This window comes from Pluralibacter gergoviae ATCC 33028 = NBRC 105706, from assembly GCF_001598855.1.
In the GTDB taxonomy this organism is placed as follows: Bacteria; Pseudomonadota; Gammaproteobacteria; order Enterobacterales; family Enterobacteriaceae; genus Pluralibacter; species Pluralibacter gergoviae.
Map to the genome: position 1 here is coordinate 115,344 of NZ_BCZS01000007.1, position 57,049 is coordinate 172,392.

Sequence of the window (57,049 nt, forward strand, 5' to 3'; positions counted from 1 at the left end):
AAAGCAGGGCAAACGATTAACACATTGAATATTCCTGTCCCGATCCCTGTTCCTGTCGAGGGTGACCCATCGAAATATATTTACAGAGATAGTAAAGATGATCAAGAACCAAAACCTTTACATGATTTTCTGATGGCTATCGGTGAGGGTAGCATTAGAGCCACCTATAACGTTACTAATGAGGGAAAAACTTACACTACTATAGAGGAGAGAGTCTACGAGGTTGACGTCATTCCACCTGGCGGACTCTAAAAAGTTATGAGGCGCGCAAGCGCCTCATTTTATATGCAAAATAAATTAATCAACATTATAAAAAAGAATATGTATCATTGATAATCACTCAATATAAAATTGTTGATAAATCATCGCAATATAATTACAGCTTCCTTTCACACGCTGCCGTATACTTCTCTGTTGACAGTACTCGCCACGCCATCCCCCCTGCAAGGTTATACATATCAACCTGATATGCGATTACCGGAGTTGCCCAGTAATCAGCAGGTGAAACACTCCAGCCAAATGCTGTCATATCGCCCCATTCCGGCCAAAAACGCCCAGGTCCCCTTTTCGAAGCTTTAGATGAGGGGGCGTTGCTGAGCGTTGCCAAACTTGATTGCTCATACCCCTGCTCAGAGCACCAGTTAATAGCTTGCGCGAGCGGAATCTTATCCTCGCCGTGAATAAACCAGCGGTTAATTGTAAATCGATAGGTCGCCACCTTAGCCGGATTATCCTTCTCCGTCGCCGTGATGGTCACTGCCCCGGTTCCTGCGGGGAACTCTTTGTTGAGCTTAACGTTACCGCTTCCATCAACGCTAATCAGGTCGCCTCTGTCCGTTGCCCAGTCAAAGTCTGTGGCCGCCAGCGTACTGTCAACGATCAGCTGGAATTCGCCCCCGGTGAAGCCTGTGGTGGGTACTCCGGTGGAAGCTTCAAAGTCAAAGCCATTAATTTTCACCGTTTTAAAGGTCAGCGGAATGGCCTTTTTAAAGGTAACGCTGGCCGTCACGGTATCAACCACGGTACTGGCGGAGTCTGCCAGCGTCGCGGTGACGTTACTGCTGCCATCCACCGTGCTCGTCAGCGTATTCACGGCCACGCCGCTGGTATCAGTGGTCACCGTCGTGGATTTCAGCACCGCGCCATTATCCGCCGCAAAGGTCACTACCTGGCCTGCGGTCGGATTACCGGCCTGGTCAACGACGGTGACGGAAACGTCATTGTCATCGGTGCCGTTGGCCTCCGCGTTATCTTTGGTGACCGTCATCTTGCCGTCGAGGAACTTATAGGCGCTGGTTAAGGTCACTTTGGCCGGGGTATTTACGGCGCTGGTGCCGTCTACGCTGGCGGAGATAATCGCATCGCCAACGACTGTGCCCGACAGCGTTGCGGTGTAGACACCGTTGCCCTTCTCGGTCACCGCAGAGGACTGCACGGCGACGCCGCTGTAGTCAAAGGTGACGTTCAGCCCGCTGAGCGGATGGCTGGATTTATCCATCGCCGTGAAGGTGACGGTTGACTGCGTTTTACCGTCGGCCACGATGGTCGTCGGGTTCGCCACCAGGGTGGATGTTGCGGCATCGACGCCGGTGGTGATCAGGGTCACCGTCTGCGGCGCCACGCCGGTATCGCTGCCGCCGTTGGTGGCGCGAATGTCGACGCTTCCCGGAGTCAGGCCCGTCAGGGTTGCGGTATATTCGCCATTGCCTTTGGCGTTGACGGCGGAGAGGGTGACGGCAACGCCGGTCGGTGAAAAGGCGATCGGTAAACCATCAAGTGGGTTATCGTTGGCATCTTTGGCGGTAAAGGTGATTAACGACGAAGCGACGCCATCGGCGGCGATCTGCGCAGGCGATACGGTCAGCGCGGAGTGCGCCGGATCGATTTTTCCGGCCGTCAGGGTGACGGGCACCGGGCTTCCGACGGTAGAGCCGTCTACCGCGGCGCTGATGTTAACGACACCGGCTCGCGTTCCGGACGTCAGTATCGCGGTGTAGGTACCGCTCTCCGTTTCCTGCACGCTGGCGATAGTTACCGGAACGGCATTATCGCTGCTGAAGGTGACGTTGAGTCCGCCGAGCGGTAGATTGCTTTCCGAGCGCGCTTTAAAAGTGATGACCGCCGTAGACGTGCCGTTGGCCTCAATCTCAGACGGATCCACCGCCAGAGTTGAGTTAGTCGGGGAAACAGCCATCTGCGTCAGCGTAATGGTGGCGCGCAGGTTCGTGTCGCCCGACGGCCCCGATGCGCCAACGGTGACTGTTCCCGGCTGCGTGCCCGCAGTAAACAGCGCTTCATACTGCCCCGGCGCCTTTTCAGTTACCGTTCCCAGGGTGCCCTCCGGGCCGCTGACCTTAGAAAACGTAAACTGCTGGCCGGCGATCGGGTTTTTATTGGCGTCCACGGCAGTCAGCGTGACGACGGAGGTGGTTTTGCCATCCGCCTGAATGGTTGCCGGTACGGCCTTCAGGCTGGACTGCTGCTGGTCGATGTCGCCTGCAACCAGTTTGACCGAGGCTTTCAGGGCGTTGACCTCGCTACCGTTAATGGTCGGCGTAATCGAGACGTCCCCGGCGACGGTGCCGGTAAGGTCGGCGGTGTAGATACCATTACCGTTTGAGGTAACGCCGGACAGCGTGACCGGCACGCCGGCGGTGGCGAATGCCACGGTAAGGTCATCGATCGGGTTGCCGCTCTCGTCCCTGGCGGTTAACACAATTTTAGAGACGTCGCTGCCGCTGGCTTTAACGGTCGCCGGCGTGGCGGTCAGCGAGGACTGGCTGGCGGAAATCGCCCCTGCCACAAAGGCAACCTGGGCGCTGGCCGCGCTCTCGCTGATAGCGGCGGTCACTGTCGAGACTGACACCTGATTATTGCGCAGCGTAACGGTAGCCACACCGCTGGCGTCACTGGTGCTGTTTTCCGCCGACAGCGATCCAATATCGGTTTTCCAGTTGACTTTCGCATTGGCCAAAGGCTGCCCCTGACCATTGTCCACCCGGACAGAACAGACTGATTTGCTGTCGCTGGATATCACCACCGTCGCCGGGGCGCAGGTCATGGAGTCCTTAACCAGGTTGCCGGGGTTCTGCTCAACGATAACATTGGTGCTGGTCGCCGGGGCGGCATTGCCGTGGATATCGTGTACGACAGCCGTCAGGGTGTACTGATTAAGCGATTTCTCCACGTAAGGGGGCAGGCTCAGCGTCCAGTCAGTGTGGGAACCTTTTGCCATCGGCGCTAACTGCACGCCGGGCTGGGTCAGCACCGAACCGGACCACTGTACATCGGAAACGCCATATTTGGATTTGATCGTCAGGCGGACTGGCTGGCGCGTGCTTTCCAGCCCTTTAATTTGATCGGGCAAACGCGCGTTCAGGAGATCCTGCTTGCGATATTCCAGCACGATGTCGTTGTTACGCTGAACGAGGTCCATCCGGCTGCCGGCAAGGGTTCTGCGCAGAGAGACCTTCGACGGATCGATTTGCTCTGAGAAAGGCACGCCGAAGTCGTAATTAAACTCAAGGCCCAGAATCGTGTCGTTATTACCGCCCTTTTGCGAGTCGCGAAAATCGACGCCCATCGTTACCAGCGGCACCGGCGTGTAGTTTAATCCCAGCGTAATGGCTTTCGGATCCTTCTCCCGGCTGCTTCTGCCGAAGAGCGCGACGTCATTGCCGTAGTACTGTTCATAGGTTACCTTGGCGCCGAGCTGCGGGGCGCCGGGCAAGTAGCCTTCGGCCCGGACATCGAAGCCGTTCGCCGGGCGCTCATCGTAATCCTCAAAATCGCGGGACTGGTGCCAGTCGGTGAGCCTGAAATAGCCGTTAGCGCCCAGCTTGAGGTAGTCGCGCCAGTATTCGATACCTGCGCCAAGCCGACGGTTATGGCCGGTAAAATCATTATCATAAAAGACGTTTGTCCCCAGCATAGAGGTGGGCATGAAATAGCGGCCGCCAAAACCGATATTTGCCGTATTGCGGCTGTCTTTATGACGGTAACCCAGCTGGCTAAAAAAGAGCAGATCCTGCGTGTCATACAGTGAGAATAAGGTATCAATGGAGCTTTCAGAAAGGTGATAATCTTGGTCAATACCAAATTTGACCTGTGCAGTACCAAATTGCGATAACCATTTTTGAAAGGAGGAGGTTGCATAATTAGTGGCAGATGACAGCGCGTAGCTCGACATCTCTTTGTTATTACTTGCAATATTCTCAGCTATTCGGGCAACGTTATTCTCGGTACTGCTGTTATCAAACGCATTATTTCCGTAATCCGTTTGTTCTTGTCCAAAAATTGGCTTCGTCGTGTTAGGTGATTCGCTACCGGCAAATGACATAGGCACATAAAGAAAGATTTGTCCTAAGATTTGCGTAGCGCAGATAAATTTCTTTAATCTGTCGCGCTTATTCATGATTTCATCGTACCTTGCTCGCAAAGAGATCAATGGAGAAAAATCCCCATTGTTCTCAAAAAACAATCGTGTTTATGACATTCAAAAAAGACGAGGAGGGGTTATGCCCTGAAGGATCGTCGCACTTATTGGAGCAAAAGAGCGTTCGAATTATAACTGGAGGCTTCTGAAAATTCTTAAAATGGCATTGCGCGTAACAGTTTGTAATCAGCTTAATTTAACATCAGCACCACTCACAAACCCACGTCTGTATACATTGCCGACCCACTAAAATAACCATTAATCAACAAAAGGCCTCTTAATCAGAGAAGCAGGAAGGTAAAGACGCTCCCCCTGCCCGCCTTAGCGTTTCCCGCTCGGGACCCGGCAGGCCAGCGTCATCGGAAGGCGCAGGCCTGCGGCCTGTGAGGCTTACATTATCTTAAATGTTAATGCTTGCTGGAATATTCTTAGGCAAGAGGAAGATATAGGGATAGGTTCTGGTTACATTCCTCTCCTGAATAGTTTTTGTTATTTCATTCAACTCATCATTAAATTTTCGCTGCAAATTATAGATATCGGGGTTTTTCTCCAGCGTGAAGATAGGTTCGCCGTCGGGCATAACATATTCACCTAAATAACCGTTATGCAGCCTCCCGAGCAGCGTATAAATATCCAGCCGGGACATTGAACGCGTAAATCCGGGCAGCATGGCTAACCACCCCTCTTTTTCCTGCCCATCTACAGATGTCGGTTTTTTTCCAGCCAGCGTGCCGCTCATCGCGGGGGAATACATCATCCAGTCGTGCTGGGCAAAGTTAACCGCCGCATGGCGGGCAGAACAGGTATAAATGACCATGGTCAGTACATCGGCTAACTCCGCGCGGCGGGTTATTCTTTTAAAGCCGTTGATTCGGCCATTTTCAACCAGATCGTCAATCCACGCCATGAGATCACCGTCGCCGGCAATGGACTCGTCGTAAAAATAATCGATATAGCCGTTCACCCAACGCTGAATAGCGTTCCAGATAAGCAAGCCGTCATCCCGATAGGGATATTCCGGCAGCGCGTGAACATCATCGACGCCGCGCCTTTTTAGCTCAACGGGCAAAAAATTATCATAGAAGTTAAATCGCAGGCGTATATCTATGGCTTTTTGCGCGAGTTTGCCTAACGGGGCCGCCATCAGGCTATCGACAAATTGGTTAGGGCCTAAAATCTGCAGCGTGGCGTTATGGTTGATCCTGTTCGTCCCTTCAAAGTGTGAGATCAACAGGTCATAGACAGGATGGCCTTTTTTCAGATTACGGTAGGTCGCCAGCGCAAAAGCTTCAATTAAAAGGTGAGTAAGTCCCAGATGACTGGAGAGCTGATGCAGGGTTTTATCGGCAGCCTGGATGACCATTTTAGCCTGCTGCCACCCCCATCTATGCGCTTCATCATCAATGGCCAGAAACAGCGGATTAGGTTCAGCATCATTCGGATCCTGTCCGCATTGAATTGCCACAGGCTTGAGCCGTTTTGTTACTTTCGAGACGCTAAATAATCCCATCGCCAGATAGGAGTAGCCGACGATGGGTTCGGGGCTGCTGCCGCTCTCTACTTTCGTATAGCCGTCTTCGGCGACCGCGCCGTCAAGATTGCTGTAGTTGACCATATAAATCCGGTTTTCGCGCAGCGCCTGCTCCAGCGTATCCCCATCGCCCATGACCAGGCGGTACTGTTCCGCAGTCAGCGGAAAATTATCGGGAAGCGAATTGACGCGGTAAAGCGCCAGAGGGTTACATCCACCAACCCGCCAGTAGGCAAAGATATCATCATCATAAATAAAGCGCGCGGTATCCGGCCTTGGGAAGGCTTTAAACTGGTTGTCATACATAGCCAAATCCGGATCGGGGAAATCGCCGCTTTCTACCTTGTCACAATATCCCCTCACCTGCTGCTCAAGCGAGCATAACTGCTCGTCGCGATCCTGAATATCAACGGGAGTCGCCTCAAACATATTTTTGTATTTGGCGTCGACCCTCTCAGCCAGGGTTGAGATTGCCGCGCGCTGCTCTGCGGTCGGATGGGCAATCCTTGAGAGATACGCCTGCCGGTGATTTTCGGCAATCTCCTCGTAAAGTTCATCCAGCGCCTTCTGATAGCTGGCGCGGGGATGAAACTCAACCGGCAAATCCCCCGGGCCGCCATTATCCAGCATCGGGACACCTATCAAAGGGGTTAACATTTCTGTCCAGGGATACTTATCTCTGGCAGTCAGGTCGTTAGCCGAGAGGGTCAGAGTGCTTTTTCCGTCAACAGTTAAGTAAGCCCTTGAATAATAGTGCTTACCGGGCTCTAACCTGCCGTCAATATTTGCGCGAAGGATCATGTAGTTGTATTCGCCCACATACCTGATGGTAATGTAATCAGCCACCATCGTCATTCCCGGCTGCTCAGAGACCACTGTACCGGTGACCGAGTCAAATACCATCCCCTCCTCTGGGATATAAATTTTTACAGCGTCATTCTTAGCATATTTTATTTTGAAAACCGCCCCTTTCGTAAAGCTGAACCTGTCAAATTTTTCAATAAATGTGTTTTCATTTTGACAATCCACAGACTGCGACGGATCGATTAGCGAAATAGCATAATTTTTGATAAATCGGGTGCCGTCGATAAAATCGACCTGTACTGAGAGCGTGGCATCGCCAGGCGATAATGCGCGGAGGTTCAGAACTAAATTATTTTCATTATCGCCAAACCCTTTACCGCTGTATTCCGTACCGGAAAAGGTCCCGGCATTGTTATACATCTCCAGTAGCCCCTCTGAGGAGGTAATGTGAAAATTACTGACGCACTGCTCCACGTGGGTGGCCTGAACGCCATTAATTAAGCCAAAAATAATGAAAGTCCGGTCCCGGCCTATCATCACGCTATCGGGCACGAAGACATCTGCACTGTAGGCGCTGCCGAAGCGGGTGCGGGTCATCGCCGTCGCCAGCAGTTCGCCGTCACCGGAGAAAAAGCGGGCATCAATGTCCACGGATTCTGCCACCGCATCAATGAGTACCGTCTCGATATTACCGGACGCGTCCGTCAGTGCCGTCAGGGTATTGCTGAGATTCGCCTTAAACAAGGCTGAGCCGCTGGTCGAAAAGTTAAGCTGTGCGCCGGCAACGTGAGAGTGATCCTGTTTTGACAGCACGGCCGACACGCGATTGCCCTGCGCATCACCGGGCGCCGCGCCGCTATCGGCGGTAAGCGTAATGTAATAATCGTCAGCGCCGGCTCCGGCATCAACAAAGGTTGATTCGGCAGATTGCGTCAGCTCGTGAACGGCATCAATGGCCGTCACGGTTATCGTTTCAGCAACAGGATCAGAAAAAACAACCTTTGCGCTACCTAACGCACTGGTGGCAACCGTTTTAATATTCTTACCATTATCAAAGAGCGCGTGATCGCTAAGCGTAAAGGTGAGCATTACATTAGGCACGTAGGCGTTATTATCCGTCAGAATGGCCGTGGCACTATTTTTCTCAACACCGTCCGCTTTTGCGCCTGACGTAGTCGTTAATTTCATTACATAAGCCATAAAATATCCTTTCAATTTTTAAATCGTTTTACATTTTCCACTCATGCAGCCAGCGAAGTCCGCCGCTAAAAATTCCAGCTCAATGCGCATATGACTTTCCGGAGATTGGGGCGCAGATATCTGTACGGGAACATTTCCTGCAAATGAAGATATAATATCAACAGCAACTGCACCGAACGTGTTCAGCGGGATAATTGCCGGGTTGTCAAAGCCGATGATTTCGGCGTTATTTTCAGGCAGCCAGAGGCGAAGTTCGGTGATGTCATCAGTACCGACAAAGTATAGCGAACACGGCATATAGTTATCAGCAACGGCACCGGTGGTATAACCATAAGCGTAAATGGCGTTCTCGCCCACGTAATAGTTATTAAACTGCATCGTACCGGTAAATGAATTAGCCGGATGTTCTTTCTGATAGATATTAATCGTTGCAGTGGCGGCTTCAGCTGCGCGAACTCTAAAATAGAGTATGCCGCGGTCATCAAGCTGCGAGTCCCATGTTGGAGAGTTCGACTCAACCACGACTGCATTGCTTGAGCAGGATATTGATACGCGTATCCCCGGCTGTCCGACAACTTTTGCATAGTTATAGGATGAAATACCTAAATGATCTCTGTCGTACACAGGGGCGGCTGTCGCAAAAAAGCCAAGCAAATTTTCCGCGGCCTCGACGATTAACAGCGCTTTTGCCGTACCCGAGAAACGCGTCTGCGCGCTATCCACCACGCGGTAAAATGCGCTCAACCGCCCTCCATTCCCGACCCGCACCGCTTTCTCTTCCGCGATGACGAAATCAATAGCGCGGCGGGCGACATCCTCTGCGGTCAGGATATGGGTTTGCTCATCGGCGGTGCCGTTAACTGTGGAACCGGAACTGTCCTGCCCCGAGAAGAATAATGTGATGCTGTCGGCTGTGGACATTCCTTCATAGGCAACGCGAACACGCACGCCACCATCAGCGATAATATCCGCCTGCCGTATTTCGCTATCGGTCGCCTGTAAAAACACCGGCGCGGGTAGCATATTGCCACCGCTCACAAAATTGATATTCAGCGCAGCCGCATCGCCATTCTCAATGGTCGCGGTCACTGTCGTCAGACCCGGCAGCCTTCCCTTCAGGGTATTGTTAGTTGTACCGTCAGCGGAGGTGAATGTGTCATCCCTGTTCAACGTATTTAAATCAGATGACCAGTGAACGTGCTGCGCCGAAACCGGCTTACTATCGCTATCTATAACGGTCGCGGTGAGCGTGGCAAAATCCGCGTCATTCGCCATGACCTCACTTTTGTCGCTGACCAGCGCGATCGTAAAGCGGCCACTCTCGCAATTGCCGATGGCGACCATTCTGGCGTCAGAATAGAGCCTTTCAGCGCCGGTCTGAATATAGAAATAGACAGAAACCCTTCCATTCAGCACCTGATTGACAATATCCAGAGTAATAAAGAATGTCGCCCCCTCTGATACCAGTGTCTCATCAATGGCGTAAGACCACTGTCGGGATGCGGAAGTGAGCGGTAATCCCGCCGCATCGAATGCTTTCCAGAATAAATGTAATATATCGCCCCGGAAGTTATTTAGCCGAACCGAGGGATGGATACGGATGACGGCGCCATCGGCAGACGTGATCTCGCTCTGACTTAAGCAACCGTCATCACCGCCAATGACTGACGGCGGTGTAAGCTTTTCTACGTCATGCAGGCGGTCGACATAGACGTTTAAATCTTCTGAAAACCGCGTATTTCCCGCCGGATCGGTTGCATCATACCCAACACTATGACTGCCGTCGGTCAGGAGTGCTGACTTTATAGGAATAATGACCGGCAGCGTGATATCATCAGGCGCAACGGCACTGCCGACTTCGTTGTTATCGATATATAGTTTAATAAAATCCCCAAGCCGTCGCCCACTGTAGCCAATAATTGCGATAATACTGCTGGAAGAAATATCATTTTTATCGATAACGCCATCGTCTGCCGCCGGTATTCTCGGCGGCGATAAACTCAAATCTTTCGAACTCATATATCCAGGCCCTACCTCTGCTATTTTATCACTTACGGGTTAACTTCCAGCACCATAATGAAATAACCAAAGAAAAATATTGTGGATGAATTCATGATTTTATTTTTTAGATTCTATGATTTATCATAAAATTCAAAAATAAAAAATATCAATCAAATAAATATTAAAGCGTATGAGGATGAATTTTTATCGTATCCATGAGATATGCCAGCCATTATCTCACATCGTATAAAAATGAGACTCCAGTCATTATTGCCTCAATAAAGTAAAAATACAGTAGATCCGCAACATGCGTTATTCATAATATTTTAACTTAAGAGGAAAAAAACATGCAGAAGAGCAGCATTGTCTCATTACCTGCGCCTGTTATTGATAAAATCATCAACGGCACACTGAACACTAATAAAGGCGTTACATTATCCGTAACGGTAGACAATAACTTAGGATATAAGCCGGGAGACACGCTAAACGTTATCTGGGGAGGGAATGTTTTTGATTCTAGAGTTGTATCGGAAAATGATATTTCATTAAAAAAAATGGCCTTCCCGGTACCTGAAAAATTAATCACAAATGGTAATAATGTCAAAGCTGCTTACATCAGGACAGATGAAAATCTGCAGGTAACGAATTCAGAAGCGCTCTTTTTTACCGTCAATTTAGGCGGCAGCGGTTCGGCAACACCCGATAATGTCCAGCTAACGATTACCAAAGATAATGCAGCTGCCGATGGCCAGGATACTAATATGGCAGCAATAGTTGTTTCTTCCGCGAATACCGGTATTGACGGTATCAGCGTAGATCTTACCGTAAGCGGTAACGCGCTGTTTGTGAATGGCCGCAACCAGGCCACAGTGAAGACGAAAAACTCAGGAATCGCTTCGCTGGGCTTAACGGATGCATCAGCAGAAAAAGTACAGGTGTTTGCCTCCATTGCAGATGATGCCTCTCTCTACGACAAAAAAACAGCCACCTTTATCTCACCGACGCCTGCGCCAGATACGCTGAAGCTTGAAACACTCATCGATCACACTGAGGCAGATGGCAAAAGCCCGAACGCAGCAGTGGCGACGGTAACAGCGAATGGGAGTCCCGTTTCTGAAACCCCACTAAACTTTATCATCAGAGGTACGCAAACCGCATTTTTCGACCTCAACGGTCGCCAGGAAGTGAATGTTCAAACCGATTCATCAGGCACCTTTAAGGTAAACATTGTCGATACAGTTGCAGAAACGATAACCCTGTATTGTTCTTCATTAAACAATTCGGGGTTGAGTCAGCACACCGCGCTCACTTTCGAAAAAATAAGTTCAGGTACGCATCGGCTAATGCTGGATGTTATGGTGGATAATAGTATTTCCGGCAGCGGTAAAGCTAATACTGTCATGGCCACGGTCACGAATGACGGTACCGGTGCGGCGGAAAGGGATATTCCCCTGTCATTTGATGTGACGCAACATGCCTGGTTTCAGGACTCAAAAACATCCACAACAACGGCAAAAACAGATCAGCAGGGCAAGGCTATCGTCTCGATTCTCGATGATACCGCTGAGCATGTGATCGTATCAGCGCATCTCGAAGACAATACTTCGGTATCACAAATTGTCACTTTCAAGGAAAACTTCGATAAAGTTGTGATTACCGATGCTTACAACGTGAATAAAAAGTTTGCTGCTGGTCAACCCTCAACGGCCTGGGAGGGCGCTACCTTTATTTTAAAAACCGTCGGGGGAAGTCAGAATTTTGCATGGGAAGTTATCAGCGGCGCGAATTCCGTGTCCGTTTCCTCACTTCCTGATGGACAAGCCAGCGTTACCATTACCAGCCCACTGTACAGCACACCGTGCGTGATTCGCGTGACCGATAAAGAAACCGGAGAAATTGCAAGCTTTCAATTTTCAATCGCGAAATTCTATAAAGATTTTAAATATAATGTCGGTTGGGCTGAACTAATTTATGATGAAATCATTCAAAAAAATCTGTTGAGTATTCCCGACCTGTTAAGCGTTTATAATGAGTGGGGGGACATGTCCAAATATGGCTCTCCGTGGAATAGCAGCAACGGAGACACCACCTTCTGGTCATCTCAGGTCATTCTTTACGGTTCCTGTGAAGCTACTGTTATTGATTTGTCTGATGGTTCGTCACATTATCATTTATTCCCTGAATTACTGCTACAGAGTAACAAAATTGTCACGTTAGCATAATAATTATGCGCAGCACACTGATGGCACTATGCCTAACCCGCTAGAAATAGTTGCCGGTGCTTATCTCTCCAGGGTATGAAAATGTAATTTCATACCCTAAATCTGCCGGGTGATGAGGCCAGCATAAATTTAGTAAACATCCTGTTTATATGGTGTATAGAAATACGCACTGACATGTATTTTGCATGTAAAAAAACACAAACTCATCTAATCCAGAAGCAACACGCCACATAAAATACAAATATTTGCATATAACGTTTTTTTCAGCAGACTACGTTAAAATACAAGAAGAGTCTTATAGAACAAAATTAATTTAATCTAACAAAAACAACTTCTATAGAATATAAGTGCAAAAGAACTTAATCAACCACAATAAAATATTATAACTAATGCAATTATAGTAAAATATTTTTTGACTATTATCCGATAACACGTGGGTAGGATGATCCTGCATGGACCATCCCCCCTATCAATGAATAAACCTATGTTAATAGACAAGACGATAGACCAGACTTCACATTTATCGGCATACATATATGCGCTTTTCAGCGATAAATTCCTGGAGGTTGGTGTGAAAAACCTACTTTCCAGGCATTTTAAAACGCTTGTATCGATTGAAAGCGATCCAGAAAGCATGCCCTTACTCGTTATTTGCGACAAGCAATCATTGCTAAATCTAACACCCAAAATGCGCTACCACATCATGCGGGTGTCCGCTATTATTATTTTCCATGAAAAATCTCTGGAAAAAAACATGTCCAGCCATGTGCATAAGAACAGAATTGTTTATGTCGATAAAAGGATCCGCCCTTCTGAACTCCTGTTAACTGCTAAAAAGATAATAAATATGAAAGAAAAAAATAAAAGTACAAGATATGAAATTGGCGCTTCTCTGCAGCACTCAGCATTGACTAAAAGTGAGATTGAGATTTTGCGGTATCTTTCTGTCGGCCTGACCCAGCAGAAGATATCGGAAATTTTATCACTCAGCCCCAAGACGATCAGTTTTCATAAGAAAAATGCAATGCGTAAGCTGGACCTCGGTTCAAACATTGAACTATTTTACTGGCTATGTTCCGGGGAGTTAGATGGCGTGATATTTATTAATTAGCTGTAAACATGAAGCAGTTAAAAAGCATCATTTGACAAATATGTATTCATTCACCCCAGTACGCATTTTGAAAATTTGCTCCTGTGCCGGAGTTACGCAACAGCTGTATCTCCCCATAGAACAAACGGCGAACAGACACCAAAACTATTAAGCAACCCTACATCGACACATCATTCTTTACGCCATGTTTATTATTATATTATATAGACACCCTCTGCCGCAGCTTATATTGTGATCTATATTAATTTAGCCACTAATAATTTCAATATTAGTTTTTACCATTAGATTTTAATATATTTTACAGTTATTATATTTTGAAAAGGTAAGCTAGCAGCGTTAGTAATAATGGGGGACTACATGGAGCTTGATGTGGGTTATTCATTTAAGGCAGAAGATGGGAGTATTACTCACAATGGATGTGAACTATTGTCGATTACAGGGATCCGCCAGGAGATACTAAAGCTATTACTCACTAACAAAAACAAATTTGTCCCACGAGTAGAAATAATAGAGGTAGTATGGGGCAATACTGATACCTCACTTTATAACTCATCTTTAACACAACAGATCTACCTCTTGAGAAAAGATTTAGCGAAAATAGATATTAATATAAAGATCATATCGCATCATCATCAAGGTTATAAATTATGCAACGCATATTCTGATGCACTAAAAAGGGAGACTTATCTTCATTCTCACAGTAACAACTGTAGCTTTAAGAAAACAGTTATTGCGAAGCTACGAGATTTCCCGATTATTACGAGAAATATTTTTCAGCTTATTATCTTCATCATTACCATTTTGAACTCATTTATTGTAACCTATTTACTAATCATAAGATGATGCCATTATTTTCAGCCAAATGTCGGGGTGTAGTTATTGGGTTGCGCCCCAAATTCCTACACATCATGAGAACAGGACTAGATGAGCCATCATCTCACAGAATTATTGTATCGACTCAGTATCAATAACGTTAACATGTCACACGCTGCTCCCAAAAATCCTCTTTGACAAAATTGTTTTTTACTGCATAAGCAAACGGCGATTGCGCAGCAAACGAATCCCAGCGTCGGAGAAATGACGCAGCACCACTAAATTTCTCATGATCTTTTCTCCTCTCTCATCCGTTCAAACAGAAAACGCTAACCCAATGTGCACAGGCGTAGATTAAACAGCAAAGGGGTCCCTATTGTTACTGGAGAGATCCTAAAAATGCAGGATGCCCGGATAATAATCTAAGATGCCGCAGGACAACTACGAAGCATAGCGACACTGCGACCGGCGCAATTAAAACCACTCCGCGTCTCGCCTACGCGGTATACTTCATTTCTCTTACAACTTCGATTAATCTCGAACATCACTCATCAGTGACAATCAGGGTGATCTCAATATGGAAAGATTATTGATCTACATTGAGATCAAGTAAAGAAGATTTTTCTCCCCTGCTCACGCGCTGAGCCAGACAATAATAACGTATACGAATCAATGCATTAGAGGAAATCTATGTATGACTGTCACTGAAGATCGCAGCCGTTCCTGTGACATAGAGCAAAAAGAGACGATTGCATCACGTTTACGGCAACTCATTGGCAAACGCACCGTACGCTCTACCGCAAAAGAGTGGGGGCTGGCCTTCTCGACACTCAATAATTACCTGACCCGGGGAACAGAACCCTCCCTTAACGTGGTGTTAAAGATCGCCAGGATTGAAAATGTCTCTATTGAGTGGCTGGCGAAAGGAAGTGTATCAGACCAACGCTCGCTTCCAGCCAGCGGATCGCTCCCTGCTGAAGCCGCACCTTTGCCAGCGCATAGCGATGATGGACTGGCCGCCGCCTGGGCCGTGGTCTTTAACGCTCTCTCTGATGAAGAGCGCGCCGAGATAATTCATTTTTTCATCCAGATGGGTGCAAGAGGTGTACTGAACACCTTACGAACCAGCAGCATGCCCGCAGGCGAGCGCTGATCACCTTATAGACCTGATGTGTCTCCTCATCCCTCTACACCCTGTAGCCACTCCCCCTGCACTGCTGCTATACTCATCAGCGAAATCGCCGATCCACTGCCTTCGGGTCGGTTTTAGCGTCGTTCCACGCACACAACAATCATTAACTTCCCTTCCGAGGATCTGGCCTCAGCGGCTGGATAAGATATGTTAAACAGTATTTTAGTAATACTTTGTCTCATTGGTATCAGTGCCTTCTTCTCAATGTCTGAGATCTCGCTCGCGGCTTCACGCAAAATCAAACTGAAACTGCTCGCCGATGAAGGCAACGAGAATGCACAAAAAGTCCTGAAGATGCAGGAAAATCCCGGCATGTTCTTTACCGTGGTGCAGATTGGCCTGAACGCCGTGGCCATTCTTGGCGGTATCGTCGGCGATGCGGCTTTCTCCCCGGCCTTCTATAGCCTGCTGAGTAATTATCTGCCCGCCGAACTGGCAGAGCAGATGAGCTTTATCCTCTCTTTCGCGCTGGTCACCGGCCTGTTTATCCTGATTGCCGACCTGACGCCGAAACGCATCGGTATGATTGCGCCCGAAGCCGTCGCTTTGCGCATCATCAACCCGATGCGCTTCTGTCTGCTGGTGTTCCGTCCGCTGGTCTGGTTCTTCAACGGCCTGGCGAACATGATTTTCCGCCTGTTCAAGCTGCCGATGGTGCGTAAGGACGACATCACCTCTGACGATATTTATGCGGTGGTAGAAGCCGGAGCGCTGGCGGGCGTACTGCGCAAGCAGGAGCATGAGCTGATCGAGAACGTGTTCGAGCTGGAATCGCGCACCGTTCCCTCCTCCATGACCTCGCGCGAAAACATCATCTGGTTCGATCTGCACGAAGATGAGGAGAGCCTGAAGAGCAAGGTGGCAGAGCACCCGCACTCCAAGTTCCTGGTCTGCAATGAAGATATTGACCATATCATCGGCTACGTCGACTCCAAGGACCTGCTCAACCGCGTGCTGGCGAATCAGAGCCTGGCGCTGAACAGCGGCGTGATGATCCGCAATACGCTGATCGTGCCGGATACCCTGACGCTCTCCGAAGCGCTGGAAAGCTTCAAAACCGCTGGCGAAGACTTCGCGGTGATCATGAACGAGTACGCGCTGGTGGTGGGTATCATCACCCTCAACGACGTGATGACCACCCTGATGGGCGATCTGGTCGGTCAGGGCCTGGAAGAGCAGATCGTCGCCCGCGACGAGAACTCGTGGCTGGTGGACGGCGGCACGCCTATCGACGACGTAATGCGGGTGCTGGATATCGACGAATTCCCGCAGTCCGGCAACTACGAAACGATCGGCGGCTTTATGATGTATATGCTGCGCAAAATCCCCAAGCGCACCGACGCCGTCAAGTTTGCCGGCTATAAGTTCGAGGTGGTGGATATCGACAACTACCGCATCGACCAGCTGCTGGTGACCCGCATCGATAACAAGCCGGCGGCGCTCACGCCGACGCTGCCGGATGCGGAAAATAAAGAGAAGGGCGCGGCATAGCGACTGCGCTATTAAATAGAGGTGACTAACTCACAGAGTTCGCCGCCTATTATGATTATCCGGGAGCGGTTGACCGTTTCCGGATTTTTTATATAAATCATAAGACTAAACATTCCTCAACTCGCTAAAATTGTCCATAACACGCGCAAAATGCCTTAGGTTCTCAGGCAAATATGGAAGCTATTATGGACAAGGAACTCGTTGCTGTTTTACCGGCTTTCAGCCGCAGTATCAGGCCCTCTCTCTATCAATATTTAACTCAAAATAAGAGAGTTACGTCGCAGGATGTTCTGTTTATGGCGGGCTCGCCCGCGGCCGGTAAAACGGAATTACTGGACCTGCTGATTGAGGAAAACAGAATCACCAACATCGTTCGCATTGATGCCGACGACTTTCGCTGGTGGTTTCCCTACTACAATGAAGCAAACGCTGCGGCATATCAGAAACCGGCATCGCAGATGGTTGAACTCATGTATCGCTATGCCCTTCGGGACAAATATCAGATAGTCATGGATTCAACGTTTGCCAGCAGGGACATAGCTGAAAGAAACGTTCAGCGGGCGCTGAGCGCTGGCTATAGGGTAATGATTAATTACGTCTATTTTGACCCAGAACTCGCATGGCGCTATGCGAAATTGCGAGCGCGAAAGGTTCCTCTGGATATACTTAAGCAAAACTTTTTCAAAAGTCGAAAAACCATTGAGTATATGATTGAAAAATATAAAGATAATATAACACTCAACGTTTATCAGCGTAGACCTTCGCCGCAAAACCCGCATAAATTTGTGGTTGATTATAAACCCGACGTAACCCTGGCGTCCTGGCCTGATTCCCACGACTGTCCCTACAGGGACGTTAGCGATCTGAGCCACATCACTTTATAATGACGTCTCAACAGAGGGGCACATATGGCGACTGAGACTAAGTATTGTTCAGAACCTTCGCTGTTTGAAGCGTTTGGCGCGAATGTTAGCGAGCAGATGAAGGCGACAAACAAGAGAGCAGCTGAGCGCTCTATGGAAGATATGGCCAGGATATTGAATCATCAGGGTCAGGACAACAAGCGCGGTCACCACGGCGAATGAGCCGCCTTTACAGCGGGTTTAAAACAGCCAGTCAGCGATCGCGCTGACTGGCATAACTCCCACCGGGAGCCGTTTTTACTTCATATCACTGCATAGCACGGTACTTACTGGTTATGCCATCTCTGTTTGCAGACGCATAACCTGACGATTGACTTCGGACATCACAGAGAGATGCTGCTTGTCCTTCACTTTCGGGATAAGGATCTTGCCCTTATCAAACTCGAAAGCGCCTACGTCCTTGATATACAACCGTCCACGGAACAGGATCTTCACGTACTTCGCCACCTGAAGCGGGTTGTACTTTTGGAAAATTTTCATTGTTGTCTCCTGCTAAGTCTTACGCTCCTGCGGTACCACACTCGGTCCAGCGTTACGGGGCGCAAATTAATGCTCTGAAACTATAGACCACTTGATTGAGGACACCCAGCCTATATAAGTTTTTTTACTTTCTGATGACAATAAGTAAGAATTTTCTCTTCAGAAATGGGAGCCACGCAGTATAAGGCGCCGTTTTGTCTCCGGGATGTGCGCTCGCCCGCAAAGTGGCATCCTCATTGCGGGAAAAGGTCAGGGTTCGCACGTATGATTAAAGCATCTCACCAAGTGGTCGGATCACCTGCATAAAATAAGGAAAAACCATGACCCTACGTAAGCTGATGGCAATCACCTGCCTGCTCATGCCGATGATGGCTTCTGCCCATAACATTGAAACCGGCCAGCGCGTGCCGCCGGTAGGCGTTGCCGATCGCGGCGAGCTCATGCTCAATAACGATGAGTTTAGCTATAAAAAATGGAACAGCGCGCAGCTCGCCGGAAAAGTGAGAGTTGTGCAGCATATTGCCGGCCGGACGTCGGCGAAGGAGAAGAACGCGACGCTGGTGGAGGCGATCAAGTCGGCCAATCTGCCCCACGATAAGTATCAGACCACCACCATCGTCAATACTGATGACGCCATTCCCGGCACCAGCATGTTTGTGCGCAGCAGCATTGAGAGCAATAAGAAGCTCTATCCGTGGTCGCAGTTTATCGTCGACAGCGACGGGCTGGTGCGCCAGTCATGGCAGCTGGAAGAAAAAGGCTCAGCGGTCATCGTGCTGGATAAAGCGGGCCGCGTACAGTGGGTGAAAGATGGCAGCCTCACTCCCCAGGAGGTGCAGCAGGTCATCGCCCTGCTGCATAAGCTGCTCGGTCAGTAGAGGGAGACCCGAAAGCCGGGGTTGAGGAACGACTCGCGGGGCGTGTAGTCCAGCGTTTTACCCTGCCAGTCGTGTACCTGCGCCCCGGCGGCGACCGCAACGGCATGTCCGGCGGCGGTATCCCAGACGTTCGTCGGTCCGAAGCGCGGATAGAGCTGCGCTTCCCCCTCCGCCACCAGGCAGAACTTGAGCGAAGAGCCTATCGAGGTGGTCTGGTGTTCGCCCAGCTGCTGCAGGTACTCTTCCAGCTCGCCGTCGATGTGCGAGCGGCTGATCACCACCCGCGGCGGCCGCGCTTCGCGCACCTGAATCTGCTTGCGGACGCCGCACTCCTCTTTCCAGGCCTTGCCTTCGGCCGCGCTGTACATCACCTTCATCACCGGGGCATAGACCACGCCCAGCACCGGCCTGCCGTTTTCAATCAGCGCGATATTGACGGTAAACTCGCCGTTGCGCTTGATAAATTCTTTGGTGCCGTCGAGCGGGTCCACCAGCCAGTAGCGCTGCCAGTGCTGGCGCACGTCCCAGCGGGGCGGATCCTCTTCCGACAGTAAAGGAATGTCGGGGGCCAGCGCCTGTAGCCCCTGGGCAATGACCCTGTGGGCGGCAATATCGGCGGCGGTTACCGGCGAATCGTCGGCCTTACTGACCACGTCCATCGGCCTGTGACCGTCGTAAACCTGCATGATGGCGTCTCCGGCCTGTCGCGCAAGCTGACATATTTGTTCTAGCATGTTCCACCTCGTTTAATGGCAGTGGCTCTTAACCTGTTGTTTTATTTATATCCTATTGTCGCTTTCTGCGCTATCTGTGAAGCACTCCCGGTTTCGGGCCCGCTCTTTCTAGCAAGCTTCACAATTCTTTAGCAACAGGATGCACATCCTCTTTTCTTTTGTGAACACGATCAACGAAAGGATCCCTCTGATGATTAAGTTTAGCGCAACGCTGCTTGCCGCGCTGGTGGCGGCCGGCGCGCAGGCCGCCACGGTCGATCTGCGGATTATGGAAACCTCCGACCTGCACAGCAACATGATGGACTTTGACTACTACAAGGATGCGGCCACGGAGAAATTCGGCCTGGTGCGTACCGCCAGCCTGATTAATTCCGCCCGCGCGGAGGTCAAAAACAGCGTGCTGGTGGATAACGGCGACGTGATTCAGGGCAGCCCGCTGGGCGATTATATGGCGGCAAAGGGGCTGAAGGCGGGCGATGTGCATCCGGTTTATAAGGCGATGAATACCCTGGATTATGCGGTGGGCAATCTCGGCAATCACGAGTTCAACTACGGCCTGGACTATCTGCACAAGGCAATAAGCGGCGCCCGTTTTCCCTACGTAAACGCTAACATTGTTGATGTTAAAACCGGTAAGCCGCTGTTCACGCCCTATCTTCTCAAAGAGACGCGGGTTATCGACAGCGACGGCAGGGCGCAGACGCTGAAAATAGGCTATATCGGTTTCGTACCGCCGCAGATAATGACCTGGGATAAGGCCAACCTCAGCGGCAAGGTGACCGTCAACGATATTACCGAAACCGCCCGCCGATACGTGCCGCAAATGCGCGCTGCAGGTGCCGATCTGGTGATAGTAATTGCTCACTCCGGACTCTCTGCCGATCCTTACCACGCGATGGCCGAAAACTCGGTCTACTACTTAAGCCAAGTGCCCGGCGTGGATGCCATCCTGTTCGGCCACGCCCACGCGGTCTTCCCGTCGAAGGACTTCGCGGCGATTAAAGGCGCCGACATTGAGAAAGGGCTTCTCAACGGCGTTCCGGCGGTGATGCCCGGCATGTGGGGCGATCATCTCGGCGTGGTGGATCTGGTACTGAACAACGATGCCGGCAAGTGGCAGGTCAGCCGGGCCAGAGCCGGGGCGCGGCCGATTTACGACAGCGTGGCGAAGAAATCGCTGGCGGCGGAGGATGCGAAGCTGGTCAGCGTGCTGAAGGCCGATCACGATGCCACCCGCGCTTTCGTCAGCAAGCCGGTGGGCAAATCCTCCGACAATATGTACAGCTACCTGGCGCTGGTGCAGGACGATCCGACCGTCCAGGTGGTGAATATGGCGCAGAAGGCCTACGTAGAGCATTACATTCAGGGCGATCCCGATCTGGCAACGCTGCCGGTGCTCTCCGCCGCCGCGCCGTTCAAAGTGGGCGGGCGCAAGAACGATCCGGCAAGTTTCGTTGAAGTGGAAAAAGGTCAGCTCACCTTCCGCAATGCCTCCGATCTCTACCTCTATCCGAATACGCTTATCGTGGTGAAGGCCAGCGGCAAAGAGGTCAAGGAGTGGCTGGAGTGCTCCGCCGGGCAGTTTAACCAGATAGATCCCAGCAGCAGCAGGCCGCAGCCGCTTATCAACTGGGAGAGCTTCCGCACCTATAATTTCGACGTCATTGACGGCGTCAGCTATCAGATTGACGTCACCCGGCCGCCGCGCTACGACGGCGAGTGCCAGAGCCTCAATCCGCAGTCGGAGCGCATTACGCACCTGACGTATCGGGGCAAACCCCTCGATCCTAACGCCACCTTCCTCGTCGCCACTAATAACTACCGCGCCTACGGTGGCAAGTTCGCCGGCACCGGCGAGGATCATATTGCGTTTGCCTCGCCGGATGAGAACCGCGCGGTGCTGGCGGCGTGGATCGCCAGCGAGTCGAAACGGCACGGCGCTATCCATCCGGCCGCCGACAACAACTGGCGCCTGGCACCGATTAAGGCTTCCGTGCCGCTGGATATCCGCTTCGAAACGTCACCCTCGGCGAAAGCGGCGGCCTTTATTCAGTCGCACGCCCGCTATCCGATGACGCAGGTCGCCACCGACGATATCGGCTTTGCCGTCTACCGCCTGGACTTAACCCGATAGCTCCGCCTCTTTCTGCTCGCGGTGCGCCAGCACCGTGGGCAGGTTGCTCTCGATCCAGTCCGCCAGGGCCACCACCTTTTCGCTGACCTGCTGGCCGAGCGGCGTCAGGCTATATTCCACGTGGGGAGGCACCACCGGGAGGGAGACGCGGTTGATAAAGCCGTCACCCTCCAGCGCCTGCAGCGACTGGGCCAGCATCTTTTCGCTCACGCCGCCCATTTTGCGCCGCAGATCGCTGAAGCGAAACGTGCCCGCCTGCAGGGCCACCAGGATCAGTACGCCCCAGCGGCTGGTCACGTGTTTGAGCACATCGCGGGAAGGGCACTGTTCGGCAAAGAGATTGCCGTCGCGCATCTGCTCGCTGATTGTCGGATTTGCTCTCTTCATACTTACCTTTGTGTACGTACTTACTAAAAGTTAGTTAAGGTGCTAGCGTAGCATAACTTACCGCAAACACTAAGGAGCAACATGATGATCGCAATTACCGGCGCTACCGGACAGCTGGGCCACCTCGTCATTGAAGCGCTATTGAAAACGCAGCCGGCCGGCCAGCTGGTGGCCATCGCCCGCAACCCGCAGAAGGCGCAGGACCTGAGCGATAAGGGCATTCAGGTTCGCCAGGCCGATTACGCGGATCAAGCCGCGCTGACCGCCGCCCTGCGGGGCGTTGACAGGCTGCTGCTGATCTCCGGCAGCGAAATGGGCCAGCGCGCCGCCCAGCATCGCAATATCATCAATGCGGCAAAGGCGGCCGGAGTGAAATTCATCGCCTACACCAGCCTGCTGCACGCCGACAGCTCGCCGCTGGGCCTGCACGTTGAGCACGTGGAAACTGAAAAAATGCTCGCCGAAGCCGGGATCCCTTACGCCCTGCTGCGCAACGGCTGGTATGTCGAAAACTACCTCGCCAGCGCACCGCCGGCAATTGAGCACGGGATCTTCATCGGCGCCGCCGGTAACGGCAAAATCTCCGCCGCACCGCGCGCCGACTATGCAGCGGCGGCGGCACGCGTGATAAGCGAAGAGGGGCACGCGGGCAAGGTCTACGAACTGGCCGCCGACAGCGCCTGGACCCTGAGCGAGCTGGCCGCCGAGCTGAGTAAGCAAACGGGCAAAAGCGTGGCCTATCAGAACATGAGCGAAGCCGATTTTGCCGCCGCGCTGAAGAGCGTCGGCCTGCCGGACGGCCTGGCCGACATGCTGGCCGACTCGGACATCGGGGCGTCGAAAGGCGGCCTGTTTGACGACAGCAAAACCCTTAGCCGGCTGATTGGCCGCCCGACGACGCCGCTTGCCGACAGCGTTAAAACGATTCTGTAAACCCGGCGCCGCAGCGGTGAGTTCCGCCGCTGCGGCTTCCCCGGTCACTGATGACAAACATATTGTCACCAAAGGCAAACCCACGATATTTTCTTCTGAAAATAAACGTTCTGCCGACAGCATTATTGTTGATAGCTTTTGACGGCGGCGATTATACTTCAGACAAATACACACTGACTGTCTGGTATCTTCGTGGTCTATTGCATCAATCGAACGGTCATCTATAACCCCGATGACGGCAGCCTGACGCTCACCGACGAGAGCCATCAGGAGTCCGCGGGCGAAATCTCGCTGACGCCGACGGCAAACCGCCTGCTGCAGCTTCTTATTGCCCATCAGGGCAGCGTGCTTGCGCGCGAAGAGCTGCTGGAGCACGTCTGGGATAATTACGGGCTTAAGTCATCGAATAACAGCCTGAATCAGTACATCAGCATGCTGCGGCGCAACTTTACCGATCTTGGCGTCGAAGAGATGGCAATCGTCACGGTGCCCAGAGTCGGCTTTATGTTCAGCCCGGAGCTGGAGGTTACCGCCGGACCTGTTCAGCTTCCCCGCCCGCTGCCGCAGCAACCCGCAGCCCACGACGCCGGCGTCGAGGTAGCGCCTGCGACCGCCGCCCGCCGCTCGCCCGCCGCCCGCAAAAACCGCATCCTGCTTCTCCTGCTCGCCCTGCTGACGGTGGCAAACCTCGGCTACGCGGCATACCGCTACGCGTTACCGGATACGCCGCTTTACGAAGCGCGCTATCTGACCGGCGAAATAGGCGGCTGCCCGGCGTACAGCTTCTACCGCTCCAGCCAGAGCAGCGGCCAGGAGAACCTGCGCATGATTGCGGCGCAGATGAAGCGCGCGGCGCTTCCCTGCCCGGCCGGCAGCGCTATTTTTTACCGCCTGCTGGAAACGCCCGAGCAGCAGGCAACGCAAATCCCGTTTATTGCCGTTTGCTACCCGGCGGCCGACGGCCGCTATGCCAAATGCCACAGCAGCTATAACAATTAAGATGAACATAACCGTGAAGAAAATCGTGCTCGCGCTGCTCGCCGTCAATATCCTGCTGGCGGGCTGGACGCTCTGGTCCATCCGGCAACATTATCAGCGGCCGACGCTCGATTTTTTATGCGAATCGACGCTGGCAATGCATCGCCATAGCGAGACCGACAGCCGGGGATTTACTTTCGAGGGCACGGTGCTGGTGCGCTTCAGAGCCGATGAAACGGGCTATATCTGGCTGATTGGCAGCGCCAGTGAGGCAGATAATAAGACTACCGTCGCTCGCGAAATCCGCTTTCGCTATCGTTCAAAGGATGAAAAAGGCATTTATGCCCTGACCACGACGTCGCAGCACCGCGCCCAGCGGGACGACACGCCGGATGCGCTGATTGAGCGGAATATTAGCGGCAAGCCGGGCACCACCGACAGCTACGTAGTGCGCAGAGTCAACGCCAACACCTACAGCATTGGCGGCATGTATTCGCCGGTGATTATGTGCGTCGACAGGGCCTAGGGGATAAAGCGGCGATGCGGCTGGCGCATCGCCGGAGCGGGTTTAATGGCAGAGCGGTTTCACCAGCGTCGCGGTGGTGTTGGCCATATTTGGATCGCGGTCGGATTCGACAAAGAATGGCGTAACCACGTTCTTCGCCCGGTTCTGACCGTCCTGATCCAGCACCAGGAAGGTCGAGCAGTAGTAGCGGCTGTCGCCCTGGCTGTAGCGCCAGGTCTTGCCAAATTTGATATTCACATCGCCCTTAGCATCGGCAATCGCCGAGGTCACGGCGTCAGAGGCGCCAAACTTATCGAACAACTTCGCCACGTCCTTCAGGTAGCCGCGTCGGAACTGGGTCTGCACCTGCGCGGCTTCCGCGTCAGTCGCCGCTGATTTTTTCCACTCTCCCTGACGATACTTTGCCGTTTCCGCCGTCAGAGCCTTATCCTCGTCCATCATATAGCTGATGCCTTTCCAGGTGTGGTAGCCGGCGCACGAGGAGAGGGAGGATGCCAGCAGCAGCGCTGCGGCAGCGGGTTTCAAAACGCGATAATTCATTAATGCTTGTCTCTTGTTTTAATGTTTAACGAGAGCGGCAGGCCACTGGTCAAACGGCAGAGGGCGGCTGAAATAGTAGCCCTGCGCCTTGGCGCAGCCCATTGACCGCAGTTTTTCCAGCACCTGCTCGTTCTCAACGCCTTCGGCAATGAGCGGCACGCCAAAACCTTCGGCGATGCGGATCACGGCCGAAATAATCGACGCATTTCGCGGGTTATGTTCCACATCCATGACAAAGTTGCGGTCGATTTTTAAGGTGTCAAACTCCAGCTTGTGCAGCCACGACAGGCTTGAAAAGCCGGAGCCGAAGTCGTCTATCGCTATCGTCACGCCTGCGCTCCTGAGCGTCGACAGCGTCTCTTTAAGTTCCGAGTAGCCGTTGATCATACTGGTTTCAGTAATTTCGATACTGATATTGCGCGTATTCAGGCCATTCGCGGCGATGGTCGAGAGAATGAAACGGCAGAAATCGGGCTGCGAAAGTTCGATATTTGAGACGTTCACGTGCAGCTTAAACATCGCGCTGCATAGCCTGGCGGCAATCCGCCCTCCCAGCTCGCGGCAGGCCTGAGAGAAAATCCAGCGTCCAAGCTGAATAATAAAGCCGGACTCCTCGGCAATCTGAATAAACAGATCCGGGCGTACCATCCCAAGCTCCGGGCTGTTCCAGCGCACCAGGCACTCCGCCTCATCGACCGCTTCCCGGCCAATGGTCACGATGGGCTGATAGACCAGGTAGAGCTCGTTATTCGGGATCGCGCCGTAGAGCTGATTCAGCATCGAGATATTGTTCAGCGCCTGTTCGCGCAGCGACGCGTCATAGAGGCAGCCTTTGGCGCTGTGGCGATGACGGGCAGCCTGGTGGGCAATACTGGCATTGGTCATTGCGGCCTGCAGCGAGCATCCCTCGGCGCAGGTCACAACGCCCACGTAGCCCATGAACACGAAGCGGCTGGTGGCGTATTCGCTTTCGGCCAGTTGCATCAGATTCAGCATGCGGGCGGCGAGGGCATCCATCTGCCGGGTCTCCTTGCCGGGACAGCAGACAATCAGTCGATCGATGGAATCGCGAACCAGAACGGTATCGCCGGGAAACGTGCGGTAGACAAACTGAATAAACGCTTCCAGATAGCGCGCGGCATAGTCGCAGCCGAGATTATTAAAGTTGGTCTGCAGTTTGCTGAGGCTGACCATCGCCATCACGCCGTGAAACTGGCGATCCTCACCGAACTCGGAGATAAGCCCTTTACGGGTAAACAGCCCCGTCTCACTGTCGATGTTGATCTGATCTTCCAGCCGGGCGAAGGCGCTGTCCAGATCCCTTGCCATCCGGTGCAGGGCATTGTCGAGGGTATTGATCTCGTCAAAGGACCAGCCTTCATTATGTTCTATCTTACGGGTGTGGGCGATTTGCGGGGCCTGTTCGGCAATCCGCCGCAGCGGGTTAACAATGACCGATAAGATCCGGTGCGCCAGCAGGCCGCCTATCAGCACCAGCAGGATGACGATAACGATAGTCATCTCCCGATAGCCGCTGACCGCGCCCAGCAGTTCCTGCTTCGATACCAGCACCACCATCCGCCAGCCGCGCAGCTTAACGGCATCGCCGACCTGGATAACTTTGCTGTAGTAGCGGGAGCCGCCGACGTCTATCTGGTGGATGTTGCCTTCACCGGGCGCCAGGTAGCGGGCGGAAGCTTTGACCACCGGCTCGGCGCTGTCCTGCACCAGCGGCAGGCCCGTGCCGCTCTGCTCTGCCAGGCCGTGGCCCGATTCGCCAAGCAGCAGGCGCGGCTCGGAGGCGGCGATGATCTGCTGGCGATCGTTGACCAGATAGATAAGGCTGTGCTGGGTCGCCGTCAGGCTCGCCAGGTAGCGATTAAGCCGGCTGAGGCGCAGATCGCTTGAGACAACGCCCACGTAATGGCCGCGCTTATCGGTCAGCGGCGAGCTGTAGGAGATACTGACGCCGGAGTCGGAGTTTACGTCGCGATAGGCGCTGGTCCATTCGGAGTGGCGGGAGCGGTTAACCTGGCTGAACCAGGGCCTGGCGAAAAGATTATAGTCATCAACGGTGTCCATCACCGGGCTGGTCGAGGAGCCGTCTTTGTAGAACACCAGCTTATTGTCGGTCTCATGATTCTTCTTGATCTGGAAAGTCCAGTTGGTCTCAAGATCCCGCGAGAAGCCAACGTAGTCGCCGTCGATACTGCCGAAAGCGATGGAGCTGAGCAGAGAGTCGCGATTAAAACTCTGGGTCATTATTTTGTAGAGATAATCGCGGATCTGGTAAAAGCTGGCCTCTTTGTCGCTATAATCGAGCGTTTTAACGAAGATGCCGGCAATCGAATTAGCCTGCTCAGGGATGTTCAGGTAGTAATTCAGGGCGTTCCTGACCGCTTCTCCGCGGGTATCGATAATACGCTCGCTCATCACGTTGAGCGTCTGATTTTCGCGATACAGCTGTATATAGAGCACGCCGGCGATCATCAGCAGCGAAAAGCAAAAGAACACCGTGAAGATGGTGGTGCGCAGCGAAATATGAATGCGATTAAGCCATTTCATGCTATTCGCCCTCCGTTGTCAGGGTATTTTTGCCTTTCTTCTTTGAGGCGTAGAGATTAAGGTCGGCCTGATGCAGCGCCAGTTCAACATTGCCGTCGCAGCGCGCCAGCCCCATCGAGATGGAGGGGGTAAAGCTGCCGTCATCCGGCAGCGGGATCTGCAGGCCGTTAATCATCTCCAGCAGGCGTCGGGAAGCCCTCAGCGCGCCCGTTCTGTCGGTTTTGAATAGGAAAATAGAAAATTCATCGCCGCCCATGCGGACCACAAAATCCGATTCGCGCAGATGTGACGTCATCTGGCGGGTGCACTCCTGCAATACCCGATCGCCAAATCCATGTCCCCAGCTGTCGTTGATGGTTTTAAAGTTGTCGATATCTATCGCCAGGATGTAGCAGACTTCCTGGGTGTCGTGCAGCTGTGACAGATAGCGACGGTTATAAACGCCGGTGAGGGGATCAATCATATAATTGCCGCGAAGCCGGCGCAGCGAGTAGAAATAGTAAACGGATTGAATGCTGCGCAGCAGCGCCATTATCGTGGGAATAAGAATCAGTATTAACAGCTGGCGGCTATAAACCTCGCGAGTCTGTTTCATCGCGCTGCGCGCCAGCTGGGGAAACTGATTATTATTCACACCGATATCATCATATAAGGTATGAATATCGCGGTCGCGAGCCTTGAGGTAGATATTTTCAGCAAAATGTTCTTCCTCATACTTTAATGCGCTGCTGATGTCGGCAGCGAATACATGCTTCACATAGCCGGTGTATAAAGAGGTAATGTTCTTTTGATACGTTGCATCGAGGTTATCATGAAGATACATTGCATCGTTGATATGCGTTAAGAACTCTGACTTCAGTATCGAGACACTCAATATATTCTCCATGTCAGCATTCATTTTTTCTATCCGTGAAAAGAACATGGCAAAGCACACCAGGCTGACGACCAGTGTCGTAAAAGTAAGAAGATGATGCAGGCTCGATGCGTAGCCGGGGGTGTCGTTAGATAGCTTCATAAGGTAATGACGTTAAGTAATGGGTTAAAGTTCACTCCCGGCCCGTGCTGCTGCGACACCCGGCATATCGGCCCTCCGGGTCTACCGCCTCCGCAGTTCCCTGAATCGTTGCTCAGCAACATTCACCGCGCTTACCTTAGCAGCGTGAGGCCCAACATTGTATTTATATCGCAAATTACACATTAATCAGAATTAAAATCCATTTATTAATGATTTATAAATAACTAAAGACCAAGAAAATGCACTTTACCAGAATAAAAAATAAAATATTAATTTAACAATCAAACTACACTTACAAAACCTGTTGTCGAGGGCAGTTCAACTGGTCAGAATGAAAAACATACGCTATCCTTTTTGTGCTATACCTTTAATGGAAGGCATAAATAGCTCATCACCATAACAATTATTACCAGTAATGTTCCTATCATTACTTTATACAACCAGCATAATCGTTAGGGCGGTTACTGATGTTAACAATTTAGCCAAGAATATATTCATATAGCGGCCCATAACAGTCGCTATCATTGACGCATGTCAAGCATAGCCACGTTAATTAAAAAAACAGCACGGTATGACTGTCAATATTTCCTGCCCGGTTCGCGGCGAAATACTTACAGATACATATTGATACGTTCCTGCCTTTGCTTTTTAAAAGTATGGAATATAATTACTCTGTCATTATGAATGAGGTTATCACATGAAAATATATCAGGCTCAGCCCCAGGACGTTGATAAAGTTCTGCCGCTCTATCTTGGCTATCGTCGTTTCTATCAGGTTGAAGAAAAACCGGAACAGAGCCGCGATTTTCTGCTGAAACGTCTGCAGTTAAAAGAGTCGATCATTTTCTTCGCAGAATCAGAAGGTAAGGTTGTTGGCTTTACCCAACTTTATCCTCTGTTCTGCTCCCTGGAAATGAAGCGCATCTGGTTACTGTACGATCTGTTCGTTGACGAGTCGGCGCGTAAGCACGGCGTCGCGCAGCAGCTTATCGAACGCGCAGAGCAGCTGGCCAACGAATCCGACTCCGCATTCATTATGCTGGCGACCGCGACCGACAACGTGAAGGCTCAGGCAGTTTATGAGCGTAACGGCTTTGTCCGCGATACCGACTTCTACACCTACAATAAATTCCTGAAATAATCCGCAGGAAACGCCGCGCAGTGTAGCATCCTCACAAAGTATCTCCGATAATTGCGGGATACTTTGTGGGAGGTGTCCGTGCAGGGCGTACCAGAACAGTTCGACGATCCAACAGATTGCGCCAGCTTCCGCCACCTGGAACAGCTTCCGGGTCTGGAACTTTATCACGCCCACATCTCCCGCTACGCTTTTGAACCCCACACCCACGAAGCCTTCGGCATCGGCGCGATCGAAGCCGGCGCAGAGCGCTTTCGCTACCGCGGCGCCCAGCACGTCGCGTCGGTCAACGCCATCGTCACCATGAATCCGGATGAGCTGCACACCGGCGAGGCCGAAACCGAGGGCGGCTGGCGCTACCGGATGATCTACCTGCATCCCGACCTGCTGGAAGAGGTGACCGGCATCCGCCACTGGTGGTTCAGCGACGTGCTGCGCACCGATCCGCGACGCTCGGCGCAGATCTGTCAGCAAATCTACGCGCTCTGGCACAGCGAAGAGCCGCTGGCGCAGCAGGGAATATTGCTGAATTTGATTGATACCTTCCGGCCCTTTGCCTGCCATACGCCGCAGCGTCAGGAAGGCGCGCAGCGCTTTGAGCAGGTTCGCGATTATCTGCACGACAACTATATGCGCAGCATTACCCTCGATGAACTCGCCGCCGTCGCCGCCCTCAGCCCCTTCCATTTCCAGCGGCGCTTCAAGGAGCGCTATCACGTCACGCCGCATCAGATGCTGATGGCTATCCGCCTGTGGCGGGCCAAAGAGTTCCTCACCCAGGGGATGCCCGCCTCCGAGGTGGCCGCCGCTACCGGGCTGGTCGATCAGTCCCACCTTACCCGCGCCTTCAGCCGCCGCTACGGCATTACGCCGGCGCGCTATCAGCGGCAGGTTACCGGCCGCTGATGCGCAAGCTGGTACAAGACAGCGCAGCCGCGGCTTCACTACCCTGATCCTCAATAACCGCGAGGAGCCGGGAATGTTGAGTGGAGTACTGTACGCCCTGCTGGCCGGGCTGATGTGGGGCATGATTTTTGTCGGGCCGCTGCTGGTGCCGGAGTATCCGGCGCTGCTGCAGTCGATGGGACGCTATCTGGCGCTCGGGCTTATCGCCCTGCCGCTGTCCTGGCTTGGCCGCGCCGGGCTGAAGCAGCTCACCGCCCGCGACTGGCTGACGGCCCTGCTGCTGACCCTCGGCGGCAATCTTATCTACTACGTCTGTCTCGCCAGCGCGATACAGCGCGCCGGCGGGCCGGTGGCGACGATGATTATCGGCACGCTGCCGGTGGTGATCCCGGTGTTTGCCAATCTGTTTTACGGCCGCCGGGACGGCAGGCTCCGCTGGCGCGCCATGGCGCCCGCCCTGCTCTGCACTGCCGCCGGCGTTGTCTGCGTCAACATTGCCGAACTGCGGCACGGTCTGCCGGATTTCAGCTGGCTGCGCCACGGCAGCGGGATAGGGCTCGCGGCTCTCGCCGTTGCGTGCTGGGCGTGGTACGCGCTGCGCAACGCCCGCTGGCTGCGGGAACACCCGCAGCAGAACCCGATGATGTGGGCCACCGCCCAGGCGCTGGTTACGCTGCCGGTATCGCTGCTGGGATATAGCGCCGCCTGCCTGTGGCTGGCAAAGACATCGGCAGACTTCCCGCTTCCGCTTGGCCCGCGCCCGCTCTTTTTCACCGCGCTGATGATCGCTATCGCCGTGTGCTGTTCGTGGATCGGCGCCCTGTGCTGGAATATCGCCAGCCAGCGCCTGCCGACCGTTGTCCTCGGCCCGCTGATTGTGTTTGAGACGCTGGCCGGGCTGCTCTACACCTTCCTGCTGCGGCAGCACTTTCCGCCGCCGCTGACGCTCGGCGGCATCGCCCTGCTGATCGCGGGCGTGGTGATGGCCGTACGCGCGAAGCCGCAAAAGCCGGCCCTGCAGGTGCTGCGGGAAGAGGCGGCAAAATAGGCCGCTATCCGGAAGGGGTATTCCCTTATCTTAAAGATGCATTTAAAATGCAATTTATACTTTTCAGATGAGGTAACGGCCATGGCCTTTCGCGATCACACTCTGGGCGAGCTGGCGCTCGCCATCCCCCGCGCTTCCGCGCTGTTTCGTCAGTACGACATGGACTACTGCTGCGGCGGGAAGCAAACCCTGGCGCGCGTCGCCGAACGCAAGGCGCTGGACGTCACCATGCTGGAGGCCGAGCTGGCCCGACTGGCCGAACAGCCGGCCGGCAAAGCGTGGCACGCGCAGCCGCTGGGCGAGATGATCGACCACATTATCGTCCGCTATCACGACAGGCACCGGGAGCAGCTGCCGGAGCTTATCCTGCAGGCCACAAAAGTCGAGCGCGTTCACGCCGACAAGCCCAGCGTCCCGCGCGGGTTGACCAAATACCTCACCGCTCTGCATCAGGAGCTTTCCAGCCATATGATGAAAGAGGAGCAGATCCTGTTTCCGATGATTAAGCAGGGTATGGGAACGCAGGCCGGTGGCCCGATTAGCGTGATGGAGAGCGAACACGACGAGGCCGGCGAGCTGGTGGAAGTGATTAAGCACATCACCGATAACGTCACACCGCCGCCGGAAGCCTGTACAACGTGGAGAGCGATGTATAACGGCATTAACGAGATGATTGACGATCTGATGGAGCACATCAGCCTGGAAAATAATGCGCTTTTCCCGCGCGCGCTGGCGGGAGAAAAGTAAAAAGAGAAGTGGCCCGCGCCGACGCCGGCGCGGGCCATCGGGATTTACTTAGCCAGCCGCTTACGACCGGCAAACAGCCAGCCTGCGCCCAGCACGATAAACCACAGCGGCGTGACGATCAGCGCCTGGCGGGTATCATCCTCCAGCGTCAGCAGCACAATCACGAACACGAAGAAGGCCATGCACGCCCAGCACATCAGCTTGCCGAGCGGCATCTTGTACTTCGAGGCTTCGTGCAGCTGCGGACGATGCTTGCGGTAGGTCAGGTATGAGCAGAGGATGATGGTCCAGACGAACATGAACAGGATCGCCGACACGGTAGTGATCATGGTAAACGCGGCAATCGCGCTCGGATTCACGTAGAGCATCACCACGCCGCCCAGCAGGCAGATGCAGGAGAAGGTCAGGCCTTTAGCCGGCACCGCGCGCTTTGACAGCGTCGCGAAGGCTTTCGGCGCCATCTTATCCTGCGCCAGGCCAAACAGCATGCGGCTGGTGGAGAACACGCCGCTGTTGGCGGAAGAGGCTGCGGAGGTCAGCACCACAAAGTTAATGATGCTCGCCGCTGCCGGCAGGCCCACCAGCACAAACAGCTCAACGAACGGGCTCTTCTCCGGCACCACGGAACTCCACGGCGTCACGGACATAATGACAATCAGCGCGAAGACGTAGAACATAATGATGCGGATAGGGATCGAGTTAATGGCGCGCGGCAGGGATTTCTCCGGATCTTTGGTTTCCGCCGCCGTGGTGCCCACCAGCTCAATGCCGACAAAGGCGAACACCGCGATCTGGAAGCCGGCGAAGAAGCCGCTGATGCCTTTCGGGAACCAGCCGCCGTCGTTCCACAGGTGGGCAAAAGACGCCTCTGTCCCGGACGGTGAAGTAAAGTGCGTCAGTACCATCACCAGGCCAACCACGATCAGGCCAACGATGGCGACGATTTTGATCATCGCAAACCAGAACTCCATCTCACCGAACATCTTCACGGTGGCGAGGTTCAGGCCCAGCAGCAGGACAATCACCGCCAGGGACGCGACCCAGTCCGACAGACCGGGGAACCAGAACTGGGCGTATGAGGTGATGGCCACCACATCGGCCATGCCGGTCACCACCCAGCAGAACCAGTAGGTCCAGCCGGTAAAGTATCCGGCCCAGGGGCCGAGCAGGTCGGCGGCAAAGTCGCTGAACGACTTATACTCCAGATTCGACAGCAGCAGCTCGCCCATAGCGCGCATGACGAAAAACAGCATAAAGCCGATTATCATATAAACGAAGATGATCGACGGCCCGGCGAGGCTGATGGTTTTACCTGAACCCATAAACAGCCCGGTACCGATGGCACCCCCAATGGCAATAAGCTGAATATGGCGGTTGGTGAGATTGCGCCGTAGCGACTGTTCAGCCGCCGGGTCCTCAGACGCGGCAACTTTGACCTGATCTACCATGTGATTTTTCCTGTTGTTCCTGTTGTGTTATTCAGGCTCTGCGGCCTTTTGCGATCCTGTAATAAGGATGCATCGATAGTAGGTAAGAATCGGCGGGATGAATACTATGTTTTAAATATAATGTTAACGTTATGTTTAAAGTGAGTGTTATATCACTATCTCTTCGCGAAACAGCTCACAAAAATACACTCATAGCGTCGTATTGCAACATAAGATGCCACATTTTTCTTTAATCAAACATTTTTTGCTGCAGGAGGGGAGCCTCTCCCGCCTGCGGGAGAGGATTTGACGCGCTTACAGGATTTCGAGCAGTTCCACTTCAAACACCAGCGTGCTGAAAGGCGGAATAGAGGCGCCGGCGCCGCGCTCGCCGTAGGCAAGGTTGTGCGGAATAACCAGCTCCCACTTAGAGCCGACCGGCATCAGGGTCAGGGCTTCAATCCAGCCGCCGATCACGCCGTTGACCGGGAACTCAGCCGGTTCGCCGCGGGCGACGGAGCTGTCGAAGACGGTGCCGTCAATCAGCTTGCCGGTATAGTGAACGCGTACGCGATCGGTACGGGCCGGGATCGGGCCATCGCCCTGGGTCAGAACGCGGAACTGCAGGCCGGATTCGGTGCTGCTCACGCCCTCTTTCTCGCGGTTTTCTTCCAGATACTTAACGCCTTCGGCAGCCATCGCTTCGAAGCGCTCGCGGCGTACCGCGTCGGCACGTTCGTGAATTTCACGCAGGGCGCGGTGCACCACGTCTACCGGTACCTGCGGCTGCTTACCTTCCAGCGCGTCGGCAATACCAGCTACCAGCGCGTCCGGCAGCAGACCCTGCAGGCCGGATTCGCTCAGCTGTTGTCCTACCTGCAGGCCGATGCCGTAGCTGGCCTGGGCTTCAGTGGTGTCAAAAGTCGGGGTTGCCATGCTCTTTCCTTTCATCTGATGTTAATCAGCGGGCAGCATAGCAGTCTCACTGCGGCGGGTAAAACGTTACGGGTAGATAACATCATTTAAACACCGGCGTCGAGGCTGCCTGAAGGATGACGTGTATAAGCAAAATTATGGTTATACTGAGTCACATACAGGGAAACGCGGAGCAGGAGGTAAGCACAATGCCCGGGCGATTCGCTCTACAACCAATGCTGCACAAAATCTGGCATGCCCCGGATAATATTCGCATTCTGGATCCGCTGCCGCTGATGCACCGACGCGGCATTATTATCGGCTTTTTGCTGGTGATAATCGGCTTTCTGCTGCCGGGCGGCGGCGATAGCGCAGATACAACGCAGGTCAGGCGCGAAGCGCAGCTCGATTTGCAGTCCGAGTCGCAGCCGCAGCAGCAGGGAAATCTGCAGCAGCCTCTGCCGCCGATTACCTCGACGCCGACCGTCAGCGATCCGGGCCAGGCGGCACCGGCATCGCCGGAAGTGGTGCAGGAGGGGCAGCCTGATGACCCGATGCCGCAGGCGCAGAATCAGAGTACGCCGTCGGGTATCGATCAGCAGTGGCGCAGCTACCGGCTGGAATCGGGCAAAACGCTGGCGCAGCTGTTCCGCGATCATAACCTGCCCGCCACCGATGCCTACGCCATGTCGCAGGTTGAGGGCTCCGGTAAGCCGCTCAGCTCGCTGCAGGCCGGTCAGATGGTGAAAATCAGGCAGAACGCCAGCGGCGTGGTCACCGGCTTAACCGTTGACGCCGGGGGCCAGCAGGTGCTGTTTACCCGCCAGTCTAACGGCAGCTTTATCCGCGCCAGGTAAAACGGGTAAAAGCGCCTCTCCGCAGGAGAGGCCCCGTTTGCGCCCTCTCCCACAGGGAGAGGGAATTGGCTCTCTCCCCAAAAACAAAAAACGCCGGCGCGAGGCCAGCGTTTTTTCGTCACAGCGGAGTAATTAATTACTCAGCAACAACGTTTACTACCAGTTTAGCGAACACTTCGCTGTGAACCTGGAAGTTCACTTCGTGCTCACCAGTGGTACGCAGAACGCCGTTCGGCAGGCGAACTTCGCTCTTCGCCACTTCAACGCCGGCTGCAGTTACAGCGTCAGCGATGTCGCGGGTACCGATGGAACCGAACAGTTTACCTTCGTCGCCAGATTTAGACGCGATAGTAACGGTTTCCAGGGCGTTGATTTTTTCAGCGCGAGCGTTGGCAGCAGCCAGAACGTCAGCCAGTTTGGCTTCCAGTTCAGCGCGACGTGCTTCGAAGTACTCAACGTTTTTCTTGGTAGCCGGCACAGCTTTGCCCTGCGGAACCAGGAAGTTACGAGCATAGCCCGCTTTAACGTTAACCTGATCGCCGAGGCTACCCAGGTTAGCTACTTTATCAAGCAGAATAACTTGCATTACCTTATCCTCTTAAAGTCGTATTAATGGACCGTGACCGATTACTGATGACGATCAGTGTACGGCAGCAGGGACAGGTAGCGGGCGCGTTTGATAGCGCGAGCCAGCTGACGCTGATATTTTGCACGGGTACCGGTGATACGGCTCGGGACAATCTTACCGCTTTCGGTGATGTAGTTTTTCAGCGTAGCGATATCTTTATAGTCGATCTCTTGTACGCCTTCCGCGGTGAAACGGCAGAACTTGCGACGACGGAAATAACGTGCCATTTGGCTAGTCTCCAGAATCTATCAATTCAATCTGCTCGGCATGCAGCACCATTTTACTCAGGCCATTTCGCGCCTTGTGGCAGGTAATGAACCCGTGAACGGTGAGTTGCGTGCCGACCGTTATACTGTGAGTAACGGCCTGGTTCTCGTGCCCGCTGATTATTACAGGCATCTGACACCACGCCTGCCGGTGAAAACCGGCTTCCTCCTGCACGGAACGGTGCTCAAGCACGAACTGGCAGTGAGGAATTCCTGATGGGCTGACCTTTCGAAGGGGTGCCCTGCACACGGTGCCGGACAGCGCCAGACGGTTGGCCATCAGTAATTACTCTTCAGAATCCCCAGCATCCTCAGTGGTTTCGTTGGCGAAATCTTCACGACGCTCGCGACGCTCGTCTTTCGCTTTAACCATCGGGGAAGCTTCGGTTACAGCGTGTTTGGTACGCATAACCATGCTGCGGATAACGGCATCGTTGAAGCGGAAGTTAGTTTCCAGCTCATCGATCGCTTCCTGCGGCGCTTCAACGTTCATCAGAACGTAGTGGGCTTTGTGCAGTTTGTTGATCGGATAAGCCAGCTGACGGCGACCCCAGTCTTCCAGACGGTGGATCTTGCCTTCTGCACCAGTGATTGCACCGGTGTAGCGCTCGATCATGCCCGGAACCTGTTCGCTCTGGTCAGGATGGACCATAAAAACGATTTCGTAATGACGCATCGAATTGCTCCTTACGGATTATTCAGCCTCCTGTCTGGGTCAGCCGAGGCCCGGGGAGGCAAGGAACGTGTTAAGAGTCGGCTGAAAAATTGACGCGTAATCATACTTACGCTACCTGGCAAATACAAGGTAATTCGCACAAAGCGCCAATCAGCGATAACGCGATGATTTAAAATTAACCAATAAACAACGCGGCAAATTTTTGAACAACAGCATCAGAAATGGTCGCGATTGCCCGTCAGACAAAGGGTTACACTTAATGTCATCACTGAGCCGATTGCAAAAAGGACAGAGCGTCAGCGCAGTCCGGCGATAAGGAGTGAAGACGATGAAACGCATGATAACGGCCCTGCTGGCCGCCCTTCTGTTAAGCAGCAACGCCACGGCGGCGATTAAAATTTCCGCCTCGCAGGCTAAGAATATGGACGACGTCATGAGCCTGGGAGTCATCTATATCAATCATAATATCGCCACCGAGAGCGAAGCCGAGCAGGCGCTCAGCGCGGAAACAGACGCGCGCGGCGCGCGGCTCTATTATCCCATCCTGATGCGCGAGCCGGGCAGCAATGGCCCAATGCACGCCAGTGCGGTGATCTACCGGTAATCTGCGCCCCACGCACGTGGGGCGGTTTTCAATGCAGCGACAGTCTACGCCACTCCTGGCGAAAGAAATACCCCTGAAGCGCATCGGCTGCGCTCCGCAGGCAGATTATATAATCCTCAATGCTCTCGACGCCTTCGACAACGACCATCTTTCCGGCATCGCGATATCGCCTTACCAGCCTGGCAAATACCGCCGCGGATTGACTGAACTGGCGGAACAGGTGGCAGTCGATTTTGACGGCATCAAAAACGAGCCCCGACCGGCTCCACGCATAGAGATGCTCAGGATAGAGATCGTCCAGCCAGACCTGATATTCCTCCGCCGACAGGCGCTTAACGGCGGTAAAAATAGTCTGCTGTTCAATGCTATTGAGCCTCAGCAGACTCCCCGGATCCTGTATCTCGATAATGATTTTCCGGCCCAGTTTCTGAGCCAGGATCTGCTCAACAAAAGCCGCATCGGCGAGCATACTGACCGATAGATTAAGGGTGTAGCGCCCGGATAACGGTAAAACGCTGGCCATCTGTTGGCAAAAAAGCTGCTTTTTACTCTCTTCCGATAGATCCCGGAAGAAATCCTCCGCGGCCACCCCGGCGCTCACTTCACTCAAGACTTCCCGGACGCCGTGGAGCGGCCTGCGTAAAAAATGGATTAATTCCAGTCTGAATCCCGTCACTCTCACCTCTTCAGGCGGAGAAAGCGTTTCCTGAGAAGCCGTCTCAGGGCAATTATCTGTCTGCATGTGTGTTCATTCTTAGGTTAATCATTGGATGAAGAGTCATTGATAGCTCAGCGTCCACGTCCCGCTGGCGGTGAATGCGCCGTAATTCAGCGAGTTGTTTTTTTTCGCCCCGGGCTCTGCTTCAACCCATGCCTGGAAATCCAGCGCCATATCGCCTTTCACGACCTCCTGTCGGGAGGTGCTTTGATTGAGGCGGACCGGCGTGCCGTCATCTTCGCTCAGGCCTATCGCGATGCCCTTTGCGTCACTGCCGCTGCTAAGCGCCAGATGATCGGGCAGTTCAGGATCTTCCGGCCCGCTAAAGATCACCGCCACCGAGCGGAAGACCTCCGGGTTACAGTCAACGAGGCGAATTTGAAATTTTTGTGGGCTGCTGCGCCCTGAGAGATACAGGGACTGCGCCGCAATCTCGCCAAAGTCGACGGCGATCCTGTCACCGCCCGGCGGCAGGCTACAGGCAAGGGCCGTTATCGTGCCGTGAAAATGCATATCACCGCCGATGAGCTCGGTGTTGGCAAAGCAGGCCGCACTGGCGGCCCACAGCGCAATAAAAGTACGATTCACCATCTTCACTGTCCTTACTGAAATTTCGCCACCACCGTCGCCGAGGCTTCAAACTCGCCCTCTTTGACGCTGCCGGCCCCCGCATTGGCCATCGGCGCCGCGGTCAGGTTCCAGTCCCCCTGATTTTTATAGAATCCTTTCATTTCATAGAATTGGTCGGGCACAACGGGTCTGCCGTTCGTATCCTGCAGGAGGATCCCCAGATCGCTGCGCTTCTGGCCATTGCTCAGCGTACCCAGCAGTTGATGATTAAAGCTGGCGGTTCCGGAGGCCGTGGTTGTCTGAATACCTAACTCAATGTTGAGCGCTCCCTGGCTGAAGCTGCCGCCTTCGCACTCCACGTGAATGGGCACCGACTGCTTGTAGTTATTGCCATCAAGCTTGCTTGCCGCGTTGGGCAATGTGCCAAATTCAACGGCGATCTTTTGCCCTTTATTAAAGACGCATCTGTCCGGGACCGTAATCAGGCCGGAGCTGATAATGACGCGTGAGATAGGCGTACTGGGAATGGCCTGACCGCCCAGATCGCCCGCCAGGTCTAACAGCGCCTGCCCGGTGATATTGATGCCGTTAATGATGGGCTTAGTCACAATAAAGACGACTTTGCCTCTTGAGCCGCTTTGCACATTATTAACCCGCGCGACGCTACCGCCCGGGCCGGAAAAGCAAGAATTCTGACGTAACCTATTGGAATAATTGGTGAAAGGAGCCGGAATATATTTATTCACATTCCCGGCGATCCACACGGAGGCTTCAACATCGAGATAATCATTCAGCTTAAAGCGGTTGTTCCCCGACGGCTGCATCGTTGATTTCGTGGTGTAACTGATTGCTTCATTTATAATACTTCCGGAATCACAGTGAAAATTGACCACGTAATTACTGCCAAGATTCCACGTAAACTCCGGTGTTCTCCCGCCGACGCGGTTATTAGCGATATCGAGACTGTTGAGGTCAATATTGTAGACATGCGCTTCGCCCTCGGGCTCGCCCTCCCCCTGAACATAGGCCTGGGCGCTAAAAGCCGCCGTCAGGAGCGCCATCCCCACCAGCCGTTTTATTGACCTTTTCATAAATACTCCAGCTTCAGCCTGATAAGCCCGCGAAACTCGCCGGCGGTGACTTCCCGTCCCGTTGACTCCAGCGCGGCGAGGAAATTGACCGCGTTATCGCCGGGCTTCAGAATCAGCATTCTCTCGGTCTGGTTAAGCGCCACCGGCTTCTCTTTCATCGTCAGAATGCGAATACCTGCGCCCTGCACATCACCGCTGATGCGGGCAAGATCGCGATTGTCCGGGTCGCCCTCGGCCATCAGCGTTATCGATACGCCCTGCTCCACCGTGCTGAGCACAAACTCCGGCGCGGCGCTGGTCTGCCCTGGCGTGTCCTCAAGCGTATGCCCGGCACCTTTGAGGCAGTCGTTAAGATAGAGCGATACCCGTACCGGCCTGCTGCGATCGCCGCTGTGATGAAATGAACGGGCCGAAATTTCGCCCAAATCTACCGTCTGATCGCGGGATGCCATCGCCAGCACGCACGGAGAGACGTAAACCCGGCCGTGGAAATGCACATCGCCGTACTCTCCGGAGACCTTTGTCATATCCCGACGACCGCCGCCCGCCTGCGCGGAACAGGCAACGGCGGCCAGCAGCAGGGCACAAACGCACTTTTTCATTGACGCCTCCTGTGGCCGACTTTATTCAGGCTGCTGATCCATCGGCAGCGCGCGGCAGGTATCGCCGCTGCAGCGGAAGATGAGCTCAGGATGGCCGCCGTAGTCGTTAACAAACATCATGGCGAACTCGCCGACGCCGCCGTCGGTGACCTGAAGATTTTGTGAGGCTTTGGGGGGAACCATGATGCCGGGGAAGGTGGTGAGCTTACCGCCGCCCTGCGCTTCCATTTTACGGCTCAGGCCGATAATGGTGATGTAATAAGGCGTCGGATTATCAACCGACCAGCGTGCCCCCTGCTTGTGGAAAACCAGCTGGTTTTGCCAGACCATCCCCGGATGCTCCGGCATAATCGCCGCCGGGCGATAAAACAGCTTGATGCGCGACTGCATCGCCATCTGCAGCACGTTGGGCTTATCCGGTTTTGGCGGGATCTCGCGCACGTTGAGATAGAAGACGCTCTCGCGATCTTTAGGCAGGGCGTCAATACCATTGGTTTTGGTCACCCTGGCAATCCCCTTCTGCCCGCCGTTAATCCGCTGCAGGGGCGGAAGCACCATCAGCGGCGAGGTTATTTTTTCACCGCTGGCATTCTCCACCCACGACTGGGCGAGAAAGGGCGTATCGGGGCTGGTATTGGTCAGGTTGGCGCTGGCGGACCTGTCCTTTTCATTAATGATAAGCCGGGTTCTGTCGAGAGCGATCCCGGCCCAGGCCTGGTGGGCTACGCCGGTGATCAGCAGGCCGCAGGCGGCCGTCAGCAGCGTGCGCTGCAGAGAAAAATGCGTCGAGTTTTTCATCAATGTATTCATTTAGTTTGTGGTAGTGGCTGGCAGGGCAGCAGAACTTTGCCCTGCGTGTTAACTGTTTTCGGCGTCCGCACCTGGCACTGCCGGCTCCCGTTCCAGGAGAGGGAAAGCATTTCCTCAGGCTTAACGCCCTCCAGCCAGGCTTCACCGTCGTCCATCACCATGCCCACGTTCACGCCGCTGCTGTTGAGGACTTCAGAACCGAACGGCGGTACGCTGCCGTTACCCATCCTCAGCAGGACCATCATTTTTCCGCCGCGGGCGACCGCGAAATGCTGATAGCCGATAGCGCCTTCCGTCAGCGTGCTGGTAGCGATAGCCTTCGTGGCGGCGATGTCTTCATCCATTGCATCGACGTCAATGCGGGTATCAAAACTGTGGTAGCTCACGATGTCGGGGACGACCGCAATGCCGAAGCGGTTGGAGTGCGCCAGCTGGCCGTTGAGCGGTACGTCCGCGACGCCGTCGGTATCCACCATCACCCTGGCGGTATTCATTGACGCCTGGCTGTTGTGCAGCGCGGCGCCGTGACGCGTGGCGGTAAAGCCGCCGCGCACGGTGCCGCCAACCGATACGTAGCGCTCCTGCTCCCAGTTGACGTTGGATTCCAGTTCAGCCATCGAGCTGCGGTGTTTGTAATAGCCATCAAACGCGCCGTGCCCTTCTTCAGACGCACCGGCGCGCAGGCGCCAGCTGTTATTGCTGTCACGGTTATCGGAGTAGGAGGCCATCTGGCTGGTGCGGTCGCCGTTGTTCTGCATCTGATATTCCACGGAGCGGCCGTCGCCCCACGGAATAGAAACAGAGAGCGAAACGCTGTCGTCAGTGCTGCCCTGGTACTCTGAGCGATAGGCGGCAAGGTTAGTGCTGATGCCGCTGATCCCGGCCACGGTGAAGCTGTGGCCGACGGAGAGCCCGTAGCGGTTCTGAGACTGCTGGTCCCAGTAATTCTGGTGGGTGAACGTCAGATAGAGCGTCGTGGCAAGCCGCGGTTCGTCGGCAAAGAACGTTTTATTCGCCGCAACGGTATACATCTGCCGTTCGCGGCCGTCGCTATCATCATTGTCGTACTGCTCTTCAAGAAACTGGGCAAAGGTCCGGTAGCTGCGCTGCGAAAAGCGGTAGCCGGCAAAGCTTATCGTGCTGTGGTAATCATCGAAGGTCTTGGCATAGCTGAGCTTAAAGGAGCGCCCCTGCTGCCGGGATTCATCTTTTACCCGGCTCATCGTCTGGGTGACGTCCGCTGACACGGCGCCAAACCAGCTTAAATCGCGACCGACGCCGAGCGATCCTGCGTTATAGCGGTTACCGGCAATAAATGCCCCGCCGTACAGAGACCAGGCGTTGCTGATCCCCCAGGAGAAATCGCCGCTGTAGAACGCCGGGCCTTCAATATCGTGGCTGTAGCGGGAGGGCCGACCGAACGCATTGTTGTAGCGAACGTAGCCGGGACGCGTCAGATAGGGAATATCGGCCGTGCTGACCTGAAAGGTCTGCACGCTGCCGTCCTGCTCTTCAACGCGCACATCGAGCTGACCGCGGACCGAACTGCGCAAATCTTCGATATTGAACGGCCCGGCCGGAACGGTCGTCTGATAGATGACCCTCCCCTGCTGGCTGATGGTCACTTTGGCGTTACTTTTGGCGATACCGTGAACCTGCGGGGCATATCCCTGCAGGCTGGGCGGCAGCATACGCTCATCGCTGGCAAGGTTGACGCCGGTGAAGCGAACAGAGTCAAACACCTGGGAATCGAGATAAATTTCGCCAACCGTGAGTTTGGCTTCGTGCATCGGCAGCGGGCGATAGGCGTAAAACTGATCCCAATCGAAACGCGCGCTCTGACCGCCGGAGCCGTAGTTCATCTGATACTGGCTGCGAAAGCGCCACGCGCCGACGTTAAACCCCGTTTGGCCGTATCCGGATAAGGTTTGATAGTGGCCACCCTCTTTAAGATAGTGGGTCGCCTGGCCGGAAAGGTTGTAGTCAAAAATGGCCCCGTTGACGCCGTTGTCCCAGCGCTCTGGCGGCGTCCAGTCCGGGTCGGAGTATTTCATCCACGCCTGGGGGATAGTGATATCCAGCACCCCTGCGGCGTTGCTGAAGCGGATGCCGTCAATACCGGAGATATCAAGGCAATCGGGAGCAATCGTGCGGATATGCGGCTGAACTTCATCCTTGAGCGCCAGCAGCGCGAGCTGCTGCGGCGTAAAGCAAACCAGGGTCTTATGTGCATTTTGCGGATCGGCAATGTAGGTAATTTGCTGCTGCGGGATCTCCTGGCCGTTAATGCGGACATCCAGCAAGTAGGTCCCGGGGGCGACAAAGTTGCCTTCGGAAAAACGCTGTAAGTCGACGTTTTGTCTGTCGCTGGCGTCGAGCACGTCGGTATTAAACTCAACGGCATCATCGGCGGCAACGTGAAAGGTTGCGCAGGCAAGAGATATGAGTATCGCCAGTTTATTTTTATTAATTTTTAGCGCTTTCATTATCGTTAGCTAACCTTAACTCCGCTGCGGCCAGCGCAGCTCAGAGATAATTCACCACAAAGTGAACCGCCGCGTTAAAATCCCCGGTTTTAATTCCGCTTCCCGTCGAAACAAGCCATGCGGTGAAGTGCAGGGTATTTGTCCCGGAGTTTAAAACGTAATCAGGGGAGGGTTTACCCAGCTCAAGCAGATTTCCATTGCGATCGAAGATTTCAATGGCCAAATCTTCTTCCTGATTATCTTTTGCCTGGACGCTCAGGAGGTTTTTATTATTGCTGGCAACATCCCCGGAGAAAGTAATGGATGTGCTGTGAAAAACCTTATCAGGGTTTGCAGAGTCGCCTAATGAGCAGCCGAGTAAATGAATACTGAAATTATGTGCAGAAACCTTATCCCGACTTTGGGTAATTTCTCTCGCCGAGATATCGTTAAATTCCACCAGTATTGACTGGTCATCAGGATCGACATAACAGGCCGCCTCAATAAGTTCTCCGCTCATATGCACCTTCCCGGGCGTGGTCACCGATTTATCAGCACTGGCCTTGAAAGAGAATAACGGAGCAAAAAATAGCAGCAGCAAAACTCGCCATTCGAACATTACCGGGCGTCCTGTTAATACTTCAGAAGAACGGGCAGGCGAAAAACCGCCTGCCGTACAGCATTACTGATAATCAATCTGGAAATTGATCGTTGAGGTGAAGGCACCCGGTTTAACTTCACCGCTGGTATCATTTTGCAGATAAGCAACAAAGTCGATATTGGTATTACCTTCCGTGACCTGCACCGGTGAGGTTTTTTCGCCCCAGGTCACATCCTGATTACCGCTATCTACAAGACCAATACCTACACCGCGGGCGGTGTCAGAAACGATGGCGGCCAGAGTCTTCATTGTCGTATCAGTCGTTGATGGGGTATAAGTGACTGTTGCTGATTTTGCAATTGTGGCATCGCAGCCCTGGAGAACTATTTTCGCGTGCTGGGAGCCTACGCGATCGGAAGCCTGCAGCTGGGACGTTGGAATTTCACCAAAATTAACTTTTACCGGGCTGGACTCCGGGGCAAGGCCGCAGGCAGAGCTGACCAGAGAACCGGTAAATTCAATTTTACCATTGGTAGGAGTTAACGTTGATGGCGTACCATCCTCATCCGCATTAGCAAAAGCAGAAACAAAAGTCATACCGGCGATCGCTAAACACGCGGCAGCGATTTTCTTCATTTTCATAGTTGTTTAAACCTGATTATTTGGTTGATATCAACAGTGCCTCTGAAGCATTGTACGTAAGTAATCCTGCCATGGTATTTATCCGCAAGCATGCCACTTATTGCATTCAGAACTTATGTTACTAAATCGATAGCCTTATATCAGCAACACTCTTCCGCACTGCATCGGTAGCTTATGTTACTTAAGTTTTAATGGTATACAACCGTAAATCACGGACCTGAAAAATTCAGTTGAACATTCTAAATAGCACTCCATATTTTAGCTAATAGCTCTGATTCATGATTAATTAAACGAAGTAAATGGTATAAGCGACTACAATTTATTTGTTTTATAGATTTTTTAACTACCATGATGAATTTTATTTAGAATTAACTCGAGGAACAAAAAAGGTCACCTGTTCATATATGAAACATCTGAATAATTTCACTTCCATAAATAGTCTCAGTGAGGTAAAAGACAGCAGATGTTATGATAATCATCGTCAAAATGCTGCATACTCATTAGTGCAGGTTAAGCCGTCACATGATCAGCGTGACTTTTAAACTTATGATATAGAGTGTTCATGGATTTAAGGCATAAAGGAAACGCATGTGCTTTCTCACATTCCAATAGACAATATCAAATCGGTAATCATTGGTGACAACATCATTTTCAGACCGAATAAAAATATACTTCAGGATATAAAAAGTGGTAAAAGCGCCTCGCTCAATAACATCGCCTGCCAGCTTTTTCTCTACTTGTTACAAAATGGTAAAGAAATATCAACACGCGATAATATTCTGCTAAATGTTTTTCAACGTAACGGTGCTCGTGCTACGGATGCTAATCTGAACCAGCATATTTCCTCCATCCGCAAAGCGATAACAACGATCGAGCATTCAGCAGAAATCATTGTTACAACGCCACGCGTTGGGTTTAACATCGTGGAAAACAACATCGTTTTCAATCTGTATCGGGAACAGGAAACAGAAGCAGAATCAGATAAAGCCGGCGTCACGCCCGCTACATCACCAGAAAAATTGGCTAAGATAATAAGCAAGGGAGCGATTATCGTGGCCATGGTACTCTCTGCTTTGGCGGTCGCGGTAAGCTGCTGGTTAACCGAACACCCAGGCCCGCTGCCGATGGGGGAAATATCCATTCTGTCCACCACCAGCTGGCAACAGTGTAAAATTCATATCATGGGTAATGTGAAAACAGACAGTTTCACAGAGAAAAAATCACTGGATATTTTTCAATCCATGGAAAATAAACCAGATTGCTCCACCCAAAAAGATATCTATATAAATATCTGGCAAAGTAGTTATCAACTTATCAACTGGAAGTTCAGTGCTGAATGTGGTTATAACATGGGTTATTACCACTGTCTTTCGAAATATCATTATCATGAAAAATAACATGGCAGAGAATAAAAACATAAATACATTGCTCCTGGCAACAATCATCATCAGCGTAGCGCTGGCAACCATCACCGTTCGATTTATAACGTTCAGAAGCCATGCTAATAATATCGATTTCTCCTGTACCTCAGAGATTGAGTCCCTGATCGACATTGATGAGAAGCAATGGCTTTTTAATGGCATTACGACACTCACCAGCTTCCAGGAAGATAAAATGTCTCTCTCCGTCAAAGGTAAGCTCACATTCGGCACTGAGGAAGATATTGTTAACCGAAGACTGTTATTCAGCTATACCGTTCCTGCAAACCGTAACAAAGGCGCTTTCATCTCCAGATTTATCGGCCACGAAAAAAAGCCGGATGATAACTCACCGGATAAATTTGATTATATTTTCTTCGATGCCTATCGCGACTTTGATAAAATCAATATCATCAAACGTATTGATGAAAGGACGGTGATCGTCGGCGACAACTTCTCTCCGGTATTTGCCTGCGTAATTAACAATATTGATTGAGTGAGGGGCAAAGGCTCCCGCCCCTCTTCGGGGCCGGGATTACAGATGCTGCCTGAAAAAGCGTACCGTTTCGTCAAGCGCCTCCGGCGTTATTCTGTGCCTGACGCCGGCTTGCCAGCGGCTGGTCAGGTTAGCATCCCAGCCCAGCTCCGCCAGCGCCTGCTGCAACCTGAACGATTCGGCGGCAGGCACCACGTCATCCTCCTCGCCGTGCCACAGTAGCAGCTTGCGGTTCGCCAGCGCCGCAAGCTGATGGCCGACATCCCACTCGCCCAGATCGCCGGGCATCTGCGGGGAGGGAAACAGCGTCTGTGAAAGCGTCGACAGATAGCCGGATCCCATCAGGCTGGCGACGCACTTAATTTCCGCATGCCTGGTCATCAGCCCCAGCGCCGTCATGGCGCCCATTGAGGCGCCGCCGACGCCCAGCCGTTCATCCAGCAGCCAGCCCTCGTCAATAATGGCGCGTCGCAGGGCGGGAAACTCGTGAAGGCTATTAACGAGAATCGGCCAGAAGCGCTGCATTCTCTGTTGCGCATCCCCTGAAAAGCGGCTGCCGTGATCGGGGGCATCCGGCATAATCACCCGAAATCCGGCCCCGGCCAGCGCGACGGCAAAATAGCTATAAACGACCTTCGATGACGTAAAGCCGTGGTAGAACACCACGCAGGGCAGCGGCCGTGCGGCCGCGCCGCGCGGCCAGGCGATCAGCGCCTCACTGCCGTTAAGTTCACGACACGCCAGTTCAATCATTATCCTTCTCCTGTAACGTTGCGGTTCTGAGATAATGCCGCTTCACGCTGTCCATTTGAATTGCTAATGTTGGGATTGCAGTTGCATTTTTGTAGTGTTTTCGTATTAATTTCGCGTTCAGGATAACAATTTGGGAACATTCCCCTCAAGGCAAATGTATTGGCCGCTACACTGACCTTATCAGGAAACGAGAGATGGTAATGCGACAAAGAATACCGCTGATACTGGCTTTACTGCTGTGTGGATGCACCGTACTGGAAGGTACACCGGAGCCGCCGCCGCCCCTGACGGACAAACCGCAGGAGATACGGCGCAACCAGACGCAGGGCCTGCAGAAAATAGGCTCCGTCAGCGTGCTGGTGCGCGGCGCCCCGTCGGATGCCGAAGCGGCCATCAAAGCGAAAGCGGCGGCGGCCAGTGCGGACTATTACGTCATTACCCTGGTGGATGAAACAGTGATCCCCGGCCAGTGGTACTCTCAGGCTGTGATGTATCGCAAATAATAAGACCTTATTTAATCTGCTTTACACTGCTATTCAGCCGCTCACATTTCCTCGATACACAATTGAGCTCATGCCTGGTCAGGAATGAGCGTCTGCAATGGACTGCCCGGGCACTTTCCTGGGTTACGTGAATGGAGCTGACGACAATGAAATATGCCTTTGCTTTCTCAACCGCAACGACCACCGCCCAGTCCGCTGAGTTTGCCAGCGCCGACTGCGTCACCGGCCTGAACGAAATCGGCTTAATTTCCGTGGATAATATTGCCGGCAGCCCGCAGGACGTTGAGCACATGGTGGCGCTGAAGGCCGATGAACAGGGGGCCTCGTGGTATCGCATCATTCGCATGTATGAAGATCCCCCTCCGGGCAACTGGCGCGTGCAGGCTATCCTCTACGCCTGAGTTCGGCAGCGGGCCTTCGCGCCCGCCCGCCGTTATCTCTCTCCCCCCGTCGCCCGCTGCAGCACCTCATCCTGGACGCGGGCATCCAGCACAACGTCGCCGCGCGAGTCCAGCATCATCCGACACCAGGCCTGAGCCACCGGCGGCGAGCTGTAGCGCAGGATCTGCGTACCGCTGCCGATGAGCCAGAGCTGCTGGGCGATCTCCCGCCCCAGCGCCTCCGTCGGTTTGTGCAGCCGCTGCTGCAGCTGGCGCCAGGCCCTGTCAAAATGACGATCCAGCCCTTTTACCGCCTGATACTCTGACTGCAGAAGATCCACCACCCCGGGCTGTTTAGCCAGTACCCGCAAAACGTCCAGGCACATGATATTGCCGGAGCCCTCCCAGATGCTGTTCACCGGCATCTCGCGATAAATGCGCGGCAGCTCGCTCTCCTCGCAGTAGCCGATGCCGCCCAGGACTTCCATTGCCTCGGCCACAAACGGGATCCCGGCCCGGCAGACGGCGTATTTCGCCGCGGGGGTAAACAGCCTGGCCCACAGCGCCTCTTCCGGCACGTGCTGGCGGTCCCAGGCCCTGGCCAGGCGGAACAGCGCCGCGCTCTGCCCTTCCAGCCGCAGCGCCATCCGGCTCAGTAGCTGGCGCATCAGCGGCTGCTCAATGAGCGTTTTACCAAATGCCTGCCGCTGATATGCGTGGTACAGCGCCACCGACAGCGCCCGCCGCATCAGGCCGTGGCTGCCCAGCGCGCAGTCGAAGCGCGTCAGGCCGCCCATCCGCAGGATCTGCCGCACGCCCTCGCCCTCCTCGCCCAGTAGCCAGCCGCTGGCGTCCAGCAGTTCCGCCTCGCCGCTGGCGTTAGACCGGTTGCCGAGCTTATCCTTCAGCCGCTCCAGGCGCACCCCGTTGCGCTGCCCGTCGGGCAAAAAGCGCGGCACAAAAAAGCAGGAGAGGCCGCCGGGCGCCTGGGCCAGGATCAGATGGGCATCGCTTTGCGGCACCGAGAAAAACCATTTGTGGCCCACCAGCGTATAGCGGCCGCCTTCGGCCCGCTTTGCCCGGGTGGTGTTGCTGAGCACGTCTGAGCCGCCCTGCTTTTCGGTCATTCCCATCCCGATAAGCAGGCCGCGCTTCTGGCTTCCCGGCTGCAGGTGGGCGTCATAGCGATCGCTCATCAGCGGCGTCAGCCAGTCGGCAAAGGGGGCAGGCAAGTGCTTTTGCAGCAGCGGCGTGGCCGCCGAGGTCATGGTTATGGGGCACAGCGATCCGGCTTCCACCTGGGCGTGCAGCACAAAGCGCGCGGCCCTGGCAACGAATGCCCCGCTGCGCGCCTCCTCCTGCCACGCGAGATTGTGCACCCGGTTAGCGCACAGCCCCTGCATCAGCAGGTGCCAGGCGGGATGAAAGCGCACGTCGTCCAGCCGGGCGCCGGTGGCGTCGTAGCGCAGCAGTTCGGGCGGATGGGCGTTAGCGAGCCGCCCCAGCTCAAGCGACTCGGCGGTCCCCAGCTGCTGGCCGATGCTGGCCAGCAGATCGAGATCCCAGCCCGCGCCTTCGCGCGCGACGGCCTCGCGCAGCGCGGTATCAGAGAGGAACAGATTGCTGTTGCTGAGCGGTGAGGGCTGGTTGAATACGGTATGGGTTTGCCACGGCATGGTGCCTCCTTTCCTTATTGGCCTGAGCGGTAAGTATGGCCGGGGACGGTTGGCTTTGCCCGCACGCGGGGCGAGGAATGGGGGAGAGGTCACTGTTGCAAAGGGGGAATACCGGGGCTCTCGCGAAGGGAGAGCCCCGAGGAGAAAAATCTAGCCGCGCTGGCGCACCGCTTCAAACAGGCAGATACCGGTCGCCACGGAGACGTTCAGAGAAGAGACGCTGCCGGCCATCGGGATGCTGATAAGCTCATCGCAGTGCTCGCGGGTCAGGCGGCGCATACCCTCGCCTTCCGCGCCCATCACCAGCGCCATGCGGCCGGTCATTTTGCTCTGGTAGAGCGTATGGTCAGCTTCACCGGCGGTGCCGACGATCCAGATGTTCTCTTCCTGCAGCAGGCGCATGGTGCGCGCCAGGTTAGTGACGCGGATCAGCGGCACGCTCTCTGCCGCGCCGCAGGCCACTTTCTTCGCCGTGGCGTTGAGCTGGGCGGAGCGGTCGCGGGGGACGATCACCGCGTGCACGCCGGCGGCATCGGCGCTGCGCAGGCAGGCGCCGAGGTTGTGCGGATCGGTGACGCCGTCGAGGATCAGCAGGAACGGGTTATCGAGGGTGGCGATCAAATCCGGCAGATCGTTCTCCTGATACTGCCGCCCCGGCTTGACGCGGGCGATGATCCCCTGATGCACGGCGCCTTCACTCTTCTCATCAAGATACTGGCGGTTTGCCAGCTGGATCACCACGCCCTGGGCTTCGAGGGCGTGGATCAGCGGCAGCAGCCGCTTATCCTCGCGGCCTTTCAGAATAAACACTTCCTGAAAGCGCTCGGGAGCGCGCTCCAGCAGGGCCTGCACCGCGTGGATGCCGTAAATCATTTCACTCATGGATGTACTCGTAAATGGTTAATCGCTGACTCCCCTCACCCCGGCCCCCTCCCCAAAGGGGAGAGGGAGAACCCGGGCAGGTTCAGGTGAAGGTCAAAATTACTCTGCCGCCTTTTTCTTCGCCGCGCGCTTCGCTTTGGTGGCGGCGGCGATTTTAAGCGTTTTTTCCGACGGCTTTTTGGCTTTTTTACCGCCGGACTCTTTTTTCGCCTTCGGCGGCTGCGGCGCTTTATCGCCAGCGGCATTTTTCGCCTTCGCCGGTTTCTTGCCTTTTTCACCGCGGAAGGCGCTGTCCGGCTCGAAGTTTACCTTCTTCCCGGCCTGGCGGCGCCTGCCGGAGGGTTTAGCACCGGCGCCCTTCTTCGCTTTCTCGCGGGCGGTTTTACCGACGTTACGCGGCGCGCGCTCGCTGGAGATCAGCGAGAAGTCGATTTTACGCTCGTCCATGTTGACGGCCTCCACGCGGACCTCCACGCGGTCGCCGAGGCGATAGGTCTGGCCGCCGGACTCGCCGATCAGCCGCTGGCCAACCTGGTCGAAGCGGTAGTAGTCGTTGTCCAGCGAGGAGACGTGCACCAGACCGTCGATGAACAGATCGTCGAGACGCACGAAGAAGCCAAAGCCGGTGACGCTGGCGATGACGCCTTTAAAGACGTTGCCCACCTGATCCTGCATAAAGTCGCACTTGAGCCAGTCGGCGACGTCGCGAGTAGCTTCGTCGGCGCGGCGCTCGGTCATCGAGCAGTGCTGGCCCAGCTGGAGCATCTCCTCCATGCTGTAGTGCCAGCCGCCGGTCTCGGTCGAGTTGCCCTTATGCCCTTCCGCCTTCGCCAGCAGGTATTTGATAGCGCGATGCAGGGAGAGGTCGGGATAGCGGCGGATCGGCGAGGTAAAGTGGGCGTAAGACTGCAGCGCCAGGCCAAAGTGGCCGCGGTTCTCCGGATCGTAAACCGCCTGCTTCATCGAGCGCAGCAGCATGGTCTGCAGCATCTCATGGTCCGGGCGGTCGGCGATGGAGGTCAGCAGCTCGGCGTAGTCGCGCGGCTCCGGCTTGCCGCGCCCCGGCAGCTCCAGGCCCAGCTCCGCCAGCACCGAGCGGAAGGCGGTGATCGCATCGTCGCTCGGCTTGTCGTGAATACGGAACAGCGCCGGCTCCTCGGCTTTCTCGACGAAACGGGCCGCCGAAATGTTGGCGAGGATCATGCACTCTTCGATAAGCTTATGGGCGTCGTTGCGCTGGGTCTGCTCGATGCGCTCAATGCGGCGCTCGGCGTTGAAGATAAACTTCGCCTCTTCGGTCTCAAACGAGATGCCGCCGCGCTCGGCGCGGGCGCCGTCCAGCACTTTATACAGGTTGTGCAGCTCTTCGATATGCTTAACCAGCGGCGCGTACTGCTCGCGCAGCTCCTTGTCGCCTTCCAGCATGTGCCACACCTTGGTGTAGGTCAGGCGGGCGTGGGAGCTCATCACCGCTTCATAGAACTTGTGTCCGGTAAGGCGGCCTTTGGCGGAAATGGTCATTTCGCAGACCATGCACAGCCGGTCAACCTGCGGATTGAGGGAGCAGAGGCCGTTGGAGAGCACTTCCGGCAGCATCGGCACCACCTGAGACGGGAAGTAGACCGAGGTGCCGCGGCTGCGGGCCTCTGCGTCAAGCGGCGTTCCCGGACGCACATAATAGCTGACGTCGGCGATAGCCACCCACAGGCGCCAGCCGCCGCCGCGCTTTTTCTCGCAGTACACGGCATCGTCAAAGTCGCGGGCGTCTTCGCCATCAATGGTGACCAGCGGCAGCTTGCGCAGATCGACGCGCCCCGCTTTCGCCGATTCCGGCACCTGCTCTTTCAGCCCGGCGACCTGCTTTTCGACCGCCGGCGGCCAGACATAGGGAATTTCGTGGGTGCGCAGGGCCATATCGACGGCCATGCCGGTGCCCATATTATCGCCGAGAACCTCGACGATTTTACCGATAGCCTTGGTGCGGCGGGTCGGACGCTGGGTCAGCTCAACCACCACCACGAAGCCCATCCGCGCGCCCATTACCGCCTCCGGCGGAATGAGGATATCGAAGCTCAGGCGGCTGTCGTCCGGCACCACGAAGCCGACGCCGGCATCGGTAAAGTAGCGGCCGACGATCTGGCCGGTGCGCGGCTCCAGCACGCGCACCACCCGCGCCTCGCGGCGGCCTTTGCGATCGGCGCCCAGAGGCTGGGCGAGGATCATGTCGCCGTGCATACACATCTTCATCTGCTCGCTGGAGAGATAAAGATCGTCTTTACGGCCCTCGACGCGCAGGAAGCCGAAGCCGTCGCGGTGGCCGATAACCATGCCCTTCACAAGGTCAAGGCGTTCGGGCAAGGCGTAGCACTGGCGGCGGGTAAACACCAGCTGCCCGTCGCGCTCCATCGCGCGCAGGCGGCGGCGCAGAGCCTCCTGCTGCTCATCGCCCTCAATATTCAGCGCAACCGCCAGCTCATCGCGGCTGACGGGCTTTTCACGCTTCGAGATAAAATCGAGGATAAATTCCCGGCTCGGGATAGGGTTCGCGTATTTTTCTGCTTCGCGCTGCTGGAATGGATCTTGTGACATCGCGGTTCCTCCGTTGTCAGCTCTGGTGAAGTGAGTCGTCACTCCACCAGCAATAATTTATAAAGCGGTTGATTCTCTTCAACCAAATCGGCCAGCGTATAGTTATCCAGTTCCTCGAGGAAACTGTTCACGGCCTTAGAAAGCGCCTGCTTCAGGCGGCAGGCGGGCGTTATATGACAAAACGCACTGCTGCAGTTAACCAGCGATAGCGGCTCCAGCTCGCGAACCACGTCTCCGATCCGAATGGCAGAGGCCGGTTTTCCCAGCCGGATGCCGCCATTTTTCCCGCGCACGGCGTCAACATAGCCTGCACGACTCAGCTGGTTGATTATTTTGACCATATGATTACGCGACACGCCATAGACGTCGGTAACTTCAGAGATGCTGGTCATCCGATCGGCCGGCAGCGACGCCATATAGATGAGCGCCCGCAAACCATAATCGGTGAAACTCGTTAACTGCACATCAACCTCAAAGCAGGGAAAAAGGGGAACTTATTACCTTTGATGATAAACCAGCCGGACAGTGAGCGGTGAATTAATTTAAAGCAGGAAGGAAAAACGCGGGAACGGGGACGCCGTGACGGCGCCCCCGGCATGATTATGCGTCGAACGGATCGCGCAGGATCATGGTTTCGGTACGGTCCGGACCGGTTGAAATAATATCAATCGGTACCCCGGTCAGTTCTTCAATACGCTTGATGTAGTTCAGCGCCGCCTGCGGCAGGCCGCTGCGCGCCTTCACGCCAAAGGTGGACTCAGACCAGCCCGGCATGGTTTCGTAAATCGGCTCAATGCCTTCCCAGTTGTCGGCAGCCAGCGGCGTGGTGGTCACTTCTCGGCCGTCCGGCATGCGGTAACCGACGCAGATTTTCACCTCTTTCAGACCGTCCAGCACGTCCAGCTTGGTCAGGCAGAAGCCGGAGAGAGAGTTAATCTGCACGGCGCGGCGCACGGCTACGGCGTCCAGCCAGCCGGTGCGGCGGCGGCGGCCGGTGGTAGCGCCATACTCATTGCCCTGCTTGCACAGGAACTCGCCGGTGTCATCGAACAACTCGGTCGGGAACGGACCGGCGCCCACGCGGGTGGAGTAAGCCTTGATAATACCCAGCACGTAGTTTACATAGCGCGGGCCGAGGCCGGAGCCGGTGGCGACGCCGCCTGCGGTGGTATTCGAGGAGGTGACGTACGGATAAGTACCGTGGTCGATATCCAGCAGCGTGCCCTGCGCGCCTTCAAACATCACGAAGTCGCCGCGCTTGCGCGCCTGGTCCAGCAGGTCGGAAACGTCAACCACCATGGCGGTGAGGATGTCGGCGATAGCCATCACGTCATCCAGCACTTTCTGATAGTCAACCGCGTCCACTTTATAGAAATTCACCAGCTGGAAGTTGTGATATTCCATCACTTCTTTCAGCTTGGCGGCAAATGTCTCTTTATCGAACAGGTCGCCGACGCGCAGGCCGCGGCGGGCGACTTTGTCTTCATAGGCCGGGCCAATGCCGCGACCGGTGGTGCCGATAGCCTTCGCGCCGCGCGCTTTTTCACGCGCCACGTCCAACGCCACGTGATAGTCCAGAATCAGCGGGCAGGCTTCGGAGAGCAGCAGACGTTCGCGAACCGGGATCCCACGGTCTTCCAGCTCTTTCATCTCTTTCATCAGCGCGGCCGGAGACAGCACAACGCCGTTACCGATGATGCTGGTGACGTTATCACGGAGAATGCCTGATGGAATCAGATGGAGAACGGTTTTTTCACCGTTGATTACGAGAGTGTGGCCTGCGTTGTGACCGCCCTGGTAGCGAACAACATATTTAGCCCTTTCGGTCAGAAGATCGACGATCTTCCCTTTCCCTTCGTCACCCCATTGGGTGCCCAGTACGACGACGTTGTTACCCATTTTTTCAAAATCACCGTTTGCTTAAAAATGGATTCTACCATCGCTTTTTCTGGCGTACAGCACTTTTTGACCCTTAAATACGCCAAATCCGACCACTTTTTGATCAGCCAATCGTTTTCATCAACATATAGTAGATAACGACGCCGGCAACCACCAGACCACCGCCAAAGCGGCGCAGCAGCGAATCGGGCAGATTAGAGAGCGCCGCGACCATTTTGCGCCACGCCTGGGGATAGAGCATCGGCCCCAGCCCTTCAAGTACCAGCACCAGCGCAAGCGCCAGCCAGATTGTCGTGTTCATATATTATCCTGAGAAAAAGAAAACCACCGCGGTCGCGGTGGTTTTAACGACGTCTGAGAGTCGCAGATATTAACGCGTTGCGTTACCCGGCGTCTTCATGTAGCGGAAGAAATCGCTGTCCGGGCTCAACACCATCACGTCCTGGTTGCCTTCGAAGCTCTTCTCGTAAGCGCGCAGGCTGCGGATGAAGGCGTAGAAGTCAGGATCCTGGCTGAAGGCGTCGGCAAACAGCTTCGCCGCTTCACCGTCGCCTTCACCGCGCAGGATGCGGCCCTGGCGCTCGGCTTCCGCCAGCGTTTTGGTCACTTCATAGTCTGCCGCGGCGCGCAGTTTCTCAGCTTCTTCTTTACCCTGCGAGCGGTGGCGGCGGGCAACCGCTTCACGCTCGGCGCGCATGCGGTTGAAGATAGCATCAGACACTTCGGTCGGCAGGTTGATCTGCTTGATACGCACGTCAACCACTTCGATACCCAGGGCCGCCATGCTGTTCGGGTTGATGACCGGCACTTTGCCGTTGGTTTCTGCCGTCACGCGCTCTGCCGCTTCGG

At 54.3% G+C, this 57,049-nt stretch carries 54 protein-coding genes (2 of these 54 only partly in view); 23 read left to right on the forward strand and 31 right to left on the reverse strand.

The genetic code is table 11. The features are described 5' to 3' along the window. Nucleotides 1-252, forward strand: the 3' end of a protein-coding gene (locus ENGE1_RS09600; RefSeq protein ID WP_043081895.1) for an Ig-like domain-containing protein. 915 nt of this gene lie to the left of the window's left edge; only the last 252 of its 1,167 coding nucleotides appear in the window; its start codon lies beyond the left edge, outside the window; it ends in the stop codon at nt 250-252. A 124-nt stretch (nt 253-376) separates the two neighbouring features. Here the strand turns inward: ENGE1_RS09600 and ENGE1_RS09605 are convergent, their stop codons facing one another. The 3 genes from ENGE1_RS09605 to ENGE1_RS09615 form a co-directional block, all read right to left on the reverse strand. Next, on the reverse strand, nt 377-4,414 hold the full coding sequence (locus ENGE1_RS09605; protein ID WP_080964526.1) for an invasin domain 3-containing protein: 4,038 nt from the start codon (nt 4,412-4,414) through the stop codon (nt 377-379). 421 nt (nt 4,415-4,835) lie between these two features. Then, complete coding sequence (locus ENGE1_RS09610; RefSeq protein WP_064360611.1) at nt 4,836-7,970, reverse strand: lipoxygenase family protein; 3,135 nt, start codon at nt 7,968-7,970, stop codon at nt 4,836-4,838. 18 nt (nt 7,971-7,988) lie between these two features. Continuing rightward, on the reverse strand, nt 7,989-9,989 hold the full coding sequence (locus ENGE1_RS09615) for an Ig-like domain-containing protein (RefSeq protein WP_053075580.1): 2,001 nt from the start codon (nt 9,987-9,989) through the stop codon (nt 7,989-7,991). Nucleotides 9,990-10,318: 329 nt separating this feature from the next. Here ENGE1_RS09615 and ENGE1_RS09620 point away from each other — a divergent pair, with 329 nt between their 5' ends. The 7 genes from ENGE1_RS09620 (at nt 10,319) to ENGE1_RS28415 (ending at nt 17,885) form a co-directional block, all read left to right on the forward strand. Then, nucleotides 10,319-12,193 carry an Ig-like domain-containing protein gene (locus ENGE1_RS09620; protein ID WP_048253468.1) on the forward strand — a complete coding sequence of 625 codons (1,875 nt, stop codon included), beginning with the start codon at nt 10,319-10,321 and terminating at the stop codon, nt 12,191-12,193. A gap of 571 nt (nt 12,194-12,764) precedes the next feature. Next, entirely contained in the window at nt 12,765-13,304 is a 540-nt protein-coding gene (locus ENGE1_RS09625) for a helix-turn-helix domain-containing protein (RefSeq protein ID WP_158443161.1), read from the forward strand. Nucleotides 13,305-13,661: 357 nt separating this feature from the next. Further along, nucleotides 13,662-14,147, forward strand: coding sequence for a winged helix-turn-helix domain-containing protein (locus tag ENGE1_RS09630; RefSeq protein WP_162268890.1), 486 nt, complete (start codon nt 13,662-13,664; stop codon nt 14,145-14,147). Nucleotides 14,148-14,811: 664 nt separating this feature from the next. Beyond that, nucleotides 14,812-15,270: a helix-turn-helix domain-containing protein gene (locus ENGE1_RS29215; protein WP_053075581.1), complete on the forward strand. Its 459-nt coding sequence runs from the start codon at nt 14,812-14,814 to the stop codon at nt 15,268-15,270. Between the two features lie 186 nt (nt 15,271-15,456). Next, nucleotides 15,457-16,800: a polyamine export protein PaeA gene (locus tag ENGE1_RS09640; RefSeq protein WP_043081891.1), complete on the forward strand. Its 1,344-nt coding sequence runs from the start codon at nt 15,457-15,459 to the stop codon at nt 16,798-16,800. 185 nt (nt 16,801-16,985) lie between these two features. After that, nucleotides 16,986-17,684: a zeta toxin family protein gene (locus ENGE1_RS09645; protein WP_048253470.1), complete on the forward strand. Its 699-nt coding sequence runs from the start codon at nt 16,986-16,988 to the stop codon at nt 17,682-17,684. Between the two features lie 24 nt (nt 17,685-17,708). After that, nucleotides 17,709-17,885, forward strand: coding sequence for a hypothetical protein (locus ENGE1_RS28415; RefSeq protein ID WP_155407641.1), 177 nt, complete (start codon nt 17,709-17,711; stop codon nt 17,883-17,885). 111 nt (nt 17,886-17,996) lie between these two features. On the opposite strand, the gene ENGE1_RS09650 is transcribed toward ENGE1_RS28415, so the two are convergent. Beyond that, nucleotides 17,997-18,203 (reverse strand): DUF1107 domain-containing protein, encoded by a 207-nt coding sequence (locus ENGE1_RS09650; RefSeq protein WP_043081889.1) that lies wholly within the window; start codon nt 18,201-18,203, stop codon nt 17,997-17,999. A gap of 320 nt (nt 18,204-18,523) precedes the next feature. On the opposite strand from ENGE1_RS09650, the gene ENGE1_RS09655 reads away from it, so the two are divergent. Further along, nucleotides 18,524-19,081 carry a YtfJ family protein gene (locus tag ENGE1_RS09655; RefSeq protein ID WP_048253471.1) on the forward strand — a complete coding sequence of 186 codons (558 nt, stop codon included), beginning with the start codon at nt 18,524-18,526 and terminating at the stop codon, nt 19,079-19,081. Here ENGE1_RS09655 and cysQ read toward each other — a convergent pair. Further along, a complete protein-coding gene (cysQ, locus tag ENGE1_RS09660) occupies nt 19,075-19,815 on the reverse strand; it encodes a 3'(2'),5'-bisphosphate nucleotidase CysQ (RefSeq protein WP_043081887.1) in 741 nt (246 codons plus the stop codon). The two genes, ENGE1_RS09655 and cysQ, sit on opposite strands and share 7 nt — an antisense overlap. A 190-nt stretch (nt 19,816-20,005) precedes the next feature. On the opposite strand from cysQ, the gene ENGE1_RS09665 reads away from it, so the two are divergent. Next, the gene (locus tag ENGE1_RS09665) at nt 20,006-21,949 is read left to right on the forward strand and encodes a bifunctional 2',3'-cyclic-nucleotide 2'-phosphodiesterase/3'-nucleotidase (protein WP_048253472.1); all 1,944 of its coding nucleotides are present in this window, start codon (nt 20,006-20,008) and stop codon (nt 21,947-21,949) included. Here ENGE1_RS09665 and ENGE1_RS09670 read toward each other — a convergent pair. Next, nucleotides 21,938-22,336 carry a winged helix-turn-helix transcriptional regulator gene (locus ENGE1_RS09670; RefSeq protein ID WP_043081885.1) on the reverse strand — a complete coding sequence of 133 codons (399 nt, stop codon included), beginning with the start codon at nt 22,334-22,336 and terminating at the stop codon, nt 21,938-21,940. The genes ENGE1_RS09665 and ENGE1_RS09670 overlap by 12 nt on opposite strands. Nucleotides 22,337-22,420: 84 nt before the next feature. On the opposite strand from ENGE1_RS09670, the gene ENGE1_RS09675 reads away from it, so the two are divergent. The 3 genes from ENGE1_RS09675 to ENGE1_RS09685 all read left to right on the forward strand — a co-directional run bounded on the left by ENGE1_RS09675 (nt 22,421) and on the right by ENGE1_RS09685 (nt 24,773). Beyond that, nucleotides 22,421-23,269, forward strand: coding sequence for an SDR family oxidoreductase (locus ENGE1_RS09675; protein ID WP_043086384.1), 849 nt, complete (start codon nt 22,421-22,423; stop codon nt 23,267-23,269). Nucleotides 23,270-23,461: 192 nt separating this feature from the next. Further along, a complete protein-coding gene (locus ENGE1_RS09680) occupies nt 23,462-24,268 on the forward strand; it encodes a winged helix-turn-helix domain-containing protein (protein ID WP_053075582.1) in 807 nt (268 codons plus the stop codon). 13 nt (nt 24,269-24,281) lie between these two features. Further along, nucleotides 24,282-24,773: a FidL-like protein gene (locus ENGE1_RS09685; RefSeq protein WP_162268891.1), complete on the forward strand. Its 492-nt coding sequence runs from the start codon at nt 24,282-24,284 to the stop codon at nt 24,771-24,773. 42 nt (nt 24,774-24,815) lie between these two features. Here the strand turns inward: ENGE1_RS09685 and ENGE1_RS09690 are convergent, their stop codons facing one another. From ENGE1_RS09690 to ENGE1_RS09700, 3 genes are read right to left on the reverse strand one after another with little or no spacing between them, the layout of a single operon-like run. After that, nucleotides 24,816-25,313, reverse strand: a complete 498-nt coding sequence (locus ENGE1_RS09690; RefSeq protein ID WP_048286274.1) for a hypothetical protein — start codon at nt 25,311-25,313, stop codon at nt 24,816-24,818. Nucleotides 25,314-25,331: 18 nt separating this feature from the next. Continuing rightward, complete coding sequence (locus ENGE1_RS09695) at nt 25,332-27,878, reverse strand: bifunctional diguanylate cyclase/phosphodiesterase (protein WP_048253474.1); 2,547 nt, start codon at nt 27,876-27,878, stop codon at nt 25,332-25,334. 1 nt (nt 27,879) lies between these two features. Continuing rightward, nucleotides 27,880-28,893 carry a GGDEF domain-containing protein gene (locus tag ENGE1_RS09700; RefSeq protein WP_080732639.1) on the reverse strand — a complete coding sequence of 338 codons (1,014 nt, stop codon included), beginning with the start codon at nt 28,891-28,893 and terminating at the stop codon, nt 27,880-27,882. A 697-nt stretch (nt 28,894-29,590) separates the two neighbouring features. Here ENGE1_RS09700 and ENGE1_RS09705 point away from each other — a divergent pair. From ENGE1_RS09705 to ytfE, 4 genes are all read left to right on the forward strand, one after another. Beyond that, a complete protein-coding gene (locus tag ENGE1_RS09705; protein ID WP_043081881.1) occupies nt 29,591-30,034 on the forward strand; it encodes a GNAT family N-acetyltransferase in 444 nt (147 codons plus the stop codon). 78 nt (nt 30,035-30,112) lie between these two features. After that, nucleotides 30,113-30,937 carry an AraC family transcriptional regulator gene (locus ENGE1_RS09710; RefSeq protein WP_045287499.1) on the forward strand — a complete coding sequence of 275 codons (825 nt, stop codon included), beginning with the start codon at nt 30,113-30,115 and terminating at the stop codon, nt 30,935-30,937. A gap of 73 nt (nt 30,938-31,010) precedes the next feature. Beyond that, complete coding sequence (locus ENGE1_RS09715; protein WP_043081880.1) at nt 31,011-31,985, forward strand: DMT family transporter; 975 nt, start codon at nt 31,011-31,013, stop codon at nt 31,983-31,985. A gap of 81 nt (nt 31,986-32,066) precedes the next feature. Further along, nucleotides 32,067-32,732 (forward strand): iron-sulfur cluster repair protein YtfE, encoded by a 666-nt coding sequence (gene ytfE, locus ENGE1_RS09720; RefSeq protein WP_048253475.1) that lies wholly within the window; start codon nt 32,067-32,069, stop codon nt 32,730-32,732. Between the two features lie 44 nt (nt 32,733-32,776). Here the strand turns inward: ytfE and cycA are convergent, their stop codons facing one another. Both cycA and fklB read right to left on the reverse strand, forming a co-directional pair. Continuing rightward, entirely contained in the window at nt 32,777-34,180 is a 1,404-nt protein-coding gene (cycA, locus tag ENGE1_RS09725) for a D-serine/D-alanine/glycine transporter (RefSeq protein ID WP_043081878.1), read from the reverse strand. Between the two features lie 294 nt (nt 34,181-34,474). Further along, the gene (fklB, locus tag ENGE1_RS09730) at nt 34,475-35,095 is read right to left on the reverse strand and encodes an FKBP-type peptidyl-prolyl cis-trans isomerase (protein WP_043081877.1); all 621 of its coding nucleotides are present in this window, start codon (nt 35,093-35,095) and stop codon (nt 34,475-34,477) included. Nucleotides 35,096-35,283: 188 nt separating this feature from the next. Between fklB and ENGE1_RS09735 the strand changes: the two genes are divergently transcribed. Then, nucleotides 35,284-35,931 (forward strand): LysM-like peptidoglycan-binding domain-containing protein, encoded by a 648-nt coding sequence (locus ENGE1_RS09735; protein WP_048253476.1) that lies wholly within the window; start codon nt 35,284-35,286, stop codon nt 35,929-35,931. A gap of 136 nt (nt 35,932-36,067) precedes the next feature. On the opposite strand, the gene rplI is transcribed toward ENGE1_RS09735, so the two are convergent. Genes rplI through rpsF form a run of 4 tightly spaced genes read right to left on the reverse strand, consistent with a single transcriptional unit; the run spans nt 36,068 to nt 37,501 of the window. Next, nucleotides 36,068-36,517 carry a 50S ribosomal protein L9 gene (gene rplI, locus ENGE1_RS09740; RefSeq protein ID WP_043081875.1) on the reverse strand — a complete coding sequence of 150 codons (450 nt, stop codon included), beginning with the start codon at nt 36,515-36,517 and terminating at the stop codon, nt 36,068-36,070. Between the two features lie 41 nt (nt 36,518-36,558). Next, nucleotides 36,559-36,786 (reverse strand): 30S ribosomal protein S18, encoded by a 228-nt coding sequence (rpsR, locus tag ENGE1_RS09745; RefSeq protein ID WP_000135199.1) that lies wholly within the window; start codon nt 36,784-36,786, stop codon nt 36,559-36,561. Between the two features lie 4 nt (nt 36,787-36,790). Beyond that, entirely contained in the window at nt 36,791-37,105 is a 315-nt protein-coding gene (gene priB, locus ENGE1_RS09750; RefSeq protein WP_043081874.1) for a primosomal replication protein N, read from the reverse strand. A 6-nt stretch (nt 37,106-37,111) separates the two neighbouring features. After that, complete coding sequence (rpsF, locus tag ENGE1_RS09755) at nt 37,112-37,501, reverse strand: 30S ribosomal protein S6 (protein WP_043081873.1); 390 nt, start codon at nt 37,499-37,501, stop codon at nt 37,112-37,114. Between the two features lie 328 nt (nt 37,502-37,829). Here rpsF and yjfY point away from each other — a divergent pair, with 328 nt between their 5' ends. Further along, on the forward strand, nt 37,830-38,105 hold the full coding sequence (yjfY, locus tag ENGE1_RS09760) for a DUF1471 family protein YjfY (RefSeq protein WP_043081872.1): 276 nt from the start codon (nt 37,830-37,832) through the stop codon (nt 38,103-38,105). Between the two features lie 28 nt (nt 38,106-38,133). Here yjfY and ENGE1_RS09765 read toward each other — a convergent pair whose 3' ends face one another. From ENGE1_RS09765 to ENGE1_RS09800, 8 genes are all read right to left on the reverse strand, one after another. Then, nucleotides 38,134-38,847, reverse strand: a complete 714-nt coding sequence (locus ENGE1_RS09765; RefSeq protein ID WP_048253477.1) for an EAL domain-containing protein — start codon at nt 38,845-38,847, stop codon at nt 38,134-38,136. A gap of 36 nt (nt 38,848-38,883) precedes the next feature. Next, nucleotides 38,884-39,414: a fimbrial protein gene (locus tag ENGE1_RS09770; protein ID WP_048253478.1), complete on the reverse strand. Its 531-nt coding sequence runs from the start codon at nt 39,412-39,414 to the stop codon at nt 38,884-38,886. An 11-nt stretch (nt 39,415-39,425) separates the two neighbouring features. Beyond that, nucleotides 39,426-40,454, reverse strand: coding sequence for a fimbrial protein (locus ENGE1_RS09775; RefSeq protein WP_225823469.1), 1,029 nt, complete (start codon nt 40,452-40,454; stop codon nt 39,426-39,428). 26 nt (nt 40,455-40,480) lie between these two features. Next, nucleotides 40,481-41,086, reverse strand: coding sequence for a fimbrial protein (locus tag ENGE1_RS09780; RefSeq protein ID WP_048253480.1), 606 nt, complete (start codon nt 41,084-41,086; stop codon nt 40,481-40,483). A 21-nt stretch (nt 41,087-41,107) separates the two neighbouring features. Continuing rightward, nucleotides 41,108-41,884: a fimbrial biogenesis chaperone gene (locus ENGE1_RS09785; RefSeq protein WP_048253481.1), complete on the reverse strand. Its 777-nt coding sequence runs from the start codon at nt 41,882-41,884 to the stop codon at nt 41,108-41,110. Nucleotides 41,885-41,892: 8 nt separating this feature from the next. Further along, nucleotides 41,893-44,382 (reverse strand): fimbria/pilus outer membrane usher protein, encoded by a 2,490-nt coding sequence (locus ENGE1_RS09790; RefSeq protein ID WP_048253482.1) that lies wholly within the window; start codon nt 44,380-44,382, stop codon nt 41,893-41,895. A 40-nt stretch (nt 44,383-44,422) separates the two neighbouring features. Next, nucleotides 44,423-44,980, reverse strand: a complete 558-nt coding sequence (locus tag ENGE1_RS09795; protein WP_048253483.1) for a fimbrial protein — start codon at nt 44,978-44,980, stop codon at nt 44,423-44,425. A 63-nt stretch (nt 44,981-45,043) separates the two neighbouring features. Next, nucleotides 45,044-45,604: a fimbrial protein gene (locus tag ENGE1_RS09800; RefSeq protein ID WP_043081866.1), complete on the reverse strand. Its 561-nt coding sequence runs from the start codon at nt 45,602-45,604 to the stop codon at nt 45,044-45,046. 590 nt (nt 45,605-46,194) lie between these two features. Between ENGE1_RS09800 and ENGE1_RS09805 the strand changes: the two genes are divergently transcribed. Both ENGE1_RS09805 and ENGE1_RS09810 read left to right on the forward strand, forming a co-directional pair. Next, the gene (locus ENGE1_RS09805; RefSeq protein ID WP_048253484.1) at nt 46,195-47,001 is read left to right on the forward strand and encodes a winged helix-turn-helix domain-containing protein; all 807 of its coding nucleotides are present in this window, start codon (nt 46,195-46,197) and stop codon (nt 46,999-47,001) included. Between the two features lies 1 nt (nt 47,002). Continuing rightward, a complete protein-coding gene (locus ENGE1_RS09810) occupies nt 47,003-47,518 on the forward strand; it encodes a hypothetical protein (RefSeq protein ID WP_048253485.1) in 516 nt (171 codons plus the stop codon). Nucleotides 47,519-47,557: 39 nt separating this feature from the next. Here ENGE1_RS09810 and yjfP read toward each other — a convergent pair whose 3' ends face one another. Next, on the reverse strand, nt 47,558-48,271 hold the full coding sequence (gene yjfP / locus ENGE1_RS09815) for an esterase (protein WP_048253486.1): 714 nt from the start codon (nt 48,269-48,271) through the stop codon (nt 47,558-47,560). 194 nt (nt 48,272-48,465) lie between these two features. Here yjfP and bsmA point away from each other — a divergent pair, with 194 nt between their 5' ends. Then, the gene (bsmA, locus tag ENGE1_RS09820; RefSeq protein ID WP_048253487.1) at nt 48,466-48,774 is read left to right on the forward strand and encodes a biofilm peroxide resistance protein BsmA; all 309 of its coding nucleotides are present in this window, start codon (nt 48,466-48,468) and stop codon (nt 48,772-48,774) included. Nucleotides 48,775-48,905: 131 nt separating this feature from the next. After that, a complete protein-coding gene (locus tag ENGE1_RS09825) occupies nt 48,906-49,175 on the forward strand; it encodes a YdgH/BhsA/McbA family protein (RefSeq protein WP_086500090.1) in 270 nt (89 codons plus the stop codon). A gap of 32 nt (nt 49,176-49,207) precedes the next feature. Here the strand turns inward: ENGE1_RS09825 and ENGE1_RS09830 are convergent, their stop codons facing one another. From ENGE1_RS09830 to hflC, 7 genes are all read right to left on the reverse strand, one after another. Next, nucleotides 49,208-50,830: an isovaleryl-CoA dehydrogenase gene (locus ENGE1_RS09830; protein ID WP_048253488.1), complete on the reverse strand. Its 1,623-nt coding sequence runs from the start codon at nt 50,828-50,830 to the stop codon at nt 49,208-49,210. 150 nt (nt 50,831-50,980) lie between these two features. Further along, complete coding sequence (rlmB, locus tag ENGE1_RS09835) at nt 50,981-51,712, reverse strand: 23S rRNA (guanosine(2251)-2'-O)-methyltransferase RlmB (RefSeq protein ID WP_048253489.1); 732 nt, start codon at nt 51,710-51,712, stop codon at nt 50,981-50,983. Between the two features lie 99 nt (nt 51,713-51,811). Further along, nucleotides 51,812-54,301 (reverse strand): ribonuclease R, encoded by a 2,490-nt coding sequence (gene rnr / locus ENGE1_RS09840; RefSeq protein ID WP_043081858.1) that lies wholly within the window; start codon nt 54,299-54,301, stop codon nt 51,812-51,814. 38 nt (nt 54,302-54,339) lie between these two features. Further along, nucleotides 54,340-54,765 (reverse strand): nitric oxide-sensing transcriptional repressor NsrR, encoded by a 426-nt coding sequence (nsrR, locus tag ENGE1_RS09845; protein ID WP_043081857.1) that lies wholly within the window; start codon nt 54,763-54,765, stop codon nt 54,340-54,342. Between the two features lie 136 nt (nt 54,766-54,901). Continuing rightward, on the reverse strand, nt 54,902-56,200 hold the full coding sequence (locus ENGE1_RS09850; protein ID WP_043081855.1) for an adenylosuccinate synthase: 1,299 nt from the start codon (nt 56,198-56,200) through the stop codon (nt 54,902-54,904). 103 nt (nt 56,201-56,303) lie between these two features. Continuing rightward, a complete protein-coding gene (locus tag ENGE1_RS09855) occupies nt 56,304-56,501 on the reverse strand; it encodes a DUF2065 domain-containing protein (protein ID WP_043081853.1) in 198 nt (65 codons plus the stop codon). 69 nt (nt 56,502-56,570) lie between these two features. Next, nucleotides 56,571-57,049, reverse strand: partial view of a protease modulator HflC gene (hflC, locus tag ENGE1_RS09860; protein ID WP_043081851.1) — the end only. The gene runs 526 nt beyond the window's last position; only the last 479 of its 1,005 coding nucleotides appear in the window; its start codon lies beyond the right edge, outside the window; it ends in the stop codon at nt 56,571-56,573.

What these genes read in the sequence shown, in the direction of transcription:
- ENGE1_RS09765 (WP_048253477.1), bottom strand. Translation starts at nt 38,847, where the DNA reads ATGCAGACAGATAATTGCCCTGAGACGGCTTCTCAGGAAACGCTTTCT.
- yjfP (WP_048253486.1), bottom strand. Translation starts at nt 48,271, where the DNA reads ATGATTGAACTGGCGTGTCGTGAACTTAACGGCAGTGAGGCGCTGATC.
- rnr (WP_043081858.1), bottom strand. Translation starts at nt 54,301, where the DNA reads ATGTCACAAGATCCATTCCAGCAGCGCGAAGCAGAAAAATACGCGAAC.
- ENGE1_RS09650 (WP_043081889.1), bottom strand. Translation starts at nt 18,203, where the DNA reads ATGAAAATTTTCCAAAAGTACAACCCGCTTCAGGTGGCGAAGTACGTG.
- fklB (WP_043081877.1), bottom strand. Translation starts at nt 35,095, where the DNA reads ATGGCAACCCCGACTTTTGACACCACTGAAGCCCAGGCCAGCTACGGC.
- bsmA (WP_048253487.1), top strand. Translation starts at nt 48,466, where the DNA reads ATGGTAATGCGACAAAGAATACCGCTGATACTGGCTTTACTGCTGTGT.
- ENGE1_RS09615 (WP_053075580.1), bottom strand. Translation starts at nt 9,989, where the DNA reads ATGAGTTCGAAAGATTTGAGTTTATCGCCGCCGAGAATACCGGCGGCA.
- rpsR (WP_000135199.1), bottom strand. Translation starts at nt 36,786, where the DNA reads ATGGCACGTTATTTCCGTCGTCGCAAGTTCTGCCGTTTCACCGCGGAA.
- priB (WP_043081874.1), bottom strand. Translation starts at nt 37,105, where the DNA reads ATGGCCAACCGTCTGGCGCTGTCCGGCACCGTGTGCAGGGCACCCCTT.
- ENGE1_RS09665 (WP_048253472.1), top strand. Translation starts at nt 20,006, where the DNA reads ATGATTAAGTTTAGCGCAACGCTGCTTGCCGCGCTGGTGGCGGCCGGC.
- ENGE1_RS09785 (WP_048253481.1), bottom strand. Translation starts at nt 41,884, where the DNA reads ATGAAAAACTCGACGCATTTTTCTCTGCAGCGCACGCTGCTGACGGCC.
- ENGE1_RS09695 (WP_048253474.1), bottom strand. Translation starts at nt 27,878, where the DNA reads ATGAAATGGCTTAATCGCATTCATATTTCGCTGCGCACCACCATCTTC.
- ENGE1_RS09810 (WP_048253485.1), top strand. Translation starts at nt 47,003, where the DNA reads ATGGCAGAGAATAAAAACATAAATACATTGCTCCTGGCAACAATCATC.
- ENGE1_RS09735 (WP_048253476.1), top strand. Translation starts at nt 35,284, where the DNA reads ATGCCCGGGCGATTCGCTCTACAACCAATGCTGCACAAAATCTGGCAT.
- rlmB (WP_048253489.1), bottom strand. Translation starts at nt 51,712, where the DNA reads ATGAGTGAAATGATTTACGGCATCCACGCGGTGCAGGCCCTGCTGGAG.
- ENGE1_RS09855 (WP_043081853.1), bottom strand. Translation starts at nt 56,501, where the DNA reads ATGAACACGACAATCTGGCTGGCGCTTGCGCTGGTGCTGGTACTTGAA.
- ENGE1_RS09630 (WP_162268890.1), top strand. Translation starts at nt 13,662, where the DNA reads ATGGAGCTTGATGTGGGTTATTCATTTAAGGCAGAAGATGGGAGTATT.
- ENGE1_RS09620 (WP_048253468.1), top strand. Translation starts at nt 10,319, where the DNA reads ATGCAGAAGAGCAGCATTGTCTCATTACCTGCGCCTGTTATTGATAAA.
- ENGE1_RS09800 (WP_043081866.1), bottom strand. Translation starts at nt 45,604, where the DNA reads ATGAAAATGAAGAAAATCGCTGCCGCGTGTTTAGCGATCGCCGGTATG.
- ENGE1_RS09715 (WP_043081880.1), top strand. Translation starts at nt 31,011, where the DNA reads ATGTTGAGTGGAGTACTGTACGCCCTGCTGGCCGGGCTGATGTGGGGC.
- ENGE1_RS09645 (WP_048253470.1), top strand. Translation starts at nt 16,986, where the DNA reads ATGGACAAGGAACTCGTTGCTGTTTTACCGGCTTTCAGCCGCAGTATC.
- ENGE1_RS09605 (WP_080964526.1), bottom strand. Translation starts at nt 4,414, where the DNA reads ATGAATAAGCGCGACAGATTAAAGAAATTTATCTGCGCTACGCAAATC.
- ENGE1_RS09670 (WP_043081885.1), bottom strand. Translation starts at nt 22,336, where the DNA reads ATGAAGAGAGCAAATCCGACAATCAGCGAGCAGATGCGCGACGGCAAT.
- ENGE1_RS09850 (WP_043081855.1), bottom strand. Translation starts at nt 56,200, where the DNA reads ATGGGTAACAACGTCGTCGTACTGGGCACCCAATGGGGTGACGAAGGG.
- rpsF (WP_043081873.1), bottom strand. Translation starts at nt 37,501, where the DNA reads ATGCGTCATTACGAAATCGTTTTTATGGTCCATCCTGACCAGAGCGAA.
- ENGE1_RS09780 (WP_048253480.1), bottom strand. Translation starts at nt 41,086, where the DNA reads ATGAAAAAGTGCGTTTGTGCCCTGCTGCTGGCCGCCGTTGCCTGTTCC.
- ENGE1_RS09790 (WP_048253482.1), bottom strand. Translation starts at nt 44,382, where the DNA reads ATGAAAGCGCTAAAAATTAATAAAAATAAACTGGCGATACTCATATCT.
- ytfE (WP_048253475.1), top strand. Translation starts at nt 32,067, where the DNA reads ATGGCCTTTCGCGATCACACTCTGGGCGAGCTGGCGCTCGCCATCCCC.
- ENGE1_RS09770 (WP_048253478.1), bottom strand. Translation starts at nt 39,414, where the DNA reads ATGGTGAATCGTACTTTTATTGCGCTGTGGGCCGCCAGTGCGGCCTGC.
- ENGE1_RS09640 (WP_043081891.1), top strand. Translation starts at nt 15,457, where the DNA reads ATGTTAAACAGTATTTTAGTAATACTTTGTCTCATTGGTATCAGTGCC.
- ENGE1_RS09675 (WP_043086384.1), top strand. Translation starts at nt 22,421, where the DNA reads ATGATCGCAATTACCGGCGCTACCGGACAGCTGGGCCACCTCGTCATT.
- ENGE1_RS28415 (WP_155407641.1), top strand. Translation starts at nt 17,709, where the DNA reads ATGGCGACTGAGACTAAGTATTGTTCAGAACCTTCGCTGTTTGAAGCG.
- ENGE1_RS09655 (WP_048253471.1), top strand. Translation starts at nt 18,524, where the DNA reads ATGACCCTACGTAAGCTGATGGCAATCACCTGCCTGCTCATGCCGATG.
- ENGE1_RS29215 (WP_053075581.1), top strand. Translation starts at nt 14,812, where the DNA reads ATGACTGTCACTGAAGATCGCAGCCGTTCCTGTGACATAGAGCAAAAA.
- ENGE1_RS09825 (WP_086500090.1), top strand. Translation starts at nt 48,906, where the DNA reads ATGGAGCTGACGACAATGAAATATGCCTTTGCTTTCTCAACCGCAACG.
- yjfY (WP_043081872.1), top strand. Translation starts at nt 37,830, where the DNA reads ATGAAACGCATGATAACGGCCCTGCTGGCCGCCCTTCTGTTAAGCAGC.
- ENGE1_RS09830 (WP_048253488.1), bottom strand. Translation starts at nt 50,830, where the DNA reads ATGCCGTGGCAAACCCATACCGTATTCAACCAGCCCTCACCGCTCAGC.
- cysQ (WP_043081887.1), bottom strand. Translation starts at nt 19,815, where the DNA reads ATGCTAGAACAAATATGTCAGCTTGCGCGACAGGCCGGAGACGCCATC.
- ENGE1_RS09705 (WP_043081881.1), top strand. Translation starts at nt 29,591, where the DNA reads ATGAAAATATATCAGGCTCAGCCCCAGGACGTTGATAAAGTTCTGCCG.
- cycA (WP_043081878.1), bottom strand. Translation starts at nt 34,180, where the DNA reads ATGGTAGATCAGGTCAAAGTTGCCGCGTCTGAGGACCCGGCGGCTGAA.
- ENGE1_RS09775 (WP_225823469.1), bottom strand. Translation starts at nt 40,454, where the DNA reads ATGGCGCTCCTGACGGCGGCTTTTAGCGCCCAGGCCTATGTTCAGGGG.
- rplI (WP_043081875.1), bottom strand. Translation starts at nt 36,517, where the DNA reads ATGCAAGTTATTCTGCTTGATAAAGTAGCTAACCTGGGTAGCCTCGGC.
- ENGE1_RS09610 (WP_064360611.1), bottom strand. Translation starts at nt 7,970, where the DNA reads ATGGCTTATGTAATGAAATTAACGACTACGTCAGGCGCAAAAGCGGAC.
- ENGE1_RS09690 (WP_048286274.1), bottom strand. Translation starts at nt 25,313, where the DNA reads ATGAATTATCGCGTTTTGAAACCCGCTGCCGCAGCGCTGCTGCTGGCA.
- ENGE1_RS09795 (WP_048253483.1), bottom strand. Translation starts at nt 44,980, where the DNA reads ATGTTCGAATGGCGAGTTTTGCTGCTGCTATTTTTTGCTCCGTTATTC.
- ENGE1_RS09700 (WP_080732639.1), bottom strand. Translation starts at nt 28,893, where the DNA reads ATGAAGCTATCTAACGACACCCCCGGCTACGCATCGAGCCTGCATCAT.